This window comes from Nocardia sp. NPDC050175, from assembly GCF_044459885.1.
Lineage (GTDB): Bacteria > Actinomycetota > Actinomycetes > Mycobacteriales > Mycobacteriaceae > Nocardia.
Window position 1 is genome coordinate 511,712 of the sequence record NZ_JBITJI010000004.1, and the last position, 55,657, is coordinate 567,368.

The 55,657-nt window shown below is 65.5% G+C and carries 55 protein-coding genes and 1 pseudogene (1 of these 56 only partly in view); 28 read left to right on the plus strand and 28 right to left on the minus strand.

The genetic code is table 11. From position 1 onward, the window contains the following. From ACIBK2_RS16635 to ACIBK2_RS16645, 3 genes and pseudogenes are all read left to right on the plus strand, one after another. Positions 1–46, plus strand: the final stretch of a protein-coding gene (locus ACIBK2_RS16635; protein ID WP_396968050.1) for a hypothetical protein. The gene continues 1,877 nt to the left of window position 1, outside the view; the window shows 46 of its 1,923 coding nt (coding positions 1,878–1,923); its start codon lies beyond the left edge, outside the window; it ends in the stop codon at positions 44–46. A 59-nt stretch (positions 47–105) separates the two neighbouring features. Further along, on the plus strand, positions 106–1,185 hold the full coding sequence (locus tag ACIBK2_RS16640) for a glycosyltransferase (protein WP_396968052.1): 1,080 nt from the start codon (positions 106–108) through the stop codon (positions 1,183–1,185). Positions 1,186–1,406: 221 nt separating this feature from the next. Further along, positions 1,407–1,754: pseudogene (locus ACIBK2_RS16645) on the plus strand (DUF707 domain-containing protein); the annotation flags it as partial. Positions 1,755–2,750: 996 nt separating this feature from the next. Here ACIBK2_RS16645 and ACIBK2_RS16650 read toward each other — a convergent pair. Both ACIBK2_RS16650 and ACIBK2_RS16655 read right to left on the minus strand, forming a co-directional pair. Next, positions 2,751–3,722: a magnesium transporter CorA family protein gene (locus ACIBK2_RS16650; protein ID WP_396968053.1), complete on the minus strand. Its 972-nt coding sequence runs from the start codon at positions 3,720–3,722 to the stop codon at positions 2,751–2,753. Between the two features lie 52 nt (positions 3,723–3,774). Next, positions 3,775–4,734, minus strand: a complete 960-nt coding sequence (locus tag ACIBK2_RS16655) for an ArsR family transcriptional regulator (protein WP_396968055.1) — start codon at positions 4,732–4,734, stop codon at positions 3,775–3,777. Positions 4,735–5,006: 272 nt separating this feature from the next. On the opposite strand from ACIBK2_RS16655, the gene ACIBK2_RS16660 reads away from it, so the two are divergent. The 7 genes from ACIBK2_RS16660 to ACIBK2_RS16690 all read left to right on the plus strand — a co-directional run bounded on the left by ACIBK2_RS16660 (position 5,007) and on the right by ACIBK2_RS16690 (position 11,273). Then, positions 5,007–5,417: a peptidase inhibitor family I36 protein gene (locus ACIBK2_RS16660; RefSeq protein WP_396968057.1), complete on the plus strand. Its 411-nt coding sequence runs from the start codon at positions 5,007–5,009 to the stop codon at positions 5,415–5,417. Between the two features lie 71 nt (positions 5,418–5,488). Further along, complete coding sequence (locus tag ACIBK2_RS16665) at positions 5,489–6,421, plus strand: hypothetical protein (RefSeq protein ID WP_396968059.1); 933 nt, start codon at positions 5,489–5,491, stop codon at positions 6,419–6,421. Positions 6,422–6,567: 146 nt separating this feature from the next. After that, positions 6,568–8,478, plus strand: a complete 1,911-nt coding sequence (zomB, locus tag ACIBK2_RS16670) for a flagellar motor control protein ZomB (RefSeq protein WP_396968061.1) — start codon at positions 6,568–6,570, stop codon at positions 8,476–8,478. Positions 8,479–8,629: 151 nt separating this feature from the next. Continuing rightward, the gene (locus tag ACIBK2_RS16675) at positions 8,630–9,322 is read left to right on the plus strand and encodes a hypothetical protein (protein WP_396968063.1); all 693 of its coding nucleotides are present in this window, start codon (positions 8,630–8,632) and stop codon (positions 9,320–9,322) included. Between the two features lie 30 nt (positions 9,323–9,352). Next, positions 9,353–9,748, plus strand: coding sequence for a hypothetical protein (locus ACIBK2_RS16680; protein ID WP_396968065.1), 396 nt, complete (start codon positions 9,353–9,355; stop codon positions 9,746–9,748). 80 nt (positions 9,749–9,828) lie between these two features. Next, a complete protein-coding gene (locus tag ACIBK2_RS16685) occupies positions 9,829–10,134 on the plus strand; it encodes an ANTAR domain-containing protein (protein WP_396968067.1) in 306 nt (101 codons plus the stop codon). A 125-nt stretch (positions 10,135–10,259) separates the two neighbouring features. Continuing rightward, positions 10,260–11,273 carry a YdcF family protein gene (locus tag ACIBK2_RS16690; protein ID WP_396968069.1) on the plus strand — a complete coding sequence of 338 codons (1,014 nt, stop codon included), beginning with the start codon at positions 10,260–10,262 and terminating at the stop codon, positions 11,271–11,273. Position 11,274: 1 nt separating this feature from the next. On the opposite strand, the gene ACIBK2_RS16695 is transcribed toward ACIBK2_RS16690, so the two are convergent. Then, positions 11,275–11,958 carry a PAS and ANTAR domain-containing protein gene (locus ACIBK2_RS16695; RefSeq protein ID WP_396968071.1) on the minus strand — a complete coding sequence of 228 codons (684 nt, stop codon included), beginning with the start codon at positions 11,956–11,958 and terminating at the stop codon, positions 11,275–11,277. Between the two features lie 84 nt (positions 11,959–12,042). Between ACIBK2_RS16695 and ACIBK2_RS16700 the strand changes: the two genes are divergently transcribed. Together ACIBK2_RS16700 and ACIBK2_RS16705 are read left to right on the plus strand one after the other, a co-directional pair. Beyond that, positions 12,043–12,846, plus strand: coding sequence for a M15 family metallopeptidase (locus ACIBK2_RS16700; RefSeq protein WP_396968073.1), 804 nt, complete (start codon positions 12,043–12,045; stop codon positions 12,844–12,846). A 174-nt stretch (positions 12,847–13,020) separates the two neighbouring features. Continuing rightward, a complete protein-coding gene (locus ACIBK2_RS16705) occupies positions 13,021–13,557 on the plus strand; it encodes a hypothetical protein (protein ID WP_396968075.1) in 537 nt (178 codons plus the stop codon). Between the two features lie 19 nt (positions 13,558–13,576). Here ACIBK2_RS16705 and ACIBK2_RS16710 read toward each other — a convergent pair whose 3' ends face one another. Beyond that, the gene (locus tag ACIBK2_RS16710; RefSeq protein ID WP_396968077.1) at positions 13,577–14,383 is read right to left on the minus strand and encodes an SAM-dependent methyltransferase; all 807 of its coding nucleotides are present in this window, start codon (positions 14,381–14,383) and stop codon (positions 13,577–13,579) included. 120 nt (positions 14,384–14,503) lie between these two features. Between ACIBK2_RS16710 and ACIBK2_RS16715 the strand changes: the two genes are divergently transcribed. Continuing rightward, on the plus strand, positions 14,504–16,633 hold the full coding sequence (locus ACIBK2_RS16715; RefSeq protein WP_396968079.1) for a putative bifunctional diguanylate cyclase/phosphodiesterase: 2,130 nt from the start codon (positions 14,504–14,506) through the stop codon (positions 16,631–16,633). Between the two features lie 46 nt (positions 16,634–16,679). Here the strand turns inward: ACIBK2_RS16715 and ACIBK2_RS16720 are convergent, their stop codons facing one another. The 5 genes from ACIBK2_RS16720 to ACIBK2_RS16740 form a co-directional block, all read right to left on the minus strand. Beyond that, on the minus strand, positions 16,680–17,660 hold the full coding sequence (locus tag ACIBK2_RS16720) for a DUF1295 domain-containing protein (protein WP_396968081.1): 981 nt from the start codon (positions 17,658–17,660) through the stop codon (positions 16,680–16,682). Between the two features lie 12 nt (positions 17,661–17,672). Then, positions 17,673–18,710 (minus strand): oxygenase MpaB family protein, encoded by a 1,038-nt coding sequence (locus ACIBK2_RS16725; RefSeq protein WP_396968083.1) that lies wholly within the window; start codon positions 18,708–18,710, stop codon positions 17,673–17,675. A gap of 33 nt (positions 18,711–18,743) precedes the next feature. Next, on the minus strand, positions 18,744–19,385 hold the full coding sequence (locus tag ACIBK2_RS16730; RefSeq protein WP_396968085.1) for a TetR/AcrR family transcriptional regulator: 642 nt from the start codon (positions 19,383–19,385) through the stop codon (positions 18,744–18,746). Between the two features lie 87 nt (positions 19,386–19,472). Continuing rightward, a complete protein-coding gene (locus tag ACIBK2_RS16735; RefSeq protein ID WP_396968087.1) occupies positions 19,473–19,622 on the minus strand; it encodes a hypothetical protein in 150 nt (49 codons plus the stop codon). Further along, on the minus strand, positions 19,619–20,113 hold the full coding sequence (locus ACIBK2_RS16740) for a DUF4383 domain-containing protein (RefSeq protein ID WP_396968089.1): 495 nt from the start codon (positions 20,111–20,113) through the stop codon (positions 19,619–19,621). The genes ACIBK2_RS16735 and ACIBK2_RS16740 overlap by 4 nt, the downstream gene beginning before the upstream one ends. Positions 20,114–20,217: 104 nt before the next feature. Between ACIBK2_RS16740 and ACIBK2_RS16745 the strand changes: the two genes are divergently transcribed. Both ACIBK2_RS16745 and ACIBK2_RS16750 read left to right on the plus strand, forming a co-directional pair. Beyond that, positions 20,218–20,871: a TetR/AcrR family transcriptional regulator gene (locus ACIBK2_RS16745; RefSeq protein WP_396968091.1), complete on the plus strand. Its 654-nt coding sequence runs from the start codon at positions 20,218–20,220 to the stop codon at positions 20,869–20,871. A gap of 119 nt (positions 20,872–20,990) precedes the next feature. Next, complete coding sequence (locus tag ACIBK2_RS16750) at positions 20,991–21,254, plus strand: GlsB/YeaQ/YmgE family stress response membrane protein (RefSeq protein WP_364727576.1); 264 nt, start codon at positions 20,991–20,993, stop codon at positions 21,252–21,254. On the opposite strand, the gene ACIBK2_RS16755 is transcribed toward ACIBK2_RS16750, so the two are convergent. After that, positions 21,227–22,681 (minus strand): purine-cytosine permease family protein, encoded by a 1,455-nt coding sequence (locus ACIBK2_RS16755; protein WP_396968093.1) that lies wholly within the window; start codon positions 22,679–22,681, stop codon positions 21,227–21,229. The genes ACIBK2_RS16750 and ACIBK2_RS16755 overlap by 28 nt on opposite strands. 108 nt (positions 22,682–22,789) lie before the next feature. Next, entirely contained in the window at positions 22,790–23,497 is a 708-nt protein-coding gene (locus tag ACIBK2_RS16760; protein ID WP_396968095.1) for a respiratory nitrate reductase subunit gamma, read from the minus strand. A gap of 306 nt (positions 23,498–23,803) precedes the next feature. On the opposite strand from ACIBK2_RS16760, the gene ACIBK2_RS16765 reads away from it, so the two are divergent. Further along, positions 23,804–25,039, plus strand: coding sequence for an MFS transporter (locus ACIBK2_RS16765; protein ID WP_396968097.1), 1,236 nt, complete (start codon positions 23,804–23,806; stop codon positions 25,037–25,039). Positions 25,040–25,043: 4 nt separating this feature from the next. On the opposite strand, the gene ACIBK2_RS16770 is transcribed toward ACIBK2_RS16765, so the two are convergent. The 4 genes from ACIBK2_RS16770 to ectB form a co-directional block, all read right to left on the minus strand. After that, on the minus strand, positions 25,044–25,994 hold the full coding sequence (locus ACIBK2_RS16770) for a hypothetical protein (protein WP_396968100.1): 951 nt from the start codon (positions 25,992–25,994) through the stop codon (positions 25,044–25,046). A gap of 58 nt (positions 25,995–26,052) precedes the next feature. After that, complete coding sequence (locus ACIBK2_RS16775) at positions 26,053–27,471, minus strand: hypothetical protein (protein ID WP_396968102.1); 1,419 nt, start codon at positions 27,469–27,471, stop codon at positions 26,053–26,055. After that, entirely contained in the window at positions 27,468–27,791 is a 324-nt protein-coding gene (locus tag ACIBK2_RS16780) for a hypothetical protein (RefSeq protein WP_396968104.1), read from the minus strand. Before ACIBK2_RS16780 ends, ACIBK2_RS16775 begins: the two co-directional genes overlap by 4 nt. A gap of 157 nt (positions 27,792–27,948) precedes the next feature. After that, positions 27,949–29,205, minus strand: a complete 1,257-nt coding sequence (gene ectB / locus ACIBK2_RS16785; protein WP_396968106.1) for a diaminobutyrate--2-oxoglutarate transaminase — start codon at positions 29,203–29,205, stop codon at positions 27,949–27,951. A 130-nt stretch (positions 29,206–29,335) separates the two neighbouring features. Here ectB and ACIBK2_RS16790 point away from each other — a divergent pair, with 130 nt between their 5' ends. From ACIBK2_RS16790 to ACIBK2_RS16800, 3 genes are read left to right on the plus strand one after another with little or no spacing between them, the layout of a single operon-like run. Next, positions 29,336–30,190, plus strand: coding sequence for an ABC transporter permease (locus ACIBK2_RS16790; protein ID WP_396968107.1), 855 nt, complete (start codon positions 29,336–29,338; stop codon positions 30,188–30,190). Continuing rightward, the gene (locus ACIBK2_RS16795) at positions 30,183–31,010 is read left to right on the plus strand and encodes an ABC transporter permease (RefSeq protein WP_396968109.1); all 828 of its coding nucleotides are present in this window, start codon (positions 30,183–30,185) and stop codon (positions 31,008–31,010) included. Before ACIBK2_RS16790 ends, ACIBK2_RS16795 begins: the two co-directional genes overlap by 8 nt. A 1-nt stretch (position 31,011) precedes the next feature. Then, positions 31,012–32,001, plus strand: a complete 990-nt coding sequence (locus ACIBK2_RS16800; RefSeq protein ID WP_396968111.1) for an ATP-binding cassette domain-containing protein — start codon at positions 31,012–31,014, stop codon at positions 31,999–32,001. A gap of 32 nt (positions 32,002–32,033) precedes the next feature. Here ACIBK2_RS16800 and ACIBK2_RS16805 read toward each other — a convergent pair whose 3' ends face one another. Further along, positions 32,034–32,738, minus strand: coding sequence for a DUF4389 domain-containing protein (locus ACIBK2_RS16805; RefSeq protein ID WP_396968113.1), 705 nt, complete (start codon positions 32,736–32,738; stop codon positions 32,034–32,036). Between the two features lie 200 nt (positions 32,739–32,938). On the opposite strand from ACIBK2_RS16805, the gene ACIBK2_RS16810 reads away from it, so the two are divergent. Further along, positions 32,939–33,775, plus strand: a complete 837-nt coding sequence (locus ACIBK2_RS16810; protein ID WP_396968115.1) for a class I SAM-dependent methyltransferase — start codon at positions 32,939–32,941, stop codon at positions 33,773–33,775. On the opposite strand, the gene ACIBK2_RS16815 is transcribed toward ACIBK2_RS16810, so the two are convergent. After that, positions 33,772–35,829 (minus strand): CocE/NonD family hydrolase, encoded by a 2,058-nt coding sequence (locus ACIBK2_RS16815; protein ID WP_396968117.1) that lies wholly within the window; start codon positions 35,827–35,829, stop codon positions 33,772–33,774. The two genes, ACIBK2_RS16810 and ACIBK2_RS16815, sit on opposite strands and share 4 nt — an antisense overlap. 128 nt (positions 35,830–35,957) lie before the next feature. Between ACIBK2_RS16815 and ACIBK2_RS16820 the strand changes: the two genes are divergently transcribed. Further along, positions 35,958–36,620: a TetR/AcrR family transcriptional regulator gene (locus ACIBK2_RS16820; RefSeq protein ID WP_396968119.1), complete on the plus strand. Its 663-nt coding sequence runs from the start codon at positions 35,958–35,960 to the stop codon at positions 36,618–36,620. Here the strand turns inward: ACIBK2_RS16820 and ACIBK2_RS16825 are convergent. Beyond that, positions 36,617–36,937: a hypothetical protein gene (locus ACIBK2_RS16825; protein ID WP_396968121.1), complete on the minus strand. Its 321-nt coding sequence runs from the start codon at positions 36,935–36,937 to the stop codon at positions 36,617–36,619. The genes ACIBK2_RS16820 and ACIBK2_RS16825 overlap by 4 nt on opposite strands. Before the next feature lie 394 nt (positions 36,938–37,331). Here ACIBK2_RS16825 and ACIBK2_RS16830 point away from each other — a divergent pair, with 394 nt between their 5' ends. Next, positions 37,332–37,865, plus strand: coding sequence for a DUF4254 domain-containing protein (locus tag ACIBK2_RS16830; RefSeq protein WP_396968123.1), 534 nt, complete (start codon positions 37,332–37,334; stop codon positions 37,863–37,865). Here the strand turns inward: ACIBK2_RS16830 and ACIBK2_RS16835 are convergent, their stop codons facing one another. Genes ACIBK2_RS16835 through ACIBK2_RS16845 form a run of 3 tightly spaced genes read right to left on the minus strand, consistent with a single transcriptional unit; the run spans position 37,866 to position 40,468 of the window. Continuing rightward, on the minus strand, positions 37,866–38,183 hold the full coding sequence (locus ACIBK2_RS16835; RefSeq protein WP_396968125.1) for a hypothetical protein: 318 nt from the start codon (positions 38,181–38,183) through the stop codon (positions 37,866–37,868). It lies immediately after the preceding gene. Further along, entirely contained in the window at positions 38,184–39,332 is a 1,149-nt protein-coding gene (locus tag ACIBK2_RS16840; protein ID WP_396968127.1) for a fatty acid desaturase family protein, read from the minus strand. A 20-nt stretch (positions 39,333–39,352) separates the two neighbouring features. Beyond that, positions 39,353–40,468: a ferredoxin reductase gene (locus ACIBK2_RS16845; RefSeq protein ID WP_396968129.1), complete on the minus strand. Its 1,116-nt coding sequence runs from the start codon at positions 40,466–40,468 to the stop codon at positions 39,353–39,355. A 207-nt stretch (positions 40,469–40,675) separates the two neighbouring features. Here ACIBK2_RS16845 and ACIBK2_RS16850 point away from each other — a divergent pair, with 207 nt between their 5' ends. Further along, on the plus strand, positions 40,676–41,296 hold the full coding sequence (locus tag ACIBK2_RS16850; protein WP_396968131.1) for a TetR family transcriptional regulator: 621 nt from the start codon (positions 40,676–40,678) through the stop codon (positions 41,294–41,296). A gap of 278 nt (positions 41,297–41,574) precedes the next feature. Further along, positions 41,575–42,240 carry a CPBP family intramembrane glutamic endopeptidase gene (locus tag ACIBK2_RS16855; protein ID WP_396968133.1) on the plus strand — a complete coding sequence of 222 codons (666 nt, stop codon included), beginning with the start codon at positions 41,575–41,577 and terminating at the stop codon, positions 42,238–42,240. 57 nt (positions 42,241–42,297) lie between these two features. On the opposite strand, the gene ACIBK2_RS16860 is transcribed toward ACIBK2_RS16855, so the two are convergent. The 3 genes from ACIBK2_RS16860 to ACIBK2_RS16870 form a co-directional block, all read right to left on the minus strand. Then, the gene (locus ACIBK2_RS16860; protein WP_396968482.1) at positions 42,298–43,272 is read right to left on the minus strand and encodes an alpha/beta hydrolase; all 975 of its coding nucleotides are present in this window, start codon (positions 43,270–43,272) and stop codon (positions 42,298–42,300) included. Between the two features lie 208 nt (positions 43,273–43,480). Next, positions 43,481–44,722, minus strand: a complete 1,242-nt coding sequence (locus tag ACIBK2_RS16865) for an oxygenase MpaB family protein (protein WP_396968135.1) — start codon at positions 44,720–44,722, stop codon at positions 43,481–43,483. A gap of 374 nt (positions 44,723–45,096) precedes the next feature. Further along, positions 45,097–45,660, minus strand: coding sequence for a hypothetical protein (locus ACIBK2_RS16870; protein WP_396968137.1), 564 nt, complete (start codon positions 45,658–45,660; stop codon positions 45,097–45,099). Between the two features lie 228 nt (positions 45,661–45,888). On the opposite strand from ACIBK2_RS16870, the gene ACIBK2_RS16875 reads away from it, so the two are divergent. Continuing rightward, positions 45,889–46,461, plus strand: a complete 573-nt coding sequence (locus ACIBK2_RS16875; RefSeq protein ID WP_396968139.1) for a cupin domain-containing protein — start codon at positions 45,889–45,891, stop codon at positions 46,459–46,461. 192 nt (positions 46,462–46,653) lie between these two features. Continuing rightward, the gene (locus ACIBK2_RS16880; RefSeq protein ID WP_396968141.1) at positions 46,654–47,196 is read left to right on the plus strand and encodes a hypothetical protein; all 543 of its coding nucleotides are present in this window, start codon (positions 46,654–46,656) and stop codon (positions 47,194–47,196) included. Between the two features lie 52 nt (positions 47,197–47,248). On the opposite strand, the gene ACIBK2_RS16885 is transcribed toward ACIBK2_RS16880, so the two are convergent. Then, the gene (locus ACIBK2_RS16885) at positions 47,249–49,279 is read right to left on the minus strand and encodes an FAD-dependent oxidoreductase (RefSeq protein WP_396968143.1); all 2,031 of its coding nucleotides are present in this window, start codon (positions 49,277–49,279) and stop codon (positions 47,249–47,251) included. Positions 49,280–49,305: 26 nt separating this feature from the next. Beyond that, entirely contained in the window at positions 49,306–49,863 is a 558-nt protein-coding gene (locus ACIBK2_RS16890) for a PadR family transcriptional regulator (protein ID WP_396968145.1), read from the minus strand. A 235-nt stretch (positions 49,864–50,098) separates the two neighbouring features. Between ACIBK2_RS16890 and ACIBK2_RS16895 the strand changes: the two genes are divergently transcribed. Next, positions 50,099–51,460, plus strand: a complete 1,362-nt coding sequence (locus ACIBK2_RS16895) for an MFS transporter (RefSeq protein WP_396968147.1) — start codon at positions 50,099–50,101, stop codon at positions 51,458–51,460. A gap of 134 nt (positions 51,461–51,594) precedes the next feature. Here ACIBK2_RS16895 and ACIBK2_RS16900 read toward each other — a convergent pair whose 3' ends face one another. Continuing rightward, the gene (locus tag ACIBK2_RS16900; RefSeq protein WP_396968149.1) at positions 51,595–54,294 is read right to left on the minus strand and encodes an NACHT domain-containing protein; all 2,700 of its coding nucleotides are present in this window, start codon (positions 54,292–54,294) and stop codon (positions 51,595–51,597) included. A gap of 341 nt (positions 54,295–54,635) precedes the next feature. Then, positions 54,636–55,082 carry a hypothetical protein gene (locus ACIBK2_RS16905; protein WP_396968151.1) on the minus strand — a complete coding sequence of 149 codons (447 nt, stop codon included), beginning with the start codon at positions 55,080–55,082 and terminating at the stop codon, positions 54,636–54,638. A gap of 346 nt (positions 55,083–55,428) precedes the next feature. On the opposite strand from ACIBK2_RS16905, the gene ACIBK2_RS16910 reads away from it, so the two are divergent. Then, on the plus strand, positions 55,429–55,650 hold the full coding sequence (locus ACIBK2_RS16910) for a hypothetical protein (protein ID WP_396968153.1): 222 nt from the start codon (positions 55,429–55,431) through the stop codon (positions 55,648–55,650). Positions 55,651–55,657 lie beyond the last annotated feature (7 nt).

The following is a 55,657-nucleotide window of genomic DNA, read 5'->3' on the forward strand; positions in this document are numbered from 1 at the left end:
CGTCGGCGAGGATCCCCTGTCCGTGCGCCCCATTATCGACCGCTGAGGACCCGCCACCGAACGATCCTCTCCCCTGCCCCTGCGACTCGAACGCGAGCCTCTCCCATGCGTTTCCACATCGTCAACCTGCCCAACACCCAGACCACCAAGTACTACCAGCCGTGCGCCTACACCCAGAAGAACCGGCGCTTCGCCACCATGATGACGAGACTCGGCCACGAGGTGTTCCTGTACGGCGGCGAGGAGAACGACGCGGAGTGCACCGAATTCGTCACCATCGTGACCAAGGACGAGCAAGCCGAATGGTTCGGCGGCAACGATCCGTACGCCGAGCCGCTCAACCTCTCCTGGGACCAGCACGCGCCGCATTGGCTGACCTCCAACGAGCGCGCCATCACCGAGATCGCCAAGCGCAAGCAGGACCGGGATTTCATCGGCGTGCTCGGCGGCTGCTGCCAGAAGCCGATCGCGGACACCTTCCCCGAGCTCATGACCGTCGAGTTCGGTATCGGCTACAGCGGAGTCTTCGCCAACTACCGGGTCTTCGAGAGCTACGCCTGGATGCACTCCGTCTACGGCTCGCAAAGCACCGTACCCGGTGTGATGAGCGCGCGCGGCCGGTTCTACGACGCGGTGATCCCGAATTACTATGAGGTGGAAGACTTTCCGTTCTCCGCCGAGAAGGACGACTACTTCCTTTATGTCGGTAGGCTGGTCGAGGCGAAGGGCATTCAGATCGCCATCGACACCTGCCGACGGTTGGGTGTGAAACTCGTCGTCGCCGGTGCCGGGACGGTGCCGCGGCCGGAGGACGCCGAATACGTCGGCGTGGTGGACCATGTCCGGCGCGGTGAGCTGATGAGCCGTGCCCGTGGCGTTTTCGTGCCCTCGCTGTATCTGGAACCCTTCGGCGGCGTGCACGCCGAGGCGATGCTCTGCGGTACCCCGGTCATCACCACCGACTGGGGCGTGTTCACCGAAACGGTGCAGCAGGGCGTGCACGGTTTCCGCTGCCGCGATCTGCGCGAATTCTGCGACGCCGTCGACGCCGTCGACAAACTCGACTACCAGGGCATCCGCGACTACGCGATCGCGAAGTTCTCGACCGACGTCATCGGCCCACAGTACGAGGCCTACTTCGAACGCCTGGAGAGCCTGTGGGGCGAAGGCTGGTACGCCGCGTAGTGGCAGAGTCGAACCGCCGGAACCTGGTGATCCTGCGCGCGGGCGACGCCTCGCTGCACGAGCGCTGGCTGGCCGGACCGGAACCACGCAGCTGGGACCTGGTGGTCAGCTATTTCGGCGACGACCCGGACCGGTACCGCACCGGTGACGTCACCAGGCTGGACCGGAAAGGCCCGAAATGGCCTGCGCTGCACCGGGTGCTGACCGTGGACCTGGCCGACATGATCGACCACTACGACTACGTCTGGCTGCCCGACGACGACCTGGACACCGACACCGCCGGTATCAACGACCTGTTCACGCATTGCGCGCGCTACGGCGTCGCGCTGGCGCAGCCCGCCCTCACCGAGGACAGCTACTTCAGCCACGAGATCACCCTGGTCAACCGCAGATACACCGTGCGGTACACGAATTTCATCGAGATCATGGCGCCCTGTTTCACCCGCGAGTTCCTGGCTCGCTGCCTGCCGACCTTCGACGCCACCCAAACCGGCTGGGGCCTGGACTATCACTGGCCGCTGCTGGCCGGGGACACCCGCGCGCTCGCCATCATCGACGCGGTCACCGTCCGGCACACCAGGCCGGTGGGTGGCCCGAACCTTACCGCAGCGCACGCGACCGGGGTGAATCCCTTTCAGGAATACCGCGACTATCTGGTGCGACACCAGATCTACGACCTGTCGAAGCGAGTCCATCATGGGGTGCCCGCGACTGACCGGCCGCCGACCGCTCAACCGACCGCGATCTGTGTCACCCTCGACCGGCAGTGTCCGGAACTGGCGGCGTGGTTGCACTACCACTCGGTGCGCGCGGAGCTGATCATCGTCTACACCGACGATCCGGCCGTCCGGGCGACGGTCAACGAACTCACCGCAGGGCTGCCAGTTATGTTGTGCGACAACACCACAGCCGACAGCGACGACGCCGCGGCTCAGGAGACCGCCAATATCAGCGCCGCCGTAGCGACGGCGCGAGCCACCGGGATGGCATGGCTGCTTCCGTTGAGCGTCAACGAACTGTTCTACACCGACGGCCGCCGCGACTGGCAGCTGCGCGGCGCCGGGCAGGTGCGGTTCATCGGCCACGAGGCCGTGCCGGTGCGGGCTCCGGTGACCGATCCGTTCCAGGCGTGCACAGTCTTCCGGATCTGCGGCCGGTCTCCCTTCCTGGACGCCCCGGCCGTGCGCAGCGCGGTCCGGCTCGGCCCGGACGTCACGCCGGTGGACCGGCACACGTTCGACGGATTCGCCGGTGCCAGCACAACTCTCGTCGCGCCGATGATCCTGCACTATCCGTATCCCAGTTTCGAGAGCTGGGTGGCGCGCGCTGCGGACATAGCAGCCAACGGCGGTATGCGAGCCAGGCAGTTCGCGCACCACTCCCGCGAGCTGTTGCAGGTGGCCGTCGCCCACGGCCGCCTGGAGGGCGCACGTTACTGCTTCCAGGCCGGAATTCCCTCGGACGGCATGATCGACCGGATGGTGCGAGCGGGCGAGCTGCTGCGCGCAGACCCGATGTCCGGTCACGACGCACGGTTCGGACGTGCGGCGACGCCCGCGTTGTGGTCAGAGCCAGTCGCGGCGTTTGAACAGGACGTACAGGGTGGCGGAGATGACGATGATGATGAGGGTGGATGCCCAGAAACCCCAGGCATTCGCGAAGCCGGGATAGGGGACGTTCTGGCCGTAGAAGCCGGTGATCGCGGTGGGGACGGCGATGATCGCGGCCCAGCTGGTGACCTTCTTCATGATGGAGTTGAGGCGATTGCCCTGCAGGGTCAGCTGGGTTTCGCGGATGGTGGTGACCAGGTCGCGGAGGGATTCGGTCCATTCGGCGGCGCGCAGGATGTGGTCGTAGACATCCTGGTAGTAGGGCATCATCGTGTCGTCGACAATGTGCAGGTCGGGGCGCATCAGGGCGTTCGCGAGTTCCCGCATCGGTAGCACCACCCGGCGCAGCACGACCAGGCTCTTGCGCAAACGCAGTGAACGCCTTTGCAATTCGCGATAGTCACCGTGGTCGTCGAAGACGAGATCCTCGAGCGCTTCGATCTGCTCGTCCAACGACTGCACCGCGTCGAAGTGGCTGTCGACGACGTAGTCGAGCAACCCGTGCACCAAGAACCCCACCCCGCTCTCGGCGAGCTCGGACGCGGCGTCCCACCGCCGCACCACCTCATCGATATCGAAATTCTCGCTTTTGCGCACCGTGACCAGTGCCCGCTCGGTGATGAACGCGGCGACCTCCGATTTCTCCAGTACCGCGCTGGCAGCGTCGAGCCGCACCGTGTACGCCGTCAGAAAGGCATGGGTGTTATAGCGATCGAGCTTGGGCCGCTGGTGCTCATTCACCGCGTCCTCCACGGCAAGCCGATGCAAACTCAGCTCTTCAGCGATCTTCGCCAGGTCGTCCGCATCCGGGGAGCACATGTCCAGCCAGACCGTTGCGGTCGTATCGATCAGATAGTCCGAGATCTCCGTTAGCGGAAAGTTCTCCGCTTCGAGCACACCGTTGCGGTAGAGCCGAGTACGCGCCATACCGGCAAACGCTAGTCGGCGGCCTCGACCTCGCACGTGAGGCGCACATCGCTCAACCGCTGGCGACGAGCAGGTCCAAGCCCAGCGGGGTGCATTGGTGCCAGACGGCTTTGCCGTCGCGTTGGGAGGTGATCAGGCCCGCTTCGCGGAGCGCCTTGGCTTGCATGGAGGCGGCGGCGAGGCTGAGGCCGAGGTTGCGGGCCAGTTCGCTGGTGGTGTGCTGGCGGACTGCCAGTTGGAGGGTGCGCGCGCGGGTGGTGCCCAGCAGGGCGGTCAGTGGGTGCGTCGACTCTGCGCTGTCGATCAGTGGCAGCGGGGTCGCGGCCGGGTAGATCAGCAAGAGCCTGCCGTCGGGATAGGGCGCGGGGAGCAGGTGGTCGGTCCACAACAGGGTGGGGCACAGGATGATGCCCTGCCCGGTCAAGGGGATCGTGAGGTCCCGCGGGAAGTCGGCCTCGAGGGTGAGCCCCTGCAACCGGATGGACAGGCCCAAACTGGTTAGCGCGGCCTGTAATCCGTGTTGGGCGAGGATTCGGGCCCGCCATGCGGTTTCCGCGTAGAAGGCGGCTCGCAGCCGGGGCCACTGCTCGGCGAGGAGGGTGCCGTGCGCGGCCTGCAGGGCCCGCTGCAGGTCCAGCCAGGCGTCGCGATCCTGGTCGGCCAGCAGCCGGAGCCATGGGGTGGGCGGACGATCGATCCCGGACATCCGAATCAACTCGGCCCGGACCGTGGCGCGCGAACTCGACATCACCTGATCGAGGCCCTCGTCGATACCGGGGCTCGGCGGGTCGATGAAACACGGACCCGCGCCGAGTGGCGACACCAGTTGCAGCAACGGGCGCACCTGCGCGGGCAGCCTGCGCGCCATGTGCCGCCGCCACGGCGCGAAGACCGGATGAGAATCCTTGCGCTGCATCATCGACATCGCGATCGTCAACTCCGCCAGCGGCGCGGGCTGCTCGGCGATGGATACCCGAAGCAGATCGTCGGCAGAGCACAGTATCCGCAGCATTCCTACCCCGTCTCACTATTCAGGCTGAGCTGAAACCATTGCACGCGCTGCGGCCGGGCAATGAGAATTGTGTCAGCCGGAAGAAGAAAGTTCACACCACCTCGCTCAGACGGAATCGACTGTGCCACAACAGGGCTCGGTCGACATAGACGTCGATCCCCAGTTGGTCTCCAGTCGAGACGGCTGACCCGCCGCAATTCTCTGGCAACGGGCGGGACAAACGGTCTTCGCGTTTTCCGCAATCGCATAAAAAGTACGAGAAGGAGAGATCGATGAAGTTGCAGATCGCTTTAGCGGCGGGAGCAGTGGCACTGTTCTCAGTACTGGCCCCAGTTGCGCAGGCCGCGCCCGGTGAGGCCGAGCTGGCCGACTCGTCATGCCCGAAGGAGTATTTCTGTTTCTGGGCGTACAACAACTACCAAGGACCTCGCGGCATAGTGCGGGACGACAACCCCGACTTCAGAAAATTCCCGCAGTCGACGTGCTCCTCCGGAACCTGGGACAACTGCATCAACTCGATCAAGAACAATGGCAAATATTGCACGGTGTACATGTATGCCGGATACAACTACTCGGGCAAAAGGCATAGTTTGGGCTTGGGCGACGGCGTGCCCAACATCAGCGGGTGGGTAAGCGACGGCTTCGAGCACAACATCAGCTCCAACAAGTGGTGCAACCCGTAGCCGGACTCCGGTCCTTGGCAGCCGGCGGATCGATAGCTACCGCCGGCTGCTCGACCTACCGAGGTGAACTGATGTCATCGATACGTTCGATTTCCTTGCGCCCGTTGCTGTTCGCACTGTCGCTGACAGTTCTGTCAGCGTGCGCGGCCAACGCACCGGCAACTCTTTCGCCGCGCCAGTTGCCGCCGCCACCGCCGTTCTCCGGCACGCTCGGTCCGTCGGAGTTGGATCTGGTCACCTTCTCCGGCACCTGGCCCGCCACCCAGCGAATCCTGAATTCCGCTGTCACACAGCTGAACCGAACCTGTCTCGCCGACCAAGGGTTCGACTATCCGGTCGACCAGGCCCCGCCAGCACCCGTCGCCGACGACGACGCCGTCATCGACCTGCCCGGCCGGCGGGCCAACGGCTACGGCATCTCGGGCAGCAAACCCGCGCCACCGGTCACCCAGGCCGACCGCTACGTCGATAACCTGCCGCCGGAGCAGCAGCGCCGATTCCACACCGCATTGCTCGGACCGCCCGGTACCGGTCGCACGATCGACCTACCCGACGGCAGCCAAGTCACCGTGCCCGACCAAGGCTGCGAGGCGGCGAGCCGTATCCAACTCGCCGGTGACCTCGTGCGATGGGCCCACCTGACCTATATCCCCGAATTCCTTTACAACAGAATGGCCGCGCAGCTCGACACCAGACCCGTGTTTCGCGCGGCCCGCACCGAATGGCGGGCGTGCATGGCCGTCAGGGGCTACCGATATCAGGCGCCGGAAGAGGCCTGGCGCGCGCTCGAGTCCGAGACTGACACCGGCGCAAACGATTTCCGAGAGCGAGAAATCGCGACCGCGGTGGCCGATGGCGAATGCGCGTCCGGCGCCCACCTGCCTGCCGCAACGCTGGCCGCGCGGCGCGAACTCGCCACGACCATGCCCGAAGCCGACCGCAAGACGCTGCACGAACTCGCCTATTACCGGGACGCCATCATCGAACGGGCCACCTCGAACTGACCGAGCGCGGGGCGGCCGACTGCTCGGTCCCCCAAAGATTGCCGGGTTGGTCCTCGTTGGATCGCACGATATGGTTCGTCCGTACCACTAAAGGGGGATCCATGAGTAACTTTTCCATGCTGCGCGGCGGGTATCGGTTCGCATAGGTGACGCTGACTATCTCGCCCGACCGGGTGTCGGACGACAAGCTTGCGGCCGCGCCGATACCGCGGCAACCATCCCGCACTACGCTCGTCAGCGGAATCGTTTTCACCGCCGCGCTTTTCGCGATCGGCGGCTGGACACGGCGCTGGATCGCCGACGACGGCTTGACCGTCTTGCGTACGGTGCGAAACCTGTTGGCGGGCAACGGCCCGGTCTTCAATGCGGGCGAACGCGTCGAGGTCAACACCAGTACGGCCTGGACCTACCTGATCTGGTTCTTCGGCTGGTTGACGCAAGCTCGGCTGGAGTACGTGGCGCTCGGCCTCGGGCTGGCGCTGTCGGTCGCGGCCATCGTCTTCGCGATGCTGGGCGCTGCCCGGTTGTGGGACGGCGGCGGTGCCCAATTGCTGCTTCCGGCAGGTGCTCTCGTCTATATCGCACTCCCCCCGGCCCGCGACTACGCCACCTCGGGACTGGAGTCCAGCCTGGTCATCTGCTGGCTGGCGGTGCTGTGGTGGTGGCTGATCCGCTGGAGCCACGCCGAAAAGGTCAGCCTCGCAAGCGTTTCCGGCCTGTCCGTCGTCGCGGGTCTGGCACCGCTGATCCGGCCGGAGCTGACGCTGGTCGGCGGGCTCGCACTGCTGATGATCTGCTGCGCGCCGCTGCCCGGGATCCGGTTGCGGCCGTGGCTGTTCCGCGCAGTGGTCGTGGCGACGGCGGCGCTGGTGCCGGTCGCCTATCAGGTCTGGCGCATGGGCTATTACGGCCTGCCGTACCCGAATACGGCCGTTGCCAAGGATGCGAGCGGCGCGAAATGGCGGCAGGGATCGTTCTACCTGTGGAATCTGGTCGGGCCGTACTGGCTGTGGGTGCCGCTGGTGCTGCTCGGCGTGGCAGCGGCGATGGCGGTGCGGTCCCGACGCGTCGGCAGTCACGCCGCCACCGAGGCGAACCCGACTCTGCGCGAAGGCATTCACCGATTCCACTGGTGGCTGCGGACACCGGCCGCGGTAGTCGCCCTCATGCTGAGCAGCGGTGCGCTGTTGACCCTCTACGAGATTCGGGTCGGCGGCGACTTCATGCACGGCCGCATGCTGCTGCCACCGCTGTTCTGCCTGCTGCTACCCGTCATGGTGCTGCCGCTGAAATCTTCGGCCGCACCGGCGGATCCGCGCCGCAACCTGATCGTGCCTGCGGCATTGGCCGCAACCCTGGGCTGGGCGCTGTTCGCGGCCGACGTCACCGCCATCGAGACCGGCAACAGGATCACCGCCGCAGGCATCGCGGACGAACGGCTCTACTATGTCCAGAGCACCGGCCACGAGCACCCGATCCGCGCCGAGGACTACCTGGACTACCCGCGCATACGCGCCATGATCGGCGATATCGCACGCAGCCCGAACGGCGGGCTGCTCATCAACACGCCGTCCTGGACCTGGCAGGTCGTCCCGCCGCCGACCCCGATCCCCGATGGCGGCGTCGGGCATACCGTGTTCTTCGTGAACCTCGGCATGATCGGCATGAACATGCCCCTCGATGTCCGCGTCATCGATCCGGTCGGCCTGTCGTATCCGCTTGCCGCCCACACCTTCCGGTTCCCGAACGCCAGGATCGGCCACGACAAGAACCTCGACTCGGACTGGGCGGTGGTGGACGCGGGCATGGCGAACGAGCATCCCCGGCTGCCCTGGTTCCTGGACGAAGGCTGGGTGACCCGGATCCGAACCGCCCTGCGCTGCCCGGAAACTCGGGATCTGCTGGCCGCCACCCGTGCCCCGCTCACCGTCGACCGGTTCCAGCGAAACGTCCGGTATTCCCTGGGATACGCCCGGTACCGCATCGACCGGGTGCCGGAGTACGAGATCGAGCGGTGCCGGGTGAATGACCGGAGCGACCTCGCCGCACCGAGGTAGCCGGGCACGAGGCGCAGGTTCGATCCGGCACCCAGGTTCTACCCGCGAGGTGCGGTTCGGACCCGCGGTGGTGGGTATCACCGGTGACGCGGCGGGACAACCGTAGGCTCAGGCGCGTCGACTCGGTGGTCGGCGATCGAGTGTTGTCGCGATGGGTAGTGACCTAATGGAAGGGCTGTTGGCAATGCTGCGGAAGTTCCTCGACAAGGGCGTCGTCTCGTTGATCGACCGGTCGGCGCGGGTGCAGGCGCCGCTGGTCGGCAAGTACACGGGCTTCGTCCGCGGTCGGCATCCGAGTGAATCGCCGGAGCAGCTCGTCGACCGGCTCGGGCGGCATTACTCGATCGTGGTCACCGCCAGCGGCGTGGTGGTCGGGTTGACCGCGGCGGTGCCCGGGGTGGGCACCTTGGTTGGCTTGGCGGCGGCCGGGGCGGACACGCTGTTCTTCCTGGAGGCGTCCACGGTGTATGCCGTTGGCGCGACCGAGGTTTCGGGGCGCAAGGCCGCTGCCCCGCCGCCGCCGCTGGTGTCGGCCGTCGTGCTCGGTCAGGCGGGAACCGAGTCGCTCGGCGCCGCGGGACGCTCGGCCAAGCAGTGGGATACCAAGTTGGCCAACAGGCTGCCGATCATCCGGCGAATGGGCGACTCCCCGATCAAACGGTTCCTCGTGCAGTTCATCGTCAAACGCGGCGCGCTCGCGTTCGGCAAGGTGATTCCGGCGGGGATCGGCGCGGTGGTCGGCGGCGTCGGTAATTACGCGCTGGCCAGGAGCGTCATCAAGAACCTGCACGATGCGCTCGAGGACGCGGAATCGGGCCGGGCGATTTCCACTGCGGACGTCTAGCCGGCGAGCAGTCGGGAGGAGACTGGACGCGTGACGGAGGCCGAGGTTCAGCTGATCGTGGTGGACGCCGCGAATGTCGTCGGGTCGCGGCCCAATGGCTGGTGGCGCGATCGGGCCGGCGCGGCGCGAAAACTGCTCGAGCAGTTGACGAGTCTGGAAGCGCGGCTGGCGCGGCCCGCCGAGGTGGTTGTCGTGCTCGAGGGAAAAGCGAAGGCGGCGGATCCGGCGGTCGACGGCGTGCGGGTGGTGTTGGCGGACGGGTCGGGCGATGACGCGATCGTCGACGTGGTGGCGGCGGCCGTCGAACACGACAGCGCGCGATCGATCACCGTGGTGACGGCGGATCGCGGATTGCGCGAACGCGTCGAAGCGCTCGGCGCCAACACCGTCGGCCCCGGCTGGCTGCTGGACCGGATCGAGTCGTAGCGGACCGACCAGTCCTGGACCCCGCCAGGAAGGTTTGCCAACTGCCCCATAACAATCGGCTGGCTGGGTAGTCCCCCGGTATGAGCGATGTCTTCGAGGAACGCGGCCAACCGTCCCTCGGGCGCGCCTCTCCCGATCTGATGGCGGCTCGTGCAGTGATCGAGCAGGCGAAGGGCGCGCTGATGCTGGTCTACGGCGTCGACGCCGAGCAGGCGTTCGGCATGTTGCGGCGGCGCTCGCAGGCCACCAACGTCAAGTTGCGCGCGCTGGCCGCGCAACTGATCGCCGAACTGCCCTCGCTGGACCTCGCCCCGCCGGAACTCCGCGCCAAAGTCGACTACCTGCTGCACATCGCGCACACCCACAAGCCCAACCCTGAACTCTGACCAGCGCTGATCCGATCCGGATCCACGCGAAACCTGTTGGGACGTATCGGACATTCGCGCGGCGGGCGGTGCGCTAACCGGGGCCCCGATGCGATCGGGAGCAACCTAGGGGCTACGGTGCGCGGGTGATCCTGCTCACCGTCGGCTTGGTTCTGTTAGGCGTCTTCGCACTGCGGTTCCATCTGGACCGGCGACGGCTGAGCAACGGAGTCTACCTGCTGCTAGGCGTGGCGGTGCTCGGCGTGTGGGCGGTCGGCTCGGGCGACAACGCGGACCTGACCCTCGCGCTGGTCGGGCTGCTGGTGGTGTTGTCGCCGCTGGTGGTGCTGGTGCTGGCCGGGCTGTTGATCGCCAACGGCATGCAGATGGTGCGCCGCGAGGGGCTGCGGATCGCGAATCTGCTCTCGATCGGGCCGGGGATCGTGCTGCTGGTGCCCTACGTGCTGCTCGGCGTCGCCATCGCGACCGGCAGCCTGCGCTCGGTGCTGTTGGCGTCGCTGGCGCTGGCGGTGAGCTACTTCGGGTTCGTGTTCACCAGTTTCGTGTTGTATTCGCTGCTCTACGGATGGTTGCCGTATCGGCCTGGCATGGATGCGATCGTCGTGCACGGCTCAGGTCTGGTCGGCGCGCGGGTGTCGCCGCTGCTCGCCAGCCGCTTGGATCGGGCGGCCCAGATCTACTGGGCGGAACTGGCTGAGGGTCGCCGTCCGGTGATCATCACCAGTGGCGGCAAAGGCTCCGACGAGGCGGTGTCGGAGGCCGCGGCGATGGCGGATTATCTCCAGGCCCGCGGCATTCCCGAGGAGAGCGTGGCTCGCGAGGAACGGTCGACCACGACACGAGAGAACCTGCTCTTCATCAAGCGGCTGCTCGGCGAACGCGGCACGAGCACCCGAATGGTGTTGGTCACCAGTAACTTTCACATCCTGCGCACGGCGATTCTGGCGCGCAGGCTGAAGCTGGACGCGGAGGTGACGGGCGCGCGGACCGCCTTCTACTATCTGCCGAGCGCGATTCTGCGGGAGTTCGTCGCGATCGTGGTCGCCTACAAATGGACCAATGCCGTTACGTGCCTGACGCTCGTCTCGTTGCCGCTGCTGCTCGCCCTGGCGACCGGCGGACTGCCCGCCTATCGGTGAGTCAGGAACCGTCGACGCGTTCGTGCACGGTCAGCAGCAGGTGATCGAACCGGGTGCGGAACCCGGCGGTCTCCTTGTTGAGCATCCTGAGCTCGTCGACGAACTGGGCGGCGAGGTCGCGCAGTTTGGTGTTGGTCTCCTGGGAGCGCCAGCGCAGTACCCGGAACGCCTGCTCCGCGTTCACCCCGTAGGCGAGGATCAACGCGCCCTTGGCCTGCTCGATCACGGCCCGCGCCTCGATCACCTCCGGCAGGATCTCCTCGAGCACCTCCTGCCGCTGCTCCTCGAGCCGTTCGCTCACGTCGACGTAGTAGCCGGAGGTCCCGATCACCGAGCCGTCGTCATCGGCGAACAGATCACCGACCACAACAACCTCGCGCGCCTCGCCCTTGGCGTCGACGATCCGGTGCCTGCCGCAGAACGGCTGCCCGGTCTCCGCCGCCGCGGCAATGCAGCTCGCGACATGCTCCCGGTCGTCGGGGTGCTTATGCGACAACAGCAGGTCAGTCGTCGGTTTCACCTCCCCCGGCGCGTAGCCGTACATCGCCGCGAGCTCGTCGGACCATTCCCACCGCTGGTCGGCAAACCAGAATCGAAACCATCCGGGCTCCGCGCACGCGTCGAACCCGATGGTCTCCTCCATCGCGCTCACCGCCTCCGGTGCAACCTCTTCGCCCAGCGTCACCGCCCCAGTATCCGCCGAAACAGTCCCGCTTCGGAACCCGACCCGATAATTTGCAAAGCCCAAGCCCGATTTGCGAGGAGTGAGATGAGTTCTGTTCTGCCGTTGCGGCATATCGGCTCGTTGCTGCTGGCCGGTGTGGTGGTTGTCGGTATCGCGGCCTGTGCGGATTCGCGGCCTGAGGTGCCGGTGACCAGTACGCCGGTGGCCGATGCGACGGCGTTCGTTTCCGTCACCGATCTCGATCCGACGATTCTGGTCGACGCTCGTTACTTCGGGGAGCACAACTTCCTCGGTACCCGTGTGGCCGGGTATGAGGCTCCACGCTGCCTGCTGACCAAGCAGGCAGCGAGCGCGCTGGCGCAGGTGCAGCAGGAATTGCGGCCGATGAACCTGACGCTCAAGACCTACGACTGTTATCGACCGCAGCGGGCTGTCGACCAATTCGTCACGTGGGCAAAGGATCTCGGCGACGTGAAAATGAAGAAGGAGTTCTATCCGACCGTCGACAAGGCGAACCTGTTCCGGGACGGCTACATCGCCGAGAAGTCCGGGCACAGTCGCGGCAGCACGCTGGATCTCGCGATCGTCGCGCTGCCCGCCACCGATCCGGAGCCCTATCGCGACGGCGATCCGCTGCGCGAATGCTTCCTCCCCGTCGACCAGCGGTTCCACGACAACATGCTCGATTTCGGCACCGGCTACGACTGCTTCGATCCCGCGGCGCACACCGCCAACCCGGCCGTCGGCGGCAATCAGCGAGCCGTCCGCACGCTGCTGACCGAGCTGATGGCGGAACACGGGTTCACCAACCTGGCGGAAGAGTGGTGGCACTTCACCCTGAAGGACGAACCGTTCCCGACGACCTTCTTCGACTTCCCCATCCGCTGAGCTGCGGTAAAACCGACCCGCTGCGTCTATACGCAGACCGGGCCCGGCTCCTACACTGAGTAACTGCGGCACGGTCGACCGTCGGAGCGCCACGGCAACTCAGCGATCGGCATATCTCGAAGTCCCGATCCGCCCAGGGCCGACGAGCTCGGCCCACTTCCTGGAGGAGGCCGGATGCCCGATCCATCGCACCGGAAGATCTGCCTGCTCGGCCACGGTTGCGCCTGCCCCACCGTCACCCTGTTCCTCGCCCCCGAACCGCTGATCCCCGGCGGCAGCATCCTGCATCTGCTCGAACAGGCGCCGGTCGCCGCCGCCGCGCCGACCCCCGACGCCGACCTGGTCGGGCTGGTGCAAACCGACTCGGCCGCCGCCGCGCCGGGCCCGCTGCTACACACCGAATTCCGCGCGTTCCTCGCCGGCCTACCCGACCCCCGCCGCACCCGCACCATCCTGCACGACCGCCACATCACCGACACCGCACCGGTCGGCCTCGACCTGGACGACCCCGCCGAAATGACCCGCCTCGCCCTGCTCCCCGAACGCCCCATCGGCTTCCGCCGCACCGAGGACTTCCAAGAGGCGGCGATGCGCCAAGCCATGCTCGCGATCTACCGCCATTTCGCGATAGACCAGCGAATCCGCCTGACCTACCACGGCTTCGCCGACCCAGCCACCGGCTGGTTCGCCCTGCGCACCGCAATCGCCTGAGCAACAGGCGAATTGGGGCTCAGTCCTTGCGGGCGACGCCGCCGTAGGCGCCTGAGCGTTCGGGGTTGTCGCCGACGTCGGAGGGGTTGTCGGGGCGCCACAGTGGGAGGTGGACGAGGCCGGGCTCGATGAGGGTCCAGCCCTGGAAGAATTCGGCGATCTCGGGCTTGGCGCGCAGCACGATCTCGGTGGAGGTGCGGCCCGAAAGTTTTTGTGCCTCCAGGACTTCGGCGGGTTGCCCGTCCGCGGTGGCGTGCGTGATGGCGAGGTAGCTGCCGGGGGCGATCGCGTCGCGCAGGCGGGCGACGCAGCCCGCGGGGTCGGCGTCGTCGGCCACGAAATGCAGGACGCCGAGCAGCAATACGGCCACCGGCTGGTCGAAGTCGAGCAGCTGGGCCACCTGCGGGTCGGCCAGGATGGTGTCGGGCCGGCCGATGTCGGCCTGCACCACGATCGCGGCGGGATTTCCGTCGAGGATGGCCTGGCTGTGCGCGACCGCGACCGGGTCGATGTCGACGTAAACCACCCGCGCCGCAGGGTTTACCGCCTGGGCCACCTCGTGCACATTGCCGACGGTCGGGATGCCGGAGCCGATATCGAGGAACTGGGTGATGCCCGCGTCGACCAGGAATCGCACGCATCGACGCAGCAAATCGCGGTTGGCGCGCATGGTCTCGCCGACACCCGGGGTGAACTCCTCGATCTGGCGCGCCAACATTCGATCGATCTCGAAGTTGTGCATGCCGCCGACGAAATAGTCGTAGACGCGGGAGGCGCTCGGGCGATCCAGATCGATACCCTCGGGAGCCCAACTCGGTCTGGTCATCTAAACGCCAACCCTTCTCGAAACATCGCACGCCAGCGACGAAAGCATCGTCATCGTAGCGGGGTTCACGGGCGCGTGCAGTTGGGCGGAAGCCCACAAAACGGACTACCATCAGAGCTTATGGCGTGGGATGCCGGGAGCGGTTCAGATCCTGGCGGGCCGCACGCGGAACTGGCCGGGCAGTGGGCGGCCGCACTCGGTGGCGGACCGCGCAATCACGTCGTGCCCATGAGCTCGGCCGAAACCCGCAATTTGCTGACCGTCCTGGCCAAGGAATTCGTCGCCGCCGCCGGTGACCAGTGCCCCGCCGAGCGAGTCGGCGAACTCGGTGGCGAGCTGGCCCGCTCGCATTTCGTCGGCGACGAAGTGCTCGGGCGCAGTCTCGCCGTGCTCAACACCTACCTGCTCGGCCCGGGCGCGGTGCCCGCCGAGCGAGCCACCGAGTTGCTGGGCGCCTTTGCCACCGGTTATCTGCGCGCCTTCCGCGCGTGGCTGCTCGCCGAACAGGAGAGCGTGCGGGCCGCCGATATCGCCGCCCGCCGGGTGGTCGAGCAGCAGCTGCGGGCCAGCGAGGCGCGGCTGCGTGCGGTGTTCTCCCAGGCCGGGATCGGCACCGGGCTTTCGGATATGACCGGGCGAATCATCGAGGTCAACAACGCCTTCGCGGCGATGCTCGGCTATCGGCCCGAGGAGATGTGCTCGCTGTCGGTCACCGATCTGACCCATCCCGACGACGGTCCGGACATGTGGCAGAAGTACGCCGGGGTGCTCGCGGGCAAATACGACAACGTGCAACTGGAGAAGGCCTACCGGCACCGCGGCGGCGGCACGGTGTGGACCCACATCAACGTCTCGCTCATCCGCGACGAGCAAGGCAGGCCGCAGTACACCTTGGTTCTGGTGGAGGACGTCTCCGAACGCCGCGCGCTGCGCGAACGGTTGCAGTACCGCGCGCACCACGACCAACTGACCGGGCTGCCGAACCGCTCCCGCTTCTTCGACGCGCTCAGCGCCGCCTTCGCCGACTGCGCCAGGGTCGGGATCTGCTACATCGATCTCGATCACTTCAAAACCGTCAACGACACTTTCGGTCACGCGGTCGGTGACGAATTACTCGCGCAGGTCGCCGCGCGGCTGAATGCCTGTGTCTCGCGGACGGATCAGTTGGTCGCGCGGATGGGCGGCGACGAATTCGTTGTGCTCATCCCGCATTCCACCGGCGTCGAGGAAATGGCCGATGTGGCACGGACCGTGCTGCACGCACTGGCCCAACCCTTTTACGTGCATGAACATCAGCTGACCGTCACCGCGAGCATCGGCGTGATGGAGGAACGCGCGGACCACCTGTCCACGGGTGAGTTCCTGCAGGCGGCCGACACCAGCATGTACTGGGCCAAGGCCGCGGGCCGCGGCCGATACGCGGTCTTCGACGCCGACCGCGGCCGCCGCGAGCACACCAGCGCCGAACTGTCGGCGGCCATGCCCTCGGCCCTGCGGCACGGCGAGTTCTTCCTCGACTACCAGCCGATCGTCTCCCTCACCGACGGACAGACGGTGGCGGTAGAAGCGTTGGTGCGCTGGCGCCATCCGGATCTCGGTGTGCTCAGCCCGGCCCGGTTCGTCGATATCGCCGAGGACAACGGCCACATCGGCGCGCTCGGCGCGGTCGTGCTGGAGACCGCCTGCCGCGCAGGCCGCGAGTGGCACGACCGCTATCCGCACACCCCGACCGTCAGCGTGAACGTCTCCGCCGCCGAGGTGGCCGATCCGGCCTGGCTCGGCCACGTCCAACAGGTCATCGCGGAGACCGGCATGGACGCGAGCCTGCTGCAACTGGAGCTCACCGAGCGGGCGTTCATGCAAACCACCGGACGGCCACTGCGCGCCCTGCACACCCTCGCCGACGCCGGTGTCCGCATCGCCATCGACGACTTCGGCACCGGCTACTCCAATCTCGCCTACCTCGGCCAACTTCCGCTGCACGTGGTCAAACTCGCGGGCCCCTTCATCCAGCGCATCCGCACCCCCGACACCGCGAGCCCCACCGACCTGCTGTTGCTCGAAACCATCATCGACCTCACCCACGCCCTCGGCTTCACCGTCACCGCCGAGTGCGTCGAAACCCGCCACCAGGCCGACCAACTCCGCGACCTCGGCTGTGACACCGCGCAGGGTTGGCACTTCCACTACCCGATGCCCGCCGATCAGGTGACACCGCTGCTCGGCGTCTCCGACCTCCGCCTGAGCTGATCGTTCCGCGAAAGCTATTGCCAGCTAAGAAGTTACGGGGCAGTGATCAGGCCGACTGCGGCTCGGCCTGATCTTCGGACGGCACCGCCAACAGATCCGGCTCGGCAACACGACGAGATGGGCCGGGAAAGAAACGATTGGTGGCGCGCTGGTAGTCGGCGTAGTCGGGCCGCGATTGCAGGCTGTAGTGCTCGGCGGGAACGGCACCGGTGTAATAGACCAGCGTGTAGTAGAAGGCTGCGGAGATGGTGAGCAGACCGATCAGGGTGAGCACCCACAGCGCGGCCGGGGTATCGGGGCGGCGGCTCAGCAGGGTCGGTAGGACCAGCACGATCAGCGCGTTCCACTGCATCCACTGCCCAAAGTAGTTGGGGTGTCGGCTATATCGCCACAGCCCGACATCGCAGCTGCGCCGGATTCCCTCTCGTCTGCCGCGTTCGGCGAAGCGTGCCTTCTGCCAGTCCGCCAAGGACTCGACACCGTAGAACACCACCCACACGACGAGTGCCACGATCTCGACGGCGCCGAGGGAACGCGAACCCGCGACGGCGAGTGCGGCCGGAATGGCCAGGATGCTCATGTTGGCCGCGCCCTGCAGCATGATCTCGACCTGAATCGACAGCCGCTCGCTGCGCAGGCCCGCGCGCTCCCAAACCAGCCGCTGATAGCGGTATCTCGGGAGATCGCCGGTCAGCTCACCATTGGCACCGGCCAGCGCCGCCCAGATACCCATCCGCAGACCCATGACCAGGTAGATCACCCCGACCGTCACGTTCAGCGACGAATCGCCGCCGCCGAACGCGAGGGTCAGCACGCCCAGGTCGACCAGACCCCACGGCCACGCCAGGTCGACGTAGCTCATGTGCCCGGTGCGATACGCGGGCACACACGCCAGCACCACGAAGAGTGCGGCCTGGATCGCCAAGTTCGTCATCATGAACGTGCGCAGATCCGACTGCCACGCCAGCGTGGCGAAAACGCCTGCCGCAACTAGATATTGCGCGATACGAGCCTGGGTCACCGACATAGATCAGCTCCTTCAGCCAAAGGCGAGCAATGGTTCGCTACCGTCGACGGCGGCATGCTGGGGCAGCGGCTTCTCGGCGCGGGCCGCCAGGATCTGGGCGTACTGCTCGGCGGGCCGGACCGTCCGGTAGTGGGCGCGGGCTTGTTCCGGCGACCAGACCACGGGGTCCTTCGGCGCTACCCCGCACATGATCGGGTCCAGCACCGGCGCCGTGAGCGGGCTGCTCACGCGGAGCAAAAATCGTTGTGCCTCAACGCTTTGCGCGGCAAGCCGGAAGATGGCCTGCATGGTCGCGGTGATGAGCAGGTCGGTTATCGGCGATTGCCGCACGCCGCCCATCTTCCGCATCCATCGCGGCAGCGTCGCGATGGTCGCCTTCCGGAACAACACCTGGGTGAGTTTGACGACGGGCCACAGCACCGCGGAGTCGGGCAGCGGAGCCGACGCGCTGTCCAGCAAATGCTCGACATGCTGCTGGGTCGCTTCGGTAGCCGCGAGGATCGGGCGCATGCGTTCGTAGTACGCCCGCATCTCCTTGCGGGAGCGGGGCACGTCGTCCAGGTTGATGGTCTGGAACTCTGCGGCGCGGGCACATTCTTCCCAGTACTGGCGTTCCTCTGCGGGACTGAGTTTGCCCGGGCCGAACTTCTCGTAGGTGTAGAGCAGTGAATGCCATGCGGTGAGGTGAATCCAGAGTTGCGCCTCGGGATCGTTGGCGTCATAGCGCAGTCCGCTGATCGGCTCGGTACCGGTGATCTTCGAATGGATCTTCACCAGAATCTCCGAAGCCTGCACCACCGACTTGCTGTCACCGAAGGTGATGGTGGCCATGTATTGCAGCGTGCGGTCGAAGCGAAGCGCGGGGCGTTTGGTCACCGCGCTGGTGTCGTTCACCGAGGCCAACAGGAATGGCTCGTACATCTCGGTGACAACGGTCCGCTGGAACGCGACCGTCGTCGCGGTCGGGTACCCGTGCACCTTCCACGCGATCGAGTCCGGGCCGAAGAAGCCGTAGTCCTCGTGTGGAACCACCGCGTTGTGGTTGCTCATGGTGTGCCTTCCTCTCACTCGGGCGTTGTGGAACTAGGCGCGAGGCCCGAAAACCATGGGTGCCAACGTGCGCTGCGCGTAGGCGCGCACGGACTCGTCGGTGCGCAGATCGATCCCCTGCGCGGTCGGCATCAGCACACACGCCGCGAACAGCATGGCGATGCTCTGCGCGGTCTCGTCCGGGTCCAAATGTGTTGCGTGCCCTTCGGTTTGGGCTATCCGAATCTGGTCGGCGATGACGGCGCTGCCCAGCCGCAGCAGGGCGGCATCGTCGGCCATGCCCATGGCGATGAGCTGGTCCGGCTCCAGCGCCGCGGTGCGCGCGATGACCGGATGTTCGCGGGCCATCCGCATGCAGGCGACGAAACTTTCCACCAACCGGCCCGCCGGATCCGCCACCCCGTCGACCGCACGGAGCACGGTCTCGGCCATCCGCCCGCCCTCCCGCATGGTGAGCGCCTCGATCAGGCCGTCCAGATCGCCGAAGCGGCGATACACGGTGGTCCGATTGACCCCGGCCCGCCGCGCGATCGCGTCGATCTTCAGTCGCGAGAACCCAACGGAGGCCGCCTCCACGAGGGCGGCATCGAGAATCCGTGCCACGGTCCGGTCGGTGTCCTCGTCCGTGCCGCGGAAGATTCCGGCGGCGAGGAGAGCCGCGATGCTCTGCTTCATGTGGCTTACCGTAAGCCTGCAGGTCCGCTAATGCAACACAACGTGACCCTTTTGTTGCAAATGTTGCTTTGAGATCGAGACGCGCGGTCAACGAAAGAGCGAGCACGATGAGCGCGGACGACTCCCCTCGTGCTGCGATTCCGCGATCTCACGGCCGTGAAAGTCCTGGCGATCACCATCACCCAGGAGCAGATTCGCCAGTACGAACAACGCGAGCAGCACAACGACGACAGTCACGACGCCACCTCGGTCCCACCGGAAAGAGCGGACGGCCGAATCGAATCGGGCTCCCCCACTACGCCGTACGCCGCGATGGCGACGAGAATGACTCCCTCGACGACATGAACCCAGTTGCCGAAGGTGTCCACCGCCATCATCCCGCACACGCTGGTCCCACCGGCCAGGCCGAGCGCGCCGACCACCAGATAGATCAGCGCGGTCACCGCCGCGTACCAGACCGCGGCCGTCTTCGTACGGACACAGAGCAGCCCTGCGACCCCGGTGACGAAGTGGAACAGGGCATGCCACCCGTTCACGGTGACCGGGATGAATCCGAGCACGTGGACGGTGTGCGAATGCATCGGATGCATCGAGAAGTCCGGATTCATCGCCAGCGCGACCGGGCCGTTGCTGGTGAACCAGACCGCCATCAGCAGGGCGAGGACCTGGGTCGCCGTGCCACGCGCGTCGCGAAAATAGCCGGTCACAAACGTTCGTACGGGTGTCATGCAAAGCTCCTGCCGCCACATTGAGACAACTGAGACATTGATCGCCTGTTTGTCTCGACGGTACTGTTGACTTGCCGGCAACGACAAGGAGCGCAGTGACGCGAGTGACCAGGGACACACTGCTGAACAAGTTGGCAGCTCCCGATCCCGAGGTGCTCAAACTGCTCGATGAGGCCGACGAGGTGACCGAGCGAATCCTCGCCGCGGCCTTCGAGCAGATGGCCGTGGTCGGCTGGCGCCGGTCGACCGTCGAGGACGTCGCCAAACGGGCCGGACTCGGCCGCGCGACGGTGTATCGAAAGTTCCCCAGCAAATCCGCGCTCACCGAGGCGGTCCTGGTCTCGGAGCTACGCAAATACCTGGCGGGCAGCACCGCGGCGACGAGCACGCAGACCACGGTGACCGACCGCATGGCCGAAAGTGCCGCCTACACAGTCGAATTCCTGCGCGACCACCCGCTGCTGCGCCGGCTGCTCGAAACAGAGCCGGAAACCATCCTGCCCGCCCTCACCATCGGCGCGGGCCCCATCGTCGACATCTTCCGCGACTTCTGCGTCACCCTCTGGCAGCACGAGTTCTACGCCGACACCGCCATTTCCGACGAGGACCTACGGCACCTGCGCACCGTGGCCGAGCTGCACATCCGAATCACCCTGTCGCTCATCCTCACCCAGAAAACCGCCATCGCACTCGACACCGCCGAGCAGGCCCGCGACTTCACCCGGCGCTACCTCGCGCCGATGCTCGACGCGAAGTGAACTTCCGGCATGTGACGCGTACACGGCGCGCGATTACCGCCCATAGAACCCGGGTATCCCGCACACTGATCGCGGCGTCTCCCGCGCGTCACACCCAGTGAGTTTCAAGGAGCGAATCCATGGGCATCATCTCGATGATCATCATCGGCCTCATCGCCGGAGCCATCGCGCGCCTGCTGGTCCCTGGCAAAGAGAACTTCGGCTGGATCGGCACGATCGTGCTCGGCATCATCGGCGGCTATGTCGGCGGCACGCTAGGCAGCTTGGTGTTCGCACCGCACAAGTTCACTCTCCAGCCGCCGGTCAACCACGCCTTCCTCGGCGCCATCGTCGGCGCGGTGATCCTGCTGGTCATCTACAAGTTCGTGCGCGCGCGAGTCTGAGCGTCCGCGATTTCCACGGTGCCCGCCGGATAGATCATTCGATCCGGCGGGTTACTCGTGCGCCGCGCCAGCGGGTAGTAGATCGCGGCCGTGAATATGATGCCGACGATCCAGGAAACGTCTGCGCCGCCTAGCTTTTCGGTGATCGGGCCGGTGTAGAGCTGCTGGGCGAGGAACGGGATCTGGGCGAGCACGCCGAGGGCGTAGCAGGCCAGCGCGGTGAGATTCCAGCGTCCGTACCGCCCGTCCGGGTCGTACAGCGCCGGGATGTCGATGCGTTCGCGCGAGATCAGGTAGTAGTCGATCAGGTTGATCGCGCTCCACGGCGTGAACACCATCAGCAGGGTGAGCACGAAATTCTTGAAGTTGCCGAGGAAGTCGGCGCTGGCCCCGATCGCGACGAGCATCGACACCGCGGTGAAGCCGACGATGTAGGCGGCGCGCGCGAACGGCGTGGTGCGTGACTGCCGGTTGAACGCGGTCACCGACGTCAGGATCGACATGAACCCGCCGTAGGCGTTGAGACAGTTCACCGTCAGCTTGCCGACCACGATCACCAGATAGATCAACAGCGCCAGCGCGGACGGGCCCGCGAGCTCGCCGATGAAACCAACCTGGTTGCCCAGGAACGCTTTACCCGCCACCGCCGCCACCAACGCGCCGAACGTCATCGACCACTGCGAGCCGAGCACGCTGCCCGCGAAGGTGGCCAGGAAGGTGGTCCGGTCACTGGTCGAGCGGGGCAGGTAGCGCGAATAGTCGGCGACATAGGGCCCGAAGGTCAGCTGCCAGCCCGCGCCGAGCGAGATGGCCAGCACGAAAGTCACCATGTCGAACGACTTCACGCCGACATAGGCGCTGACGTCGTACTGGGTGAAGAGCCGGACACCCAGATAGGTGAAGCCGATAACCCCGACCACCGTGGCGATCCGGCCGACGATATGGATCAGCCGATAGCCGGTCACCGCCACCACCGCGGTGAGCGCGCCGAAGACGAGAATGCCGACCGTCGCGTTGTCGATGTGCAGGATCTTGTTCACCGCCTGCCCCGCGAGCACCGTGCCCGTCGCGGCGAACCCCAGATACATCACCACCACGAGCAGCAGCGGCAGCACCGCCCCGAAAACGCCGAATTGTGCTCGGCTGGAGATCATCTGGGGCAACCCGAGCCGAGGTCCCTGCGCCGAATGCAGCGCCATCACGACGCCGCCGAGGATATTGCCGAGCAGCAGCCCGACGATCGCCCACAGCGCGTCGGCGCCGAACACCACCGCGAGCGCACCGTCGACGACCGCGGTGATCTGCATGTTCGCCCCGAACCAGAGGGTGAACTGACTGAACGGCGTGCCATGCCGTTCCGCATCGGGAATCACCTCGATGGTGCGGCGCTCGATAGAACCGCCCGCATCGATCAGCTCATCCGCCATGGGCCCGCCTTCCGTCATTGTGGAACAGCTATGGAAGTGCAGGTAATGCCCGTCGAGCTGTCACTGTGTCCGATCAGCAGTATGGCGCACGAAACACGCGGCGGCGCGTCACATTCGGTGCGGGGCGGACAGTTCCCTGGCGGGTTCCGCCGGGGGTTCGGACCGGACGCGCCGGGCCACGCGGTAGGCCGGTTCGGCGAGGAAGCTGGCGAGCCGGGTGTAGGGCCAGATCGCGATGAACAGCATCAGGACCAGGCCGCGGGTCTGGTAGATGAAGGGGGCGCGCTGCATCGCTTCCGGGTTCGGGTGCAGCGAGAACAGGGAGCGGAACCAGGCGAACAGGGTTTCGGCGATGCGATATCCGTTGTCGGTCGAGTTCGGGTCGAACTTGATGGCCACCCAGGTGAGTAGGCCGGCCACCAGAATCGGGAAGGTGACGCGGTCCAATGGACTGACCGCGCGGCGGGCCGGGCTGCCGATCATGTCCGGCACGAACAGCAGCACCGCACCGATCGTCGCGGTCGCCAAGGCGCCTATCTCGACGATAGTGAGGGTGAGATAGATCGAGCCGTCGGGGCGAGAATGCGGCCCTGCGGTAAGGAAGTCGGTGATCCGAGCGGCGATCACGCCGCTCAATCCGATGCGAAACGCGGTCGCCCCGATTCGCTGCGCCCGATCCAGCTCCGAACCGGAGCTGTACCAGCCGAACCGGTCGTGCCGGTAGCGCCACAGGTGGCCGACGATAAAGGACAGAAACGCGCTGTAAGGCAGGATGATCCACAGCACCGACATCATCTGTCGACCCGCCTTCTCCATCAAACTGATAGAAATCGAAACTATCTGAGCTGTCAACCAGCTTTGCAGACACTAGGCCTGCAAACAAGGGCCCAAACAAACCGGATGATTTCGACCTCCCGCAACAGCCGATCCAAGAACGATAACGCACGCGACGCCAGAACCCCCATTACGCGGAATTGTCAATCAATGCCATAAATAAATAGGTACGCCTGTACCACGGTATCGATGGCAACCCCGCCTACTGGTCCGGACAGCGGAAATCGCAAGCGGCCGGGCCGAACTGGGGGCTTGCCTCGGGCGCGGCCGACGGGTTTGATCGCTCGGATGGTCAACGAGGGGATAGCGACGCAGCCGGCGGTCACCGGTCTCGGCCAGGACTTCGAGCGACTCTGGCGCGGGTTCGCGGTCAGCACGTTGGGCACATACCTTGCGCTGGATGCGTTTTCGCTGGTCGCCATCCTGGTGTTGGATGTCGGGCCGCTGCAGGTGTCGTTGCTCGCGGCCGCCGGTGGCGCGGTGGGCGCGGTGCTCGCTGTTCCGCTGGGCGCCTGGATCGAGTTCCGGCCCAAGCGCAGGCTGATGGTCCGAGCCGACCTACTTCGGTTCCTGGTGCTGCTGACCGTGCCCGTCGCGTACTTCGCCGGCGCGCTGAGTTATCCGCAGTTGCTCATCGCCGCCATGGTGGTCGCGGTGGCCGACATCGTCTTCCTCGGTGCCAGCAGCGCACATCTGAAAGGCCTTGTCGCCCAGGACGATTTGCTGGCGGCCAACAGCCGCTTCGAGACCGCGACCTGGATCTCGGCTTCGGCGGGTCCGCCGCTGGGTGGCGTCCTGATCGGCGCGCTCGGCCCCGTCGTCACCGTGCTGCTCAACGCGGCCAGTTTCCTGTTGTCCGCCTTGTGCATTCGCTCGATCGAGATCCCCGAGCCCGCCCCGCCGGTTCGGCCGGCCGCGACGTCGCGCCTGGTCGAGCTCACCGAAGGTTGGCGCACCATCGCCGCGAATCCCGTGCTGCGCCTGCTGCTCTGCAATGTGGCGCTGGTGAACCCGCTGATCATGGCGACTTCGCCGCTGCTGGCGTATCTGATGCTGAGCGACCTCGGCTTCGCGCCATGGCAATACGGTCTCGGCTTCGGCGTGGCCTGCCTCGGCGGCATCCTCGGCGCCCGGCTGGCCCGCCCACTGGTGCGCCGCTACGGACAACGCAGGATCCTGCTCGTCTTCGGCGCCGCGCGGGTGCCGTGGCTGCTCGGCCTGCCCTTCGTGCAGGCGGGCGCGCCGGGACTGCTGCTGGTGATGGCCGTCGAGTTCGGAATGATCACCTGCATGGGCATTTTCAACCCGTCGCTGGCCACCTTCCGCCTGCTGCACACGCAGAACGACAAGGTCGCGCGCGTGCTCACCGCCTGGACCATCACCACCCGCCTGGTCACCGCCGCGGCCGTCGTCGGGTGGGGCGTGCTGGCCGGCCAGACCGGCACCCGCACGGCGCTCGCCATCGGGGCGGTCCTGATGCTGGCCACGCCAGCCGTGCTGCCCTGGCGCCGGACCCGCGAATAATGCCTCAGGCGGAGGCGATGGCGGTGATCAGAGTCTGCGATGCGAGGGTGCGGGTGGTGATGAGCTGGGTGAACGTCTTCGGCTGTTCGCCGGGGTACTGCTGGGTGAGCATGACCTGCCAGTGCGCGAGGCCGTCGTCGCCGTCGCGGGACGGGGTGATCTGCACGCAGTAGCGGGTGCCGACGGGGATCTGGTTGATGCCGCGCTGGATCTGCTCGGCGGGCGAGACGATGGCGTTGTCGGCGACCACCGCGCGGGCCCGATAGCCGGAACGTTCCACGTAGTAGGCGTATTCGAAGGCGAGGATGGCGTCCGGGCCGTTGGCGGTGCCGCCGGGATCGGTGCCGGAGACGGCCTCGGGGGTGCGCTTCTGTTCGCAGCCCTGGGTCGCGATGGCCGCGGGCGACGCGGGCATCGTAGTTGTTGTTGTCGCGGCGGCGGTTCCAGTGGGACGCTGCACGGACGCGGTCGCGGGCACGACACCGGTCACGGTGGCGGCGGTCGAGGGACTGCGCTTACCGAACCCGTGCACAGCGGCGAGCAGGATCGAGACGACCGCGATCCCGATGCCGAGCACGATCAGGACCGCGAGCACCTTGTTGCCGCGCTGCGGATCCCGCCGCTTGGTGGGGTGGCGCAGCGGGACGCCGGGGTGGATGCCGGACCGATTGATGATCGCGGGCGCCGGGTTGACGTCCTCCTCGTAACCGTCGGCGGCGTACTCGTCCGCGCGAATCCGCCGCCGGTCCTCCTCGATCGGCGGTTCCGCCTGCGGCTCGGCCGCGAGCGGCGGGTCGAGCCATTGTTCCCAGTCCCCGGTCCGCCGCGGCCGATCCGCGTGGTCCGGGGTTGGTTGCTCGGACACGGCGACCTCCGGATCTCGGCGACGCACCGGCGCGCGGCGACCGGACGGGCGCCGCCGCTTCTTGGCCTTGCCGGTGGGTGTGCGGAGCATGGGCAGACCCATATCGAATGGATTGTCCTGCCCCTCTTGCCGACCCGGAGAGTTCGGGTCAGAGGGTGTCATCGTCGTAGTCGCCGAGGACCGGGGTCACCGCGACCGCCGCTGTCGGCACGGTGACACCGAGCTGACCGTCCTTGGGCTTGTGCTCCGGATCGTCGGCCCGCGGCGGCGGTGGCATCGCCACGCCGCCACCGGTCCCGGGATGGCTCTGCTGGTCCGGGCTGGCGGACTTCGACGGGGTGTCCGACGGCTGTGCCGGCACGTCCGAGGCGGGCGCGGGCACCGACACCGGCGGTGCCGGCGTGTCCACCGGTGCCGTCGGCGCGGATCCGTGCTGCGACGGCGGAATCACCGTGCCGGGACCGGTCGGGGAGGACGGGGTGGACGGCCGGGTGCCCGCGCCACCACCGAAGTCGAACAGCTTCGGTGAGGTACTCGAGTTCGAGGTGCCGGTCGACTGATCGCCGGTGGTGCTGCCGGGCCGGATCGCCTCGGTCACCGCCTTGTCCGCGCCGGCCGCGACCGTGTCGATGGCGTGCGTGCCGACGTCGGCCACCTTGTCGATGATGTGCGTGCCGACACCGGCGATCTTGTCGATGATGTTGGTGCCGATATCGACACCCGCGTTGATGGCGGCGGTGCCGACCTGCACACCCGCGGAGATGAGCTGCTGCTGCAGCTGGAGTTGGGCGGCCAGCGCCGGGTCCACCGGCTGCCCGTTGCCGCCGATGCCGGGCACCGTGCTGCCGGGATAGCCCTGACCGGGGTAGTACTGGCCGGTGCCGTCCGTGGTGTATTGGCCTGTGCCGCCTGGCATGAACTGCCCTGTGGTGCCGGGCTGGGCGGCGGTGACGCCGGAGGGCTGGGTGACCGTCAGCGGTCCCATCTCGTCCAGTCGCCTGCTGTGGTCGTCCATCTCGGTCTGCGCGGTATCGACCGTGGTGAGCGCGTCACGCAGGGCCTGGGAGGCCCGCGCGATCACCGCGTCGGTGTCCGGGGCCGCGGTCGCGTTGCCGAGGATCTCGCGCGCGTCGCGCCGGAAGTCGGCGATGATCTGGTCCACCGTCTGCGCGGCGCGGGCGCTGGTGGCATGCGCGTCGCCGAGCACGCTGAGGTAAGCCGGTCCCCGGTCGGAGATTTCGCCGATCTCGGTTTGCGTGGTGCGCAGCGCGGGCACCGCGGCGTCGGCGCCGCGCGAGGTCCAGGTCGACTCCAGCGCGTGCAGGCCGTCGCGATGCGGGGCCTCCACGTCGGCGGCCTGGGTGGACGCGGACGACAGCGCGCTGGTCGCGGTCTGGTTCGGCACGCCGACGCCATTGCCGAGGGTGGATCGCAACTGCAGCAGCGGGCGGACCAGGGCGGCGACGATCGGCGGATCCACGTTCGGATCCAGATAAGTGGTGGCGGGCGCGGGGGTGTCGGTGCGGGCCGGGGCGGAGCGCCTGCGTAGTCCGGTAAGGCTTCTCATGTCAGCGTCTCCCCTGTCCGGGTGAGGGCGCCTGCGGTATCGGCGTCGACACCCTGCATGTTCGCGCTGTAGTCGCGCAGCACCTGGCCGTAGGTGCCGACGAGTTGTCCCGCCGTGGACAACGCTTGGGCGTGTTCGGCGACCGCCGTGGTGAATCGCGCCGCGAAATCCGCGCCGATCAGGCCGAGGTCGGCGGCCAACTGATCTTGATTCACCGCCCCGGAGGCGACCGCGGCCGCCGAGGCCAATTGTTGGGAGACCGCGTCCGCGATCGCGGTGTAAGCGGCCACCGCCGCCGGATCCAGCTTCAGCGTGTCCACCGTTCCCCTCCCGGGTTCCCAGTCTTTCGCTACCGCGACATGATTCGATGCCAAGCCTACTGCGCGACCTGGACACATCGTGTCCGATCCTCGCGACTCCCTGCCGCCCGAGTATGACAACCATCGCGCGCAATGTCATGCGCTGGCCGTCGCGGGGTCAGCAGCAGACGGCGGTGACCGCGGCGGCGAGCAGGTCGAGGCCGTGGCCGATTTCGGCGTCGGTGATCGTCAGTGGCGGCATCAGTTTCACCACCTCACCCGCCGCGCCGGAGGTCTCCACCAGCAGGCCGCGGTCGAAGGCGGACTGACAGACCTTGCCTGCCAGCGACGCGTCGTCGAAGGCCAGGCCCTGGACGAGACCGCGGCCACGGACGCGGGCGCCGGGGACCGCCGCGGCCAGGCCGGTCAGTTCCCGCTCGATCCGCGCGCCCTTGGCCAGCGTGGCGCACTCGAGCCGCGTGTCGGACCAGTAGTGCTGCAACGCGACCCGCGCGGTGACGAAGGCCGCGTTGTTGCCGCGGAAGGTGCCGTTGTGCTCGCCGGGCGCCCACTGGTCGAATTCGGGCTTGAAAAGCACCAGCGCCATGGGCAATCCGTAGCCGCCGATGGACTTCGACAGGGTGACGATGTCGGGTCGGATCCCCGCGGTCTCGAAGGAGAAGAACGGACCGGTGCGGCCACAGCCCATTTGTACGTCGTCGACGATCAAGAGGATGCCGCGCACCGCGCACAGTTCGGCCAACTGCCGCAGCCAATCCGCGCGCGCCACATTGACGCCGCCCTCCCCCTGCACCGTCTCCACGATGACCGCCGCGGGCTTGTCCAGACCGGAGGACGGATCGTCCAGCGCGCGCCGCATCCAGCCGAGCGGGTCGGGCGCGTCGAGGTATCCGTCATAGGGCATCGGCATGGCATGCGGCAGCGGCACTCCGGCACCCGCGCGCTTGGCTGCGTTGCCGGTGACCGACAGCGCACCGAGCGACATGCCGTGGAAGGCGTTGGTGAAGTTGAGAACCTGCGTTCGCCCGGTCACCTTCCGGGCCAGCTTGAGCGCTGCCTCCACGGCGTTGGCCCCGGTGGGCCCGGGGAACTGCACCTTGTAGTCCAGCCCGCGCGGACCGAACACCGTGTCACGCAGCGTTTCCAGCAGGCCGCGCTTGGCGACGGTCGACATGTCCAGCCCGTGCGTGATGCCGTCGCCCGCGATGTAGTCCAGCAGCGCCCGTTTCAGCACCGGGTTGTTGTGGCCGTAGTTCAGCGCGCCCGCGCCCGCGAAGAAGTCCAGGTACTCCTTGCCGTTCTCGTCGCGCAGCCAGGCGCCGCTCGCGGTGTCGAACACCGCGGGCCAGGACCGGCAGTAGCCGCGCACATTGGATTCGAGGGCCTCGAAAACGGTCATCCCGGCGGCGGTCATCGGCGATCCTTCTCACACAATCTGAAGTGACTGTGTTTCTAACATTGCCGCGAGCGCCGTGTAGCACTTTTCCAAAAACCGTCTTCAGGGGTTCCGCACACCATCCGGCCGGTATTAGGCTTGACTCTTTGTGCGCGACAGAGCAGGCGGGGACGGGCAGCTCGTCGCGACGAGGCAACCGCGGCGCGCCTTCGCGGTCTACGCGCAGCTCGCGCGCGCGGGTTTTCGACGGCAGTCCCAGTACAAGCTGGCCATGTTCGCGGGCCTGTTCACCAACTGCGTTTTCGGCTTCGTGCGCGCGTCGGTGATGCTCGCCGCGGTGCGGGCCACCGGCGACTTCGGCGGCTACAACGAGGGCTCTATCGGCGCGTATGTGTGGCTGTCGCAGGGCCTGCTCGGCGCGATGCAGTTCATGGGACCGCCGCTGGACCTGGCCGACCGGGTAAAGAACGGCGACATCGCGATCGACTTCCTGCGCCCGGTCGACGTCCAATTCGGTTACCTCGCCGGTGATCTCGGCCGCGCGGCGTGCACCATCCTGCCGCGCGGGGTGCCGAGCGTCTTGATCGGCGTGTTCACCTTCGGGCTCGTCATGCCGAGCACGCCACTCCCCTATCTGCTCGGCGCGGTGAGTGTGCTTCTCGCCGTTGCCATTTCGTTCCTCTGCCTGTTCGCCGTCGCGCTGATCGGCTTCTGGGTGGTCGAGACCCGCGGCCTCCGGGTGCTGTATCAGGTCACCGGCACCTTCCTCGCCGGACTGTTTGTGCCAGTGCACATGTTCCCCGGCTGGCTGCGCACCATCGCGCAGGCGACACCGTTTCCCTCGATCCTGCAATCGCCGATCGATGTGCTGTCCGGCCGGATCACCGGGACGGCGGCGGTGAGTGTGGTTGCCATCCAGGTGTTCTGGGTGCTCGTGGTCGGCGGCATCGGCCGGGTACTGCTGGCGGCCGGACGGCGCAAGCTGGAGGTGCAGGGTGGTTGAGCCGGGCACCGCGCGGGCCGGGACCTGGTTCAGCCCGTACGCGGCGGTGCTGCGCTCCCGGATCCGCGCCCAGCAGGCCTACCGATTGTCTTTTGTCAGCGAGGTTTTCAGCGCGTTCCTGATCGGCCTGGTGGAGTTCGCCGAGGTGTGGGTGATCTTCCACAACGTCCGGCTGCTCGGCGGCCTCGATCTCAATGCCGCCCTGCTGCTCTTCGGATTCGGCCAATCGACCTTCGCGCTGGCCCAGGTCCTGTTCGGCCACCTCGACACGCTGCCGACGCTGATCCGGATGGGCCAGCTCGACGCGTATCACCTACGCCCGCAGCCGCTGCTGCTCCAGCTCATCACCAGCGATATCTCGCTGCGCCGCTTCGCCCGCGCCGCCGTCGCCATCACGGTGCTCGGTGTCGGCTTCCTACGCAACGACATCGACTGGAGTCCGGCCGCCGTCGGGCTGGTACTGCTCACGCTGGTCAGCGGAATCGCCCTGTTCGGTGGGGTTTTCGTGTGCGCGGCCGGACTGCAGTTCTATCTGATCGACGGCGCCGAGCTCACCAACAGCTTCACCTACGGCGGCTCGTTCGCCGCAGTGCAACCCGCCACGGTGTTCCCGACACCGCTGAAACTGTTGTTCGGCTTCGCCATCCCGGTCTGCTTCACCGCGTATCTGCCGACCATCGCCTTGCTCGGGCTGCCGGGTCCGGCGCTGCTACCAGCGTGGCTGGCCTGGCTGGCTCCGCTCGCGGTGCTCTGGGTGTGGTTTCTCGCGCTGTGTTTCTGGCGATTCGGTACTCGGCACTATCAGGGAGGCGGCGGATAACGTGGCGAATTCCGGCTCATCGGACGCGATCATCGACATCGAGGACCTGACAAGGCAATTCATCCTGTCCCGCAAGGTCGGCCGCCGCTGGCGTCGGCGCCGCGAGACACTGACCGCGGTCGATCGGATGTCGTTCCGGATCGAACGCGGCACGGCGGTCGGCTATATCGGCGCCAACGGCGCGGGCAAGTCCACCACCATCAAGATGCTCACCGGCATTCTGGTGCCGACCTCGGGCAGCGTGCGCACCTGCGGGCTCGAACCGGTCCGGCAGCGGCGCGAACTGGCCGCGCGGATCGGCGTGGTGTTCGGGCAGCGCTCCCAACTCTGGTGGGATCTGCCACTGCGCGAATCGTTTTCGATCCTGGCGGCCATCCATCGGCTGGACCCGGACGCCGCGCGCAAGCGCAAGCACGAGCTGATCGAGCAACTGGAGATGACCGACACGCTGGACACCCCGGTGCGCCAGCTCTCGCTCGGCCAGCGCATGCGCGCGGAAGTGGCTGCGGCGCTGCTGCACTCCCCCGAATTGGTGATCCTCGACGAGCCGACCATCGGTCTCGACGTGCTGTCGAAGCAGCGGCTGCGCGAGTTCCTGCGCGCCGAACGCGCCGAACGCGGCACCACGCTCCTGCTCACCACGCACGACATGGGCGACATCGAAAGACTGTGTGGCCGGGTGCTGGTGGTGGATCACGGGCGGCTGGTCTACGACGGATCGCTGACCGGGCTGGCGGCCACCGTGGGCGCCAGGCGGGTGCTCGTCGTCGATCTGGCCGAGCCGACGCCCGACATCGACGACCTACCCTGCGCGAAGCTGCTGGCGTCCGAGGCAGGCGGGATGCGGCAGCGGCTGGCCTTCGATCCGGAAAGGACCACGGCCGCAAAGCTGCTCGCGCAGGTCTCCGATCGGGCCGAGGTGCGGGACCTGTCGATCGAGGAGCCGGAGATCGAGGACGTGGTCCGCCGAATATACGAATCCGCCCGCTGAGGCAGCGGGCGGATTCGGTGTTGTAGTGCGACTCAACGGGTTTCGGGTTCGCGCGCACCCTGGTCGAGCCGGAACGGCGGGTACTCGTCGCGCATCAGCGTGGCGTAGGCCTGCACGCGGATGGTCCACCGGCTGATGCCGAGGACGAAGTCGTACACGCCCTTGGGGTACCGCGCGGTGAACAACAGCCCGAGCAGCGCGACCAGCAGCAGGATGCTGATCAGCGGAATGCTGCCCGCGCCGGACCATTCGTCGTCGTCATACATATAGAACGTGGTGCCGCCGGTCATCATCGCGCCGAGGATGAGGTAGTGCGGGATGGCGAGCAGCCACCACTTCACCAGCACCAGGCCGCGATGCAGTCGCTCCGGATAGTCGATCTCGAGATCGGCCGGGTACTCGTCGCTCGATTGCAGACTGAACGGCGGGTACTTGTCGGTGCCGAGTACGCCCAGCGCGTAGAACTCCACCCGCCAGGTCCAGCGCATCACCCCGACATTGAAGTCGAACATCGCCCTCGGATATTTACCGGTGATCAGAATCGCGAAGAACGCGATCACGGTGAGCACGAAGTAGGCGATGTGCAAAAAGAAAAGCACGATGTAATGCGGAATGGCCAGAATCCACTTGACCAGCCACATCCATCGCGACAGTGCGGGATCCAGATCGCCTCGGACACGAATCGGATTGACCGAATCGACCAGCTGCGCGGTGTAGTCAGGGTTTACGGGTTCCATGATCGACGCTCCTTTCGGGTGCCTTTCGATCCACGCCACAAACCAGGTGCGGAATAACGTGATTCTCGCGCATTCGGCGTGCATCGACGCCACGATCGGGTACCGACACGCCAACGAGTAGGGACGTATCTACTTGGTGTGTCGCATACTCCGCCGTAATCGCCCGGTAGGCTCGAATCCAGCCTGGAAGGGGATGCCCTATGCAGACCGGGGAACCGAGCCGCACCGCGCTCGGCGCTGCCGTCTACCGCGCACATCACCAAGTCGCCGACGCGGGCCGGATCTTCCGTGATCCGCTCGCCGTGCCGATCGTCGGCACCATGCCGAAGCTCACCGACTCCTTCTTCGACCGGGACACGCACGGCCGGATCCGGCTATTGGTCGCCGCCCGATCACGATTCGCCGAGGACGCACTGGCCGAGGCGGTCGCCGCGGGCACCGGGCAGGCGGTGATCCTCGGCGCCGGGCTGGACACCTTCGCCTACCGGAATCCGCACCCACGACTGCGGGTCTTCGAGATCGACCACCCCGACACCCAGGAGTGGAAGCGGAAACGGTTGCGCGAGGCCGACATTGCGGTGCCGACCTCGATGACCTACGTGCCGGTCGACTTCGAACACCAGACCCTTGACGAGGCCATCGCCGCAACGGATTTCGATCCGGCCCGGCCCGCCTTCGTGATCTGGCTCGGCGTCACCGTCTATCTCACCAGGGCCGCCATCGGCTCGACCCTGCGCTACCTCGGCGGCCTGGCCGCGGGCAGCCAGCTCGTCCTCGACTACGCCGAACCCGTGATCCCCTCCACGCCTGAGGAACACGCCGCCGCGGAGTTCCGCAAGCAGCGCCTCTCGCAGATCAACGAACGCTGGCTCAGTTTCTTCACTCCGCCGGAGATGTCCACCGAACTGCATCGCCACGGGTTCGACGTAGTCGAGGATCTCGGCCCCTCGGCCACCGCGATCCGCTACGCGGGCGCTCCGGCGGACACTCCGGAGCGCCCCGGCCCGCACCTGCTCCGGGCCGTCGTGCGCGGTTAGCCCAGCGGCCTGCTCAACGGCACGTTCACGAAGCTGGGTGCCGACGGGTCGAGCACGAGATGTTGCGGGGCAACCGAATTCAGGATGCCGCCGTCGAAGAGCAGCGGCGGCGGCAGGAAGCCGCGCGGGAAGTTGCTCGCGAAGACGTTCACCCGCAACCGATGTCCCGGCTGTAGCACCGCGTCGACCGGGTTGACCGCGACGTCCAGGGTGGTCGGCTGGCCGGGCACCAGGGTCTGCCGATCGGCGAGGGTCAGCTTGTAGACGGTGTGCGTGTAGTCGCCGTCGGCGTCCTTCGTGCTCTTGTCCTCGTCCACCGCGCGCATCGAGGCGGCGAGCTGACCGCTGGCCAGCACCGTCGACTGTCCGTTCGGCGCAACATCATTCACGGTCACCGCCCAGTAGCCCTCGATGTTGTCGTACTTGGTGTTGAGGTGCACGTTGATCGGGCCGGACAGCACCGTCGGTTCACCGACCGGCGCACCGGTGAAGGTGAGGCCGCCGAGCTCGTGGATGCGGTCGTCCCGGCCGCAGAAATTGAGCAGGCTGATGACGCCGACGGATTCGACGGCCGAGTCCCGTGAGCACAGTGAAGTGAGGCCCTGTACCGGCGAGACCGTCAATTGTGCTGCGCCCTCGGGGGTTTGGGCGGTGAGCGAGCCGTCGTAGACGCTGGTCGCGGCGCCGCTGATGGTGGGCGAGAGATACATGCGCTGGTAATCCACGTCCGTGCGCGGGAACGACGAGGTGGTGGTCCAGCCGCCGCCCTGCTGCCAGAGCGCGACCGGCCCGTACTGGTCGATGCCGTTATCGATGCCCTTGAGCCACTTGTCGTACCAAGCCATTTGGAGCACATCCAGGCGCGGCGGCTTGCCCGGATCACCAAGGCCCGAGCCAGGATTGAAGTGATAGGTGTCGCCCATGATCAGCTTCTTGCGCTCCGGCGGCAGCGGAATATCGGAGAACGAGCGCGCACTGGACGAGGCGAAGATGTCCTGCCAGCCGCCATAGGCGAAGGTGGGCACCTGAATCCGCTCCGGATGCCCGTCGGTGAACGCCGACCGCAGCGAGCTGCCGGGCAGCAGCTGGTCCTTCAACGGCTGCGGCACCGAATCCACGTTGAGCGACAACGCCATCAGGATGTAATCGAAGAATTCCAGCGGCGTGGCCACCCGGTCCAGCAGCCATTGGTAGTCCAGATGGCCGAGCGCGACGCCGACCGGGTCCGGGAAATTCGAGATCAGGTCGACCGCCGCGATATACAGCGGGCCGAACAACCCCAACCCGGCGCCGGGGAAGGCGACATCGGTGAGTGTGTCGGTGCTGCCCTCGATCGGGAAAATCGCCTTCAGCGCGGGCGGATTCTGTTCGGCCGCCTTGAATTGGTTGATGCCGGAGTAGGAGATGCCGGACATGCCGATATTGCCGTCCGACCACGGCTGCTTACTCGCCCAGTCGATCATTTCCAGCGTGTCCTGGTTCTCCCTGCTCTGGAAGAACTGCCAGGAGCCCTGCGAATATCCGGTGCCGCGCACGTCGGCCACGATGTAGGTGTAGCCGTGCTGCACCAGCGTGCGGTCCGCGCCGAACGCCCGCGGCGCGCCGCCTGCCAGCGCCTTGGTCAGATCGGTGATCGAGTCGAACGGTGTGCCGCTGAAGTCGAACCGGTTGACCAGCTGGATCAACGCGTCCGACAGCACCGGGATGTTGAGGGCGATGTCCGCGACCAGCGACACGAATTTCGTGTAGGGCGTCAGGTTGATGATCGTGGGCAGCGGCTCGTCCACGATCCGGCCCGCGGCGTCGACCGGGCGATAGATGTTGGCCTTCAAGACCGTGCCATCGCTCATGGTGATCGGCACGTCGAAGTCGATGTGCACCGGCCCCGGGTACTTCGCCGGGCCGTCGTGCGCGGCGGTCCAGGCCCGGCCCAGGTCGCCGCCGTCCGGTGGCGACTCGGCGGTGGCCGTGCTCGGCACCACCCATAGCGCGGTCATGGCGGTGGCGATTGCCATGATCCCGACTCGGCTCAACGCGCGGCGAACAGTCCTCATCGACCTCGACCCCTTGCTACCTACTTAGAAACACTGGCGTACCTATGGTGAATGTGAGAGTAACGGGGACCACACTGGATGGGCAAGTATGACCCCGGTCACTCTTCGTGAGCGACTATTGTCAGGAGATGGGATTGGAAGCCGGCGTCGATCGCGGCCGTCTGCCACGCGGCACACACGGCATGACGCCGGAGGCGGTGGCGCACTCGCAGCGCATGCGGATGTACCTCGGCGTGCTGGAGGCCGTCGCCGAAAGAGGTTACGGCGAAACGACTGTCGGCGATATCGTGGCCCGCGCGAACGTCTCGCGGCGCACCTTCTACCAGTTGTTCCGCGGCCGGGACGACTGTTTCACCGAGGCCTTCGAGGCCGCGGTCGAGCTGGTACTCGGCGAACTCGACAAAAGCGTGCAGGCGTTGCCGCGTTCGGAATGGCGCGCGCTCATCCACACCACGCTGGAGACCTACCTGCAGGTCCTGGCCGACAACGGCATCTACGCCCGCGCGCTGCACATCGAATGCCTGGTCGCCGGGCCGATCGTCGCCGAGCAGCGCCGTCAGATGAAAACGCTGCTCGCGCACCGCATGCGCGCGGTCTTCCGAATCGGCCGCAGCGAGGGCGATATCCCGGTGGACATTCCGACCGATATTTTCGACGCCCTCATCGGCGCCGTCGACGATCGCATTCGCGATTGCCTGGAAGGCCCTGGCCCGCAGGCACTACCGACGCTCGGTGCACACCTGTACCAGATCACCATGGCGCTGTTCGGCGTTCCGGAATGGGACGCTTAACCCGGACCGGTCCCCTGCGCCGAATACAGGCTCACTTCGCCATCCTCACTAAGGAATGCGTTGACGAGCATGATGCCTTGCGCCTGGAGTTCATCGGGTTCCGGCGCCTCGGTGGTGATCGAAATCTGCGGTATGACGGCCCAGTTCACCACATAACGCTCCGGTGGTCCGTCGTCGTCGGACAGCCTGGCGAGGCGGAAGACCGATATGGTCTTGCGAACGATGAGCGTGCGCACGACCTCGCCGATTCGCTCGGGGTCTTCCAGCGCGAACATGAACCCGAATGTCAGCTCGGGCGATGACACGTAGGCAGGCACGAACGTCGAGGCTAGCCGATCGAACGACCTCGCGCAGCCGCCGCGCCGACCAGGTAGCCAGTGGTGCGCCCTCTCGACCTTGTCGGTAATAACGACGGTGCACGCACGTGACCTACCCGTAACGGATCATAACGATTTACCAGCTGCACACAGATTTGTACACCATACTATTGCGCCGATTCGGCAACCGCGCTTTCCTGAAAGGGTCCCGATTTCTCGGGACGTCTTCCTCATCGCATCGTCGCGGATTTCCCGGTTACTTTGCCGTGCTGGTGGACTGTGGGGGTGGCGTCCGAGCGCGGGGCTGCGCCGGAGCCGAGGGGTGCCCCTCCCCGAAATCCCCCTCGGCCCTGGCGCATCCAGAATGGGATCGTTACCGCAGGGGTGCACGCATATGCCGACCGAATACGCAGCTGTCCGTATCGGGACCGAAGAGTTACCACCGCCTGCCGAACTATTGCGCGCGTTCCGCGAACCAGACGACCCGAACCGCAACCGGCACAGCGTGCTCAGTGCCGCACGGCAACTCGTCGAATGTCACGAGCGAAGAAACAAGGCGATCGAAGCGGCGCACGCGCCGGATGCCGCCGAGGGGCGGGTCGCGGCATGCAGCCTGCTGGTCGAGGACATCGACGGGCATCGGGCCGAACTGGTCGGGCGCATCGACACCTGGGTGGCCGACAATGTCGAGCACCGCGGCGGCGCCTCGTTGCATACCGAGACGCTCGGCGCGGTGATCGATCGACTAGCGGCGAAATGGATTGCGGCACAACGAGCTTTGCGTCGGACACCGCAGCAGCGGACGCACCCGGTGCAGGTGGACGGGGAAGCCCACCTGCAGTGGTGCAGGCTCGCCGAACTGACCGACGGCTATCGGGATCTGATCACCGACGTCACCGAGCACCGGCGCAGGCTGCCGGTGTGGTGATCAGCGGGTCTCGTCGACTCCCGGCTCGACCACCTCGGCGTCGACGAACGGCGCCTCGGTGGTCACCGTCGGCTTCGGCGCCGGGGGTGCCAGATCGTCGTCACGATCGAGATCCAGGTCCTGCTGCGCCGCGGCGTCGCGCCGGGCGGCGTCGGCGGCTTCCTTCATCTCGATCGCGTCGGTGAACCACTCACCGATCTCCTTGGTGACCTCCGCGACGGTGCCCGCGATGATGCCGGCGATATTGCCGACATGCTTCGCACCCGAGGACGTCAATTCTTGAATGAGGTCCTTGTTACTTTCGAATTTCCCGATCATTCACACGCCCACTTCGCTTGCCTTTCGCTGACGCATCACGATAACACCGGGAGACGGTTCGCTCTTGACCAAGCTCGGCGGCAACGCGAGCTTGCAAATCTTCCACCAGACCGAACCGATCTGCTTGCTGAACGAACCGGTGTTGTACGGCAATCCGTACTTTTCACACAATGCGCGGACCTCCGGCGCAATCTCCGGATAGCGCGCGGCCGGGATGTCCGGGAACAGGTGGTGTTCGATCTGGTGCGACAAATTGCCGGACATGATGTGGAACAGCTTGCTGCCGGTGATGTTGGCCGAGCCGAGCATCTGCCGGATGTACCACTCGCCGCGGGTCTCCTCGGCGGTCTCCTCTTCGGTGAACGTCTGTACGCCGGCGGGGAAGTGGCCGCAGAAGATGATCGAGTAGGCCCACACGTTGCGGACCAGGTTCGCGGTCACGTTGCCCGCGAGCGTGCTGACGAACAGCGGGCCGGTCAGCGCCGGGAAGATCAGGTAGTCCTTGAGCGCCTGCTTGCTCGCCTTCTTCACCTGGCCGAGCACGGTGCGCTTGATGTCGGCCCAGGATCGCTTGCCGCGCACCACATTCTCGATCTCCAGGTCGTGCGCCATCACGCCCCACTCGAACAGCATCATCAGCGCGAACGCATACAGCGGCTGGCCGAGGCGCAGCGGGTTCCACGACTGGCTCTCGTCCATCCGCAGGATGGAGTAGCCGATATCGCGGTCCTTGTTGTGAATGTTGGTGAAGGTGTGGTGGATGTAGTTGTGCGAGTGCTTCCACTGGTCCGCCGGGCAGACCGTATCCCATTCGAAGACACGGGAATTCAGGCCGGGCTCACGCATCCAGTCGTACTGGCCGTGCATGACGTTGTGGCCGATCTCCATGTTGTCCAGGATCTTCGACACGCTCAGCGCGGCGACCGCGGCCAGCCAGACCGGCGGCAGGAAGCCGAGGTACATCAGGCCGCGCCCGGCGATCTCGAATCCGCGCTGCGCCTTGATGATCGAGTAAAGGTATTCGCGGTCGCGGTCGCCGAGGTCGGCGACGACCTTGGCGCGCAGCTCGTCGAGCGCTTTGCCGAGTTCTTCGATCTGGTCCGGGCTCAGTACCAGCGGGCCGTCTTCGGTTTCGGTCAGGATTGTCATGGCGATGAATCCTTTGTTAGTCAGATGACGATGTCGACGTCGCCCACGGGGGCGTTGATGCAGAGCTGGATGGGCTGATCCGGGTCACTGTCGGTTTCGCCGGTGCGCAGGTTGCGGGTGCAGCCGGTGCGGCGAACCGCGGTGCAGGAGAAGCAAATTCCCATCCGGCAGCCGTATGCCGGGGTGAGACCGGCGGATTCGGCCTGCTCCAGTAGGGGCGCGCCGTTGTTGTCCGCGGCGATGCCGCTGGCCGAGAAGTTCACGGTGCCGAAGACGTCGTCGGCATTGATCGGCGTGAGCGAGAGCGTGAATTCCTCGGTGTGCAGCCGATCTTCCAATTGCTCGGCCTCGAAAATCTTGCGCACCGCGTCCATCAGCGATGACGGGCCGCAGACGTAAGTGTGCGCGTCGGCGAACCACGGCGCCACCCGCTCCAACTCGTCGTAGTCGAAGTACCCGCTGGACTTCGCGGGTGCCACGTCGACCCACGGCGCCGTCGCGTCGGCCCTGGCGGTATCGGACCGCCACGGATGACGCAGTTCGATGCGGAAGTTCTTGTGGCGCTGCGCGATCGCGTCGAGTTCCGCGCGATGCGGAACCACCTCGGGCGATTTCGCGTAATGCAGGAAGACGACCTCACCCGGATAGCCTTCGTCGGCCAGGGTGCGCAGCATCGACAGCACCGGCGTGATGCCGCTGCCGCCGCTGATCAGCAGCACCCGGTCCGGGCGCAGGTCGGGCAGCCGGAAGACGCCGGCGGCCGGCTCCAGATCGACCACCATGCCCGGCGCGGCGTTGCGCGCGAGGAACTGCGATACCAGGCCGTCGGGATGCGCCTTGACGGTGAGCTGGATGTGCCTGCTCCGGCCGCTCGCCGGATTGACCGGCGAATAGCAGCGGGCGTGGCGGACACCGTTGATCACCACGCCGATCTGGACGTACTGCCCGGCGGCGTGGCCTTTCCATTGCCGGGTCGGGCGCAGGGTGAGCGTCACCGAGCCGGGGACCGAGCGGTCCACCTGGGTGATCTCAGCGCGCAGCTCCCGCGCGGTGAGCGTGGGGCGCACGAGTTCCAGGTACCGGTCCAGCGGATGTGGCGTGGTCAGGGTCTGCACCAGGTTGATGAGATCCACCATCTGTTCTCCGTGCCTCGTGTCGGGGTGCCTCAGGTCGGGGCTGTTCGACTGGGTGAGGACCCGCGACGTTGCGTTCCAATTTCAGTGCACGTATGTACACTCAACTAGTGTGACCGATGACCGGGGTCCGGTGTCAACCGGCAAAACATGTGACACGAACAACATTTTGGGATCGGTGAAATGGTGAACGGATGTATGCTCACCGTGATGAGCGAGCAGGCAGCAACTCGAGGCGAGCGCAAGGAGCGCACGCGACAGGCCCTACTGGACGGCACCCTGGCGCTGGCCGCCGACCGTGGCTTCGCCGCGCTGAGCCTGCGCGAGATCGCCCGCTCGGCGGGCATCGTGCCGACGGCCTTCTACCGGCACTTCGCGTCGCTGGACGACCTGGGCGCGCAGTTAGTTGATGACGGCATCACCGCATTACGACTCGCGCTGCGCGAGGTGCGCCGCAAACCCGACGCGAGCCTGTCCGACACCGTGCGCTTCGTCTTCACCCAGGTCGACCCGAAACGCGAACTGTTCGGCTTCCTGACCAGAGAGCGCCACGGCGGCTCGGCCGCACTGCGCAAATCCATCGCGCTGGAACTGCAATTGATCGTCCGCGAACTGGTCGCCGACCTCTCCCGCATCCCCGCCCTAGACTCGTGGGCGCCCGCAGACCTGGAGATCGCCGCCGACCTACTGGTCGCAACGGTCACCGACGGCATCGTCGCCTACATCTCGGCGCCACCGCGCGAACAAGACGCCATCATCGACCGCACCGTGCAACAGATGCGGTTGATCTCGCTCGGCATGGGCGCGTGGTGGCCGCCGAAAGAGCGGTAGCGCTCAGCGGGCCTCGGGATCGAGCGCCAGCACCGAACGTCCGCCGTCCACCGGCAGCACCGCACCGTTGACGAAGCTCGCGTCCGCCGAAAGCAGATGCTAGACAAGCGGTTTCGAGGTAGCGAGCGGACGATCCGAAGATCAGCCGGTGACCGCGGGCGGCGTCCATGTATTCGCGGACGCGGTGGATCAGGCCGCGGAAATCGGACGAGGTCACCTCGGTGGGTGCTGCCGGTTCTCGCCGGGCGGGCGACCGTGGTGGGCATTATGGTGTGGGGGTGCGGATTCGGCGGTGGCGGCGGGTGTATTTGACCGCGGAGTATGCGGCGCTGTTCTTCGGTGGCGCAACGGTTTACAACCGGTATCTGCGTGGTACCAGTCCGATCCCGGCGCTCGCGGCGGGGGCGGCGCTCGCGACGAGTTATCTGCGACGATCGCCCGATTTCGATCGGGCGACATTGTGGCGGCCGCAGGCGTTTCCCGCGCAAACACGATCGATGGCGACGATGGCGGGTTCGAGTGCGCTCGCACTCACCGCGGCGGTGGCGCTGCTGCGGCGCAAGAACCTCTTCGATCTGCCGCGCAGCAATCCGGCCCTGTGGCTGGCGGTGATGGTGCTGTACCCGGCGCTGAGCGTGTATCCGCAGGAGTTGATCTTCCGGTCGTTCCTGTTCCACCGGTACGCGCCCGCCTTCGGTGAAGGCACCGGGATAGTGGTCGCGAGTGCGGCCGCGTTCGCTTACGTGCACATCGTGTTCGGCAGTTGGATCTCGGTGTTGTTGAGCGGGCTCGGTGGTGCGATTTTCGCGGTCCGGTATCAGCAGACGCAGTCGTTGTTCACCGCGTCCGTCGAGCATTCGGTCTACGGAATCCTGGTCTTCACTGTGGGTTTGGGCACGTACTTCTATCACGGCGCGGCCGAGGTACGACCGAAGAACAACTGAATACCGAATCGAGCGTGGCGGCGCTGACAAGCCCGAATCGGTAGCGCTTCGAGTTCGCTAGGCGCCGATCGACTGCGCCAAGAACGGCCAGGACGTGCGCAGGTCGTCTTCCCAGTAACCCCACGAGTGGGTACCGACCGGCCGATCATCGAACGTCACCGGGATGTTCAGCTCGTGCAGCCGGTTCGTGAGATTCACCGTGCAGTAGTGGATAGCCGCCTCGATCGGCCCGCCGAAGGTGATCTGCACTGGCAGCGGAATCCGGCCCTCCTGCACCCGCCGATCGAACGGGGTGTCGTGCGGAGCGGCCGCGAAACCGCTGCCCGCACTCAAATAGATGGCGGTTCCGCGCAGCCGTTCCGCATTGACCAGCGGGTCATTGTCGCGCCAGAGCGGGCCGTTGGCCGGGCCCCACATGTTCTCGACGCTTTGCCCACCGCCCCAATTCTCGACCGTGAGCCGGACGAACTCGTGCCCGACCGGGTCCGAGGTCTGCGCGCAACCGCTGTAGGACGCCACGCTGTTCCAGAAACCGGGCTTGGCGATCGCCAGGTTCAGCACCGAGGTGCCGCTCATCGAGACACCCGCCAGCGCGCGACTTCCGTTGGCTCCCAAAAACCCCTCGATCACCGGCGGCAGCTCCTCGTTCAGGAACGTCTGCCACTTGTTGAAGCCGAGCACGGCATCCGGGCGAATCCAGTCGGTGTAGTACGAATTGGCACCACCGAACGGGGTCACCACGTTGATATCTTTGCCGCTCAAGAAGCTCACGGCGTCGGTCTGCACGTCCCAGCCACTCTCATTCGGACCGCCGCCGGAGCCGTTGAGCAGATACAGCGTCGGCCGCCCCTGGTTTGCGGCGCGAATGACCTGCACCGGGATCGCCCGGTTCATCGCGGGTGAGAAAACATTGACAACCTGCTGCCGGTCGTTCACGTCCTGCACCGAAACCACGCCCGGTGCCGCGGTGGCGGTGCCTGCCGCGCCGACCAGACCTGCCGCGGCCAGCGCACCGGCAAGCACCCAGTGCAGCGTTCTCCTTCGTGTCGATCGCCGTGTTCTCAAGTCGCAGCCCCTCTCGCTTGCTTACTGTCGGCCACGGTGGCCGATGGCGCACCGGGACGTCGCTGTCCTGGTACGGCATGGCGATGACGGGCCGGGACGCCGATGTCCCGGAACGGCATTGCAAGGGGGATTCGCGTGGCCACCGTCGGCGGTTTGGTCCCGCGACCGATTGTTTTCAGCGCGGTGGTTGGCTCATGTCCCGGTTCCGCTGCGGGAGCTCGATGCTGATCGGCAGTCGCAGTTCGGCCAGGTATATCAGCGCCGCCTGGCGCAGGAACTCGTCGAACAGCCAGTAGGCGTCCGGTGCCAGCGGGACCACCGGCAGCAGGCCCTCGCGCACCGCGATGAACGGCCCCCAGCTCACCCGGAGCAGCGGATCCCAGACCGGCTCCCTGGGGATGGCCAGCCCGTCTGCGATCTTGTCGCCGAGTAGGAACCGGGTGAACGCGCCGAGGACCGGCTTGCTGAGCACGGCGAGGTCGAGATTCGCGCCGAGCCGCAGCAGCCGGTCGGCCAGCGCGACGCCCTCGGGAGTCGGCTGCAGGATCGGGTCGAGCACCTGCGCGGCCTGGGCATCGGCGGCGGCCCACGAGTCGGGGATGTACTCGTCGCGGACGCCGAGCAGGTGCGCACACACCTGCCACGAGTGCAGGAAGGCCGTGGACTCGTTGCCGGGGATGGGTACCTGCCATGCGGTCAGCTGCTTCATCACGGTCGTCGGCAGGCTGTGCCAAGTGACCATGATGTCGTTCTGGCTGATCGGCACGTCCTCTTCAGCGGAGTGCACCCAGTAGGGCGACTGCGGCAGCAGGTGCCGCACCGCGGCGTGGACCAGCCGGGTCTTGACGCACGTCACGACCATTTCGCCCTCGGGCGCATAGGCATTCGCGGTCCCGATGTCGTAGCCGAGTTTCGCGGTCTTGGAGATGCGGTCCTTCAGATCCTGACCGCCCTTGGAGTAGTAGACCGCCCGCGCCTCCTTCGGAATGACGGTGCTCATCATGCCGCTGGCCAAGCCGTACAGGACGCCGAGATACAGGCCGCGCTTCTTGTTGAACTCGACCGCGGTGGTCAGTTTGGCCTGATCGGTCCACTGCGGGAGTTGGCGGGCGTACTCCATGAAATCCCTTAGCTCCGTGGGTAATCCGGTGGGCAGCGGTTGACCGTTCCTGGTCCACGTGCGCAGGAGGTCATTCACTTTTGGCACATCACCACGGTCGATGAGCGCGGCGACCAAGGGGTCTGCCTCGGCATCCCATACCGTCATCGGATCGGCTCCGGATCCGTTGCCCGCTACCGAGCCGCTGGGCGACCAGGTCCACGGCTCCGCCCTGGCCGGGGATACCGCTGCCAGTGCGCCGAACGCGCCCAGCGCGCCGCCTGCCTTCAATGCGTTGCGTCTGCTGAATCCATCCATGTCGCTGCTCCTCGCTGAGTCCAGACGCCATCGTGGTGACGCAGGGGCGGCGATTCGCGCCGAGTCGCGCCGTTCGATGGAAGAATAGTCATTAACTTAGCAAGTTCAGCCCGATGGCGGATCCACTTTGAGAAACTGACGCAGAATCTCTCTCACTGCGCGATCGTCGAGTGCGTATCGAGAGGTCAAAGTCGCTACCGAGCTGGATATTTCACCAGATTTCGAGTTGCGCTACGACTGGGCCATGACGGACCGGCCACTGTGCCAGTGCGCACACCGCACGCTCGCACCAGGTCATGAGTATCGATAACCATCAGTCACTTACTCGACGCGATCAGCACACCCCGCGATGCGCCGATCGCGCAACCCGGATGTCAGGGCGTGGCGAGCTGGTCCCATTGCATCCGCGCGTCTTCGTTCGGGAAGTCATTGCGGATCGTGACGTAGGAAGTGCCCGCCGCGACCGGGACACTGAGGCGGCGGGTGTCCAGCGCGGCCTTGTAGACCGTGCTGGCCTTGCCGTCCGGAAAGAAGACGTATTCGAGGGTGAAGTTCTGCCGGTAGTTCCCGCCGTCGCAGACCGTGAGGAAGGCCAAACCCCAACCGCCCGGCGCGTTTTCGATGCACTGATGTTTGCCCCGCGACGTCAGATCGTGGGTGCTGAACGCGATCGTGTCCGGTCCGGTCGTCGCGCGCAGCCACCACTGGCGGCGATCATTGGCGTTACACGGGGCGAATCGGGCGGTGCCGCCGATTCCGTTGTGCGGGTCGTTCTCGGTGGTCATGCACTGGCCGGTGCCCCGGTTGTACATGAGCCAGTACGCGAACTCGGCGTGCGCGGGACCGGCCGCGCCGACGGTGGTCGTGGCGACGGCCGCGGCGATCAAGGCCAGAGTGGCCGTGCGTGCCGCGGCGAAGGTGTTGATCAAGGATTTCATTGGTGCCCCCGGTATTTGGCCGATGGATGAGTGCCATCGAAGTCTCGGCGGCGGCAGTCTCACGCGAGTTTCACCGCGCTCTCACGGTCGATGCGGCATCGCGACGGCTCGACGCTGCGGGCCCGATAGGAGGCGCACGGCCGGTTCCGCAGCAGCCCACCATGATTCAACTGGACCGTCGGTCAATATTCACTTGCGACTGGATCGGCTCGCGAGCAAGGTGGGGTTATGACTGATTACGAACCCATTCGCCGCGTCGTCACCGGTCACGACAGCACCGGCAAAGCCATCGTGATCGACGACGAGCAGGTGCCCTCCGTGTCACCACCGGAATTCGGTGGGCGCTGGGCGATCTGGTCCGCCGACGCCCCCGTGACCCTCCCGAACGACGGCACCGCCCCGAAGGTCAGCGACGCACAGTTCCCGCCGTCCACCGGCGTCAAGATCATCAAAATGGCACTCCCCCCGAAGTACAACCCAGATGCGTTGTCGGACAAGACCGAACTGTTCGACCCGGACCTCCTGGCCGCCCTCGGCTTCCTGGTCGACCCGAACCCGCCGGGCAGCTACGGCACCCGCCCCGGCATCACCGGCATGCACGCCAGCGCAACCGTCGACTGCGTGCTGCAATTGTCCGGCGAAACGGTATTCATCCTGGAAGACAACGAGATCCACCTGAAGCCAGGCGACTGGCTGGTGATCAACGGCGTCGTACACGCCTGGCGCAACGACCGCGACGAACCGGCGGTCCTCATGGGTGTAATGGTCGGCGCCGAGCACAGCGGCATCCCGAAACGCTAACGCCTCCCCCTCAGTCGAGACAGAACTCGTTGGCCCGCATCAACTGACACGACTCGTTGACACGAGGTGACCTGAGCCGATACCTCGGCAGTCAATTGGTCCAGGTGGTCGAAGGCGTGAACGAGGCGGGCCGTAGCTGCGCGAAATCGTGTTGAGACGCCTGTGAAAGGTGCGGGGGCAACGCTCACCGGCATGAAGATTTCGAGACTTGCCGCCCTGGCCGGCACGATGATCGCCGCAGGGGCGATCGTTGGTAGTGGCGCTGCGAACGCTGTCCATCCGCCCACGACCATTACGCCGTATCTGTACAACCGGTTTGCCGACAAGTGTGTGACCGATCTCGGGAACGGTAGCGTCGAGCTGCAGGAATGTCAGTGGCAGTCGGACCTTTTCACCAGCATGATGCCCAGTCAGCGGTGGGGCGAGCTCAAGGTTCGGGATGATCCGCACGCATTCCGTGTTGTCCGCATACACAATGGCCGGAATGGGTGCCTGACCAGTAGTTATCACGGTATCGGTGCGCGGGTCAGCGTGACACCGTGCTCATCCAGCCCCAGGCAGGTCTGGGACGTCCAACCCGTGAGTGCGGGCGCACCATTCCAGAACGCGCTCATCTGCTCGGCCGACAACTACCTGGACAACCTTTGTGTAGGCACCGAAGACGGGCGCAGCCTGATCATCAAACAGAGCACCACGTGGGGCGACCCACGCAGGGGCAATTGGGATCTCGGCTGACCTAGGGCTCGGTGTCGTTGCCCGGCAACAGGTAACGACACCGAGCACCGTTTCAGAGGCGAGCGGCCAGGCGGGTGCCCTGATCGATGGCGCGCTTGGCATCCAACTCGGAGGCGAGTTCGGCGCCGCCGATGAGGTAGAGGTTGACGCCCGCGGCCCGCAGGTCGTCCTCCAGATCGCGGACGGATTCCTGGCCCGCGCAGATGATCACGTTGTCGACCGGGATCAGTTGCGGGCGTTGACGTTTCTCGCCGAAGCTGATGTGCAGGCCGTTGTCGTCGATGCGCTCGTAGTTCACGCCGCCGATGTGATCGACGCCCTTGGCCTTCAGCGCGGCGCGGTGCACCCAGCCGGTGGTCTTGCCGAGATCCTTGCCGAACGGGCTCGACTTGCGTTGCAGGAGCACGACTTCGCGGGCGGCGGGCGAGGGCTTCGGCTTGGTGAGCTGACCGCGCACCTGCTCGTCGTCGGCGGTGACGCCCCACTCCTCTTTCCACTCGTCCAGCTTCAGCGTGGGATGCCCCTCGACGGTGAGGAATTCGCTCACGTCATAGCCGATACCGCCCGCGCCGATCACCGCGACCCGCTTACCGACCGGGCGCTCCTCGCGGACCAGTTCGGCATAGGACAGCACCATCGGGTGATCGATGCCGGGGATGTTCGGAATGCGCGGCTTCACGCCGGTGGCGAGCACCACCTCGTCGTACCGCGCGGCGATGAGTTCGGCGGCGGTCACCCGCTTGTTCAAATGCACCGTCACGCCGGTGATTTCGAGCTTGCGGCGGTAGTAACGGATCGACTCGTTGAACTCTTCCTTGCCCGGAATGCGGCGGGCGATGTCGAACTGGCCGCCGATCTTGTCGTCGGCCTCGAACAGGTCGACGTGATGGCCGCGCTCGGCCAGGTTGACCGCGGCGGACAGCCCGGCCGGACCCGCGCCGACGACCGCGACGCGCTTGGTGCGGCGGGTGGGCAGCAGTTTCAGCTCGGTCTCGTGTCCGGCGCGCGGGTTCAGCAGGCAGGACACCGTCTTGTGCACGAAGGCGTGATCCAGGCAGGCCTGGTTGCAGGCGATGCAGGTGTTGATCTCGTCGACCCGGTCCTGCTTGGCCTTGTTGACCCACTCGGGGTCGGTGAGAAACGGACGGGCCAGCGAAACCAGCTGCGCGTCACCGCGAGTCAGGATCTCCTCGGCGATCTCCGGCATGTTGATCCGGTTGGACGCGCAGACCGGAATGTTCACCTGCTCGGTGATTTTCGCGGTGAACTCGACGAAAGCCGCACGCGGCACCGAGGTCACGATGGTGGGCACCCGGGCCTCGTGCCAGCCGATGTCGGTGTTCAGGATGTTCGCGCCCGCTGCCTCGAGTTCCTTTGCCAGCGCGACGATCTCGTCGAACGTCTGCCCCTTCTCGACCAGCTCGGCCATGGAGAGCCGGAACACGATGATGAAGTCGGGGCCGACCGCGGCGCGGGTGCGGCGCACGATCTCCACCGCGATGCGGCGCCGGTTCTCCGGCGAGCCACCCCACTTGTCGGTGCGCTTGTTGGTGCGCGGCGCGAGGAACTGGTTGATGAAATAGCCTTCACCACCCATGATTTCGCAGCCGTCGTACCCGGCGAACTGGGCCAGCTTGGCGCAGCGCGCGTAATCGTCGATGGTCTGCTCGACCCCCTTGGCCGAGAGCTTGCGCGGCCGGAACGGGTTGATCGGCGCCTTGATCGACGACGCCGAAACGCTGCCGGGCATATAGGAGTAGCGACCGGCGTGCAGGATCTGGATGGCGATCTTGCCGCCCTCGTTGTGCACCGCCTTGGTGATCGCGCGATGCCGGTAGGCCTCGGACTTGTTGGTCAGCTTGGCCCCGAACGGCAGCAACCAACCGGTGCGGTTGGGCGCGTAACCGCCGGTGATGATGAGACCGACACCGCCGCGGGCACGTTCGGCGAAGTAGGCGGCCAGCTTGTTGGTGTCCCAGGCGCGGTCCTCCAGACCGGTGTGCATCGACCCCATCACCACGCGATTGCGCAGGGTGGTGCAGCCGAGTTCAAGAGGCTCGAATAAATGAGGGTAGGAGCTCATCGGCGAGTCTCACCTTTCTCCGTTGGTCAATCCGCGCGCGGGGCTGTCGCGGGCGGATGCAGGGCGTGCAGAACTTCGTCGCACCATTCGACGAACCCCGCCTCGACGCGGACGCCCGCGCGCAGGACGAGGTACTGGTGCAGAGCCGTACCGGAGAGCTGATCCGGTGCCGGAAAGTCGCGTTTCTCGATGAGGCGATAGACCTCGAGGCGCTGGGCATGGTCGTCGCGATGGCGGGAGACCTCGGTGCGCAGCGCGCCGATATCGCCGTAGGCGGCGGCCCGGATCTTGACCGCGAGCTCGTTGCGCGGGGTACCGGTGTCGGACGGTTCGGCGATCCAGCGGGCCAGCTCGGCGCGACCGGCCGCGCTCACCGCATACACCTTCTTGTCCGGCCTGCCCTCCTGGGTCACCGACTCGCTGTTCAGCCAGCCGGATTCCTCCATGCGCTTGAGCACGCGATAGATCTGCTGATGCGTCGCGCTCCAGAAGTACCCGATGGACTTGTCGAAGCGGCGCGCCAGCTCATACCCCGAGCCGGCCCGCTCGGTCAGCGAAACCAGCAACGCGTGCTCGAGGGCCATGCGGCAAGAGTAACCGTGACACTCGGTACTATGCAACTGAGTGCATACCTTGAGTTCGGTGTCGGGCGTTGACCCCGTTGTGTGGGCGAAATCGCACTAGGCTGCGCGGCAATGAGTGAGCGAAGTGTGGTGCAGCGCGCATCGCCGAGCCCCTGCGAGGAGCGGTCGTGAGCGAGCGAACAGTGTTGCAGTGTGCATCGCGCATGGCGGAGGCAAGCGCTAGCGAGGTGGAGCCATGAGCGAGGTGGACGCGCGGGCGACGGTGGGGCAGGCCGCCGGGCGCGGGCACGTGGTGGCGTGGGGGTTCTGGGACTGGGGGTCGTCGGCGTTCAACGCGGTGATCCTGACGTTCGTGTTCTCGGTGTATCTGACCGACAAGGTCGGTGATGATCTGCCCGGCGGGATTTCGCCGAGCGCGTGGTTGGGCTGGGCGCTCGGGATCGCGGGGCTGGTGGTCGCGGTGACGGCGCCGGTGAGCGGGCAGTGGTTCGACGCGTCCGCGAAACGTAAACGCTCCCTTGCCGTTTTGACCGGGCTCTGCATCGGGTCGATGACGCTGATGTTCTTCGTGCACGACGACTACCACTATCTGTGGCTCGGGCTGGTGCTGCTCGGGTTCGGCTCGGCGTTCTTCGAACTGGCCGGCGTGCCCTACAACGCCATGCTCCGTCAGGTGTCGACACCGGCGACCGTCGGCCGGGTATCCGGATTCGGCTGGGCGATGGGCTATTTCGGCGGCATCTTCCTGCTGCTGATCTGCTACTTCGGTTTCATCTCCGGCAGCGGCGACAGTCGCGGACTGCTCGGCATACCCACCGACGACGGGCTCAACATCCGGCTCGTCGCCATCGTGGCGGCGGTCTGGTTCGCCGCGTTCGCGCTGCCGGTGCTGTTCGCGGTGCCCGAATTGCCGCGCACCGACGCCGATCCCGGCGCCGCCAACGCCGGGTTCTTCGGATCCTATCGAGTGCTGGTGCGCGACCTGCGCGAACTGTGGGCGGCCGACCGGCGCACCGCGGGCTTCCTGATCGCCAGCGCGATCTTCCGCGACGGACTCGCCGGCGTGTTCACTTTCGGTGCGGTGCTTGCCGTTCGGGTATACGACATCGCCGACTCCGACGTCCTCCTGTTCGGCATCGCCGCCAATGTCGTTGCCGCCCTTGGCGCCATCGTCGCGGGCCGCTTCGACGACCGCGGCGGCCCGAAGATCGTCATCGTCGTCTCCCTCGCCTCGATGATCATCTGCGGCCTCGCCCTACTCGTCGTCTCCGGCCCACTCATGTTCTGGATCTTCGGCCTCCTCCTCACCGTCTTCGTCGGCCCCGCCCAATCCTCCGCCCGCTCCTTCCTCGCCCGCCTAGCCCCACCCGGCCGCGAGGGCCAACTCTTCGGCCTCTACACCACCACCGGCCGAGCCGTCTCCTTCCTCGCCCCCACCTTCTTCGGCCTCTTCGTCTGGTTCTTCGACAACGACCGAGCAGGCATCATCGGCCTAACCCTCGTCCTAGCCCTAGGCCTAATCGCCCTACTCCCCGTCCGCTCCCCCGACCCCACGGCAATCGCCGCCTCTCCAGGTGCCAACGAGCAGCCCAACTGACCTAGCCAAGCTCTCCAGCCGACCGGGAACCCCGGGGCGGCTATCCTTGGTGTCAACTTCTCGAAGTCGAGACGATACGTGGTGAGGTCGCTGAGTTGATCACCGTTCGTGCATTGAAAGGGCGCGAGCCGGCGCTATCTAGCTCGCGCCAGCTCGTCTAGTTTTCCCAATTCATCGAGGGTCTCGTTTCCCCAGGATCGGATAATTTCCCTAGAGAGCAGCCCGTTCGAAAATGCGAGCGCCACGGATTGTGGCGCATTTCCCATTGCCAATTCGAAAGCTGTATCGTCATCGACACCAGCGGCGAGCATGGAAAGGCAACGAATAACTCGTCGATCGAAACGCTTGACAATTGCTGTCTTTTGGGTCCTCCACAGCCGAAGGTAATCAGACACCTCGACGGAGTCCCGAAGCCGTGCCAGCCCGACGAGAAAACCTTGGACGTCATTGAATCGTGATTGCTCGAACAACTTCTTGACCCTACGACGCGACAGAAATTCACGGACGAGCGCTGCACACAAGAGGACCGGGAGGACGAGGGTCAACGATATAGATAACCAGCTCGCAATCTCCTGGCCAATCCATCCGGCATATGTGCGCAACACATAGAATGTGCCGTAGAAAAGCGTTAGGTAGAACGCACCCGTTACGAATGACCTAATAAAGGTGACAATCAAAAATCTGGCGCCTATTTCTGTCAGCGTTCGCACAGACATCCACACGAATGACCACGGCGCGGTTGCATATCTGAGTATGGAGTAGAGGATCGGCCACGAGAACCTGAACCCATGAACACACGCCAGACCCCACGCCCATGCATAAGTGTATAATACACCCCCGAGGGCGAGCACCAGAATGTCGCGATATTCGCCCCTGATGATGTCGATAGTGATCATGACAGCATTGAATGCATATACAGATACGAAGATAAAGGACAGAATGTAAAGGCAGGCCTCACTGGAATCCGCATCGTCCATGTACGCCATTCCGTAGCGTGAAAATACTCGCGATAAAAACCGGCGCAATGCAGACGGCTCTGAACGAAAACTGATCGGCGTGCTGGCTACGAACATCCAAAAGAATGCGATCGGCATTGCAAAGTAGAAGATGAGGACCGCCCGCAGCGTATGGTACGCAAATGGCTCTCCCGAATCAACTGCAGCTAATAGCGCCATCGTGAGACAGATCGCGATCACCAATCGAGGCAACCGGAATACCGCTTTTCTGAGTCTGATCCAGTCCTCACCCTCATCAAGACCGACCAGACCGGCGTCGATAGCATCGACATCGCGTCGCCCACGCCCGTGTAGTAGTAGCGTAACAATGAGACGTCGAATCAGACTTTCCAGCTCGCCCGGAAGCGGCCGAATTGAGCCGCACTCCCTCAACGCCGCCGACCGAAGCCAGCCACTGTTTCCCGAGAATGCCGATTCGATATCGTCGAGCTGCATGTTTTCAGATTCGACAGGAAGACAATCCAGGGCGAATTTCTTATCGCCAAGAGTTCCGCACTGCCATGCCGTACGTGTCAGACGGTCAACACTCGTCTGCAACTCTCTCGATGGAACGATACGACCGCTGCCGAGCGCCGCCGTGGCAAGTTCGAGAAGGTGAACCGAATGGCCGGTCCATTCGAAATCGCCGAATGTCGAGGTGAGTCGTTCTTCTTCCTCGGCCAAGCCGGAGGCAATTTCTCGATCTAGCGCGTTGACCTGATCCTCCTCCCCGACCTGGAATAGCGTCACGGCCGTCTCGCGCCACTGTGGACTTGTCGCCAGTTCGTGTATATCAACCGATGAGGGATGCTTCAAAACATACTGTGTCGCAAAATACTCCTGGACACGGCGGTGACCGAACCGGAGCAGTTCGTTACCCGTCGCATTCCTGACCTCGAATAGCATGCGACTGCGCAGGGCGGCGGATAGCAAATTCGGCCACGCCAAGGGGTGGCTCGTGTCGTGTGAATGCACGGCCGCAGATGCGACAAATGTCGCAGGATCGACAGCAAGGCCCGGCTCGCGTGACATAGTCAGATTGAATGCCATGCGCTCGAGCGTTTCACGAAGTTGTTCGCCGCTGCCATCATCCCGCAGCGTACTGGAAATACTTTCCGAGATGTATGACTCATAAAGTACTCCGACGCGCGACGGCAACTCTGGCGACTTATGCATATGCCGGTAGAGAAGGGCGAGCGCCAATGGAAAGCGGAGCTCCTTCGCGAGATCCATCCGCTGATCTGTGAGCAGCGGCTTGAGTTCCGAGATCAACTGTGGCGATACTCCACGCCTTCGCAGGTAAGCCAGCTGCTGCGAGTGAGATAGACCTATGAGTTGGACTGACCGCCAACCCGGCACTCGCGGTCCCTTGTACTCACGGGATGCGACGATGCACGAAGACTGAGATCCCCCGATGAAAGATTCGATGGCCCTGACGTACGGATCGACAACAGAGTCGATGGTGGTGCTACCGACAATTTCCGGTATCTCGTCGAATCCGTCGAGCACAAATACAATCTTTCCGTTTGTGATGTCGGCCTGAAAGTCGGAACTCCTTAGATATTCTGCAAGCTCTGCAGCATTATATGAATTTGCCTCCGCTTTGATATATGACTCCAAAGTAGCGGCGCTGATTACTTTTGGATCGAAACGCCGCAGGTTCACATAGATGGCCAGCGGTCTACGTCGGGTGAATTTGACATGCTCATCGGACGCCGACAGGCATTCATTTAGTAGCTTTCGAGCATGCTGACGGAGCGCGATACTCTTACCTGATCCCGGTGGACCCTGAACCAGCAACAGCGTGCTGCGGGAATTGAGGGCACGCGAGACCGGCATTGTTCGAAGTATCGGTTCCAGTCTTCTCGTTCGACGCCGGAGTCGACTCAACATCGGATCAACGTCGACGATGGCCGTCAAGTCGACGACTTCTGAATCCAGCTCTATGTCTCCGCGACTCTCATAATCCAGGTTTGCCCGCAGCATACGCGCGATTCGACCGTACCTACCCTTTATATTGGCGACCGGGCCGCTGTCGCCCATACTAGAGACCGATGCGTTCGGCGAATTAATGCTGATACTGACATCGCCGGTCGAACCGGCTTTAACGAGATCCGCGATAGTGATCGAGCGGTAATTGTCGCCGGGACCGCTACCCGCTCCCGCTACAGTCCCGGCATCTAAGGGTGGACTTGAGGATGGGAAGTTATTGCGACGTCGCCCATTTGAACGGCGGCAGCCCCGCTACCCGTGTGAAAGTTAACATCCCCGCCGATGGCGGGGCCAGTTTTCGACGCAACCGACTGGACATTATTCTGATAATCGGATTGTTGAATATTTTCGACTAGTTCAGCGAGCTCCGAAGCGAGCTCGGGATTTTCGGCCAGAACACGGTCGAGGCACCCTGCGACCATTTCCTGAGCAGCACGTTCATCGGGGTGAGCCTCAAGGTTCCGCATCGCTGCGTCCGCGAAGGGCAGGTGACGCAGCTTGGACTTGACCCAATCATAGACCTTACTCAGGTTACTATCGACGAGGCCATCTGCTTCGTTGCCGGCACGGCTCGCGATACCAGCCGCCTTCGCCCCGAGATACGCAGACAGGTATTCAATCACCGTGTCAATCATCGATGTCGCTTCCTTTTGTGAAACCTCGGCCGTTGCAGGCAATGCGAGAACAAAGAGTCGTTATAGTGTCAATTCGCGGTGGGCGCACCGCGCGCTGATACGTCAGGTTGTCGGTAAGTGTCGGGGAACCATTGTGCCTCTCGGTCCCAGTGAGCTATCGTCGCCCGGCAAACGGGAGACACCTCAAGGTTACCGTTTCCTTTGCGCTTCGGCGGTCGATCGATTGACGGACAGTCTGGTCACAGCGCCATCCGGATAGGCTTGACTTCTTCCTGATTCGACAACACTGTTGCAATTTCAGGTCACTTCTTCGAACTCCGCGACGGCCCGATCCGCCCGCAGCGCGATGCTAGGGCACCCCGGCGCGGAGCGACTCCCCGAGCTCAATGCCGAAGTGAGTCTGCGCGGGCCCCGTTTCGACGGACCGCGGCCAGGCTGGGCGACGTTCTGGCAGATGGCCGGGCTCGGACGTGCGCTCAGCGACGATGCCGACCGCCTCGCATACGTGGTGAAGCTGACATTGCCCGCGGCCATCGGTGAACTGCTCGGCAAGAGCCACCTCGACTAGGGGGCGG

What these genes read in the sequence shown, in the direction of transcription:
- ACIBK2_RS16640 (WP_396968052.1), top strand. Translation starts at nt 106, where the DNA reads ATGCGTTTCCACATCGTCAACCTGCCCAACACCCAGACCACCAAGTAC.
- ACIBK2_RS16650 (WP_396968053.1), bottom strand. Translation starts at nt 3,722, where the DNA reads ATGGCGCGTACTCGGCTCTACCGCAACGGTGTGCTCGAAGCGGAGAAC.
- ACIBK2_RS16655 (WP_396968055.1), bottom strand. Translation starts at nt 4,734, where the DNA reads ATGCTGCGGATACTGTGCTCTGCCGACGATCTGCTTCGGGTATCCATC.
- ACIBK2_RS16660 (WP_396968057.1), top strand. Translation starts at nt 5,007, where the DNA reads ATGAAGTTGCAGATCGCTTTAGCGGCGGGAGCAGTGGCACTGTTCTCA.
- ACIBK2_RS16665 (WP_396968059.1), top strand. Translation starts at nt 5,489, where the DNA reads ATGTCATCGATACGTTCGATTTCCTTGCGCCCGTTGCTGTTCGCACTG.
- ACIBK2_RS16675 (WP_396968063.1), top strand. Translation starts at nt 8,630, where the DNA reads ATGGGTAGTGACCTAATGGAAGGGCTGTTGGCAATGCTGCGGAAGTTC.
- ACIBK2_RS16685 (WP_396968067.1), top strand. Translation starts at nt 9,829, where the DNA reads ATGAGCGATGTCTTCGAGGAACGCGGCCAACCGTCCCTCGGGCGCGCC.
- ACIBK2_RS16700 (WP_396968073.1), top strand. Translation starts at nt 12,043, where the DNA reads ATGAGTTCTGTTCTGCCGTTGCGGCATATCGGCTCGTTGCTGCTGGCC.
- ACIBK2_RS16705 (WP_396968075.1), top strand. Translation starts at nt 13,021, where the DNA reads ATGCCCGATCCATCGCACCGGAAGATCTGCCTGCTCGGCCACGGTTGC.
- ACIBK2_RS16710 (WP_396968077.1), bottom strand. Translation starts at nt 14,383, where the DNA reads ATGACCAGACCGAGTTGGGCTCCCGAGGGTATCGATCTGGATCGCCCG.
- ACIBK2_RS16715 (WP_396968079.1), top strand. Translation starts at nt 14,504, where the DNA reads ATGGCGTGGGATGCCGGGAGCGGTTCAGATCCTGGCGGGCCGCACGCG.
- ACIBK2_RS16720 (WP_396968081.1), bottom strand. Translation starts at nt 17,660, where the DNA reads ATGTCGGTGACCCAGGCTCGTATCGCGCAATATCTAGTTGCGGCAGGC.
- ACIBK2_RS16725 (WP_396968083.1), bottom strand. Translation starts at nt 18,710, where the DNA reads ATGAGCAACCACAACGCGGTGGTTCCACACGAGGACTACGGCTTCTTC.
- ACIBK2_RS16730 (WP_396968085.1), bottom strand. Translation starts at nt 19,385, where the DNA reads ATGAAGCAGAGCATCGCGGCTCTCCTCGCCGCCGGAATCTTCCGCGGC.
- ACIBK2_RS16740 (WP_396968089.1), bottom strand. Translation starts at nt 20,113, where the DNA reads ATGACACCCGTACGAACGTTTGTGACCGGCTATTTTCGCGACGCGCGT.
- ACIBK2_RS16750 (WP_364727576.1), top strand. Translation starts at nt 20,991, where the DNA reads ATGGGCATCATCTCGATGATCATCATCGGCCTCATCGCCGGAGCCATC.
- ACIBK2_RS16755 (WP_396968093.1), bottom strand. Translation starts at nt 22,681, where the DNA reads ATGGCGGATGAGCTGATCGATGCGGGCGGTTCTATCGAGCGCCGCACC.
- ACIBK2_RS16760 (WP_396968095.1), bottom strand. Translation starts at nt 23,497, where the DNA reads ATGGAGAAGGCGGGTCGACAGATGATGTCGGTGCTGTGGATCATCCTG.
- ACIBK2_RS16765 (WP_396968097.1), top strand. Translation starts at nt 23,804, where the DNA reads ATGGTCAACGAGGGGATAGCGACGCAGCCGGCGGTCACCGGTCTCGGC.
- ACIBK2_RS16770 (WP_396968100.1), bottom strand. Translation starts at nt 25,994, where the DNA reads ATGCTCCGCACACCCACCGGCAAGGCCAAGAAGCGGCGGCGCCCGTCC.
- ACIBK2_RS16775 (WP_396968102.1), bottom strand. Translation starts at nt 27,471, where the DNA reads ATGAGAAGCCTTACCGGACTACGCAGGCGCTCCGCCCCGGCCCGCACC.
- ectB (WP_396968106.1), bottom strand. Translation starts at nt 29,205, where the DNA reads ATGACCGCCGCCGGGATGACCGTTTTCGAGGCCCTCGAATCCAATGTG.
- ACIBK2_RS16805 (WP_396968113.1), bottom strand. Translation starts at nt 32,738, where the DNA reads ATGGAACCCGTAAACCCTGACTACACCGCGCAGCTGGTCGATTCGGTC.
- ACIBK2_RS16810 (WP_396968115.1), top strand. Translation starts at nt 32,939, where the DNA reads ATGCAGACCGGGGAACCGAGCCGCACCGCGCTCGGCGCTGCCGTCTAC.
- ACIBK2_RS16815 (WP_396968117.1), bottom strand. Translation starts at nt 35,829, where the DNA reads ATGAGGACTGTTCGCCGCGCGTTGAGCCGAGTCGGGATCATGGCAATC.
- ACIBK2_RS16820 (WP_396968119.1), top strand. Translation starts at nt 35,958, where the DNA reads ATGGGATTGGAAGCCGGCGTCGATCGCGGCCGTCTGCCACGCGGCACA.
- ACIBK2_RS16830 (WP_396968123.1), top strand. Translation starts at nt 37,332, where the DNA reads ATGCCGACCGAATACGCAGCTGTCCGTATCGGGACCGAAGAGTTACCA.
- ACIBK2_RS16835 (WP_396968125.1), bottom strand. Translation starts at nt 38,183, where the DNA reads ATGATCGGGAAATTCGAAAGTAACAAGGACCTCATTCAAGAATTGACG.
- ACIBK2_RS16840 (WP_396968127.1), bottom strand. Translation starts at nt 39,332, where the DNA reads ATGACAATCCTGACCGAAACCGAAGACGGCCCGCTGGTACTGAGCCCG.
- ACIBK2_RS16845 (WP_396968129.1), bottom strand. Translation starts at nt 40,468, where the DNA reads ATGGTGGATCTCATCAACCTGGTGCAGACCCTGACCACGCCACATCCG.
- ACIBK2_RS16850 (WP_396968131.1), top strand. Translation starts at nt 40,676, where the DNA reads ATGAGCGAGCAGGCAGCAACTCGAGGCGAGCGCAAGGAGCGCACGCGA.
- ACIBK2_RS16865 (WP_396968135.1), bottom strand. Translation starts at nt 44,722, where the DNA reads ATGGATGGATTCAGCAGACGCAACGCATTGAAGGCAGGCGGCGCGCTG.
- ACIBK2_RS16870 (WP_396968137.1), bottom strand. Translation starts at nt 45,660, where the DNA reads ATGAAATCCTTGATCAACACCTTCGCCGCGGCACGCACGGCCACTCTG.
- ACIBK2_RS16875 (WP_396968139.1), top strand. Translation starts at nt 45,889, where the DNA reads ATGACTGATTACGAACCCATTCGCCGCGTCGTCACCGGTCACGACAGC.
- ACIBK2_RS16880 (WP_396968141.1), top strand. Translation starts at nt 46,654, where the DNA reads ATGAAGATTTCGAGACTTGCCGCCCTGGCCGGCACGATGATCGCCGCA.
- ACIBK2_RS16885 (WP_396968143.1), bottom strand. Translation starts at nt 49,279, where the DNA reads ATGAGCTCCTACCCTCATTTATTCGAGCCTCTTGAACTCGGCTGCACC.
- ACIBK2_RS16890 (WP_396968145.1), bottom strand. Translation starts at nt 49,863, where the DNA reads ATGGCCCTCGAGCACGCGTTGCTGGTTTCGCTGACCGAGCGGGCCGGC.
- ACIBK2_RS16895 (WP_396968147.1), top strand. Translation starts at nt 50,099, where the DNA reads ATGAGCGAGGTGGACGCGCGGGCGACGGTGGGGCAGGCCGCCGGGCGC.
- ACIBK2_RS16900 (WP_396968149.1), bottom strand. Translation starts at nt 54,294, where the DNA reads ATGCCGGTCTCGCGTGCCCTCAATTCCCGCAGCACGCTGTTGCTGGTT.
- ACIBK2_RS16905 (WP_396968151.1), bottom strand. Translation starts at nt 55,082, where the DNA reads ATGATTGACACGGTGATTGAATACCTGTCTGCGTATCTCGGGGCGAAG.
- ACIBK2_RS16910 (WP_396968153.1), top strand. Translation starts at nt 55,429, where the DNA reads ATGCTAGGGCACCCCGGCGCGGAGCGACTCCCCGAGCTCAATGCCGAA.